This window comes from Streptomyces griseoviridis (assembly GCF_005222485.1).
GTDB classification, from domain to species: domain Bacteria; phylum Actinomycetota; class Actinomycetes; order Streptomycetales; family Streptomycetaceae; genus Streptomyces; species Streptomyces hintoniae.
In genome coordinates, this window is record NZ_CP029078.1 from 1,196,448 (window position 1) to 1,254,118 (window position 57,671).

Genomic DNA, 57,671 nt, shown 5'->3' on the forward strand with positions numbered 1-57,671 from the left:
GCCCTGGGTGGCGGTGGCGTTCTCGCTCTGGGTGACGCGGGTCGAGGACTCCATGCGGGCGCCGTCGGCCACCGCGAGGAGCACCGCGCCGGTGAAGTCGGGCCGGGAGAAGATCCGCAGTTCGGCGTCGGAGTGGTCGGCGAAGCCGTTCTCGACGAGGCCGCTGGTGACGTATCCGTCGTTGCCCGAGGCGTGTTCGAAGAACGCGGTGAGCGCGCCGGGCCCGTGGGCGTCCTCGAGGACCTGGGCCGCGCCGGTGCCCTCGGCGGTCAGCGGGGTGATCCGGGCGGTGCGCAGCACCTGTTCGAGAGCGTCGTCCGTGAGCGGTCCCGAGAGCGTGCCGAGCCTGCTGTCGTAGGCCTTGCCGAGGGCGACGGTGCTCGCCGCGAGGACGTTCTCCGCGCCGATGATGTTGCGGACGTGGAAGCCGTTCTCCGGTGGTGTGAAGGGGCCGTGGGTGCCGTCGGGCAGGGTGATGGCGCGCCAGGAGTCGAGGACGCCGGTGATCGGGCTGTCCTTGGCGAGGGGGCTGTCGTCGCCGGTGAGGACGTTGACGGCGTGCGGCTCGTCGGCGATCTCGGGCGGGGCCAGCGGGTCGGGCCGGTCCGCGGGGGCGTCGGGGCGGGCGTCGGGGTGCATCAGGCTGAGCGGGACGATCTCGCGCTGGCTGCCCGCCTCGCCGCTCTCCTCGATCCGGCGGGCGCCGCGCCCCCAGTCGTCGTCGCCCTTCTTGCGGCCGATCTCCATGGTGAGGTGGAGCCGGTAGCGGGTGGCGTACTCGGCGTGCGGTTCGCTGGTGTAGGACGTCCACAGCCGGCCGCGGGCGCGGCCGCCGGTCGCGGAGACGGTCTGCCGGTTGGAGCCGGTCTCGGTGAGTGAGGGGCCCGCCATGGGGGCGTCGGTGTCGCCGGTGTGGACGGCCTCGTTGACCATCGTTCCGGCGTCCCGGCCGCGGGCGGTGGGGAACGCCTCGCTGAACGTCTCGGTCGCCCAGCGGTGGTCCTCCAGTTCGGTGCGCGGCCACAGCCGCACGAACTCCTGCTCGCCGACGGGTTCGAGGCGCACCCTGACCCGGACGTTGCGGCCGCCGACCTGGATCCGCTTCCAGGAGAGGGCGCTGATCCTGGCCGTCACCGAGGAGCCGGTGCCGGACATCTCGCGGCGCAGCGCGCGGGTGACCCGGGCGGAGGTCAGCCGGTGGATGGTCTCCCGGCTGTCCTGGTCGAGGCCGAGGCCGTCGAGGCGTTCCACGAACCGTTCCACCACCGGTCCCGTGTCCAGGGAGTTCACCGGGTAGGTGGCGAAGGGCGCGGCGCGGAACCAGCGGGGCTGGAGCCAGCGGCGGTCGGTGTAGCGGGGGCCGCCGCCGAGGTCGTCGCCTTCGATGAGGCCGAGCTGGTGGGCGATGCGTTCGGGCAGGTGGCCGAGCCAGCCGCCCTTGACGACCTGGCGTTCGCCGGCCCAGTCGTAGAGCCGGCGCACCACGGTGCCGAGGGGGGCGAGGATGCCGGAGGAGCGGGTCTCGGCGGCGACCTCGTGTTCGGCGTCGCCGGTGGTGAGGACCTGGTAGCCCTGGTCGACCCGGTTGATGTCGGAGGTGACGGTGCGCACGACGGTGCCGCTGGCGCCGCGGCTGCGCCACCACGGCCGCCAGGACACGCCGTAGCTGCCGGTCACGCCGGGGCCGCCGGGGTGGGAGTGGCCGTAGACGAAGGTGAATCCGGCCTGCTGGACGAAGGTCCTGCTCTGGGTGCCCGCCGCCTTGGTCGAGGCGCCGAGCGTCATCTCGGTCTCCATCGGCTGCGGCCGGTTCAGGGCGCGCAGCCGGGTGATCCGCATGCGGTGGACGACGGTGGCGAGCCAGTCGATGTAGGGGCCCTTGCCGAAGAGGCCGGTGGTGCGTGATCCGGTGGCGCTGGCGTTCTGGTCGGCGTTGGCGGTGAGGAACTGCGGCTGCTCGGGGCGGACGGCGGCGTCGTGGGCGGGGGCACCCTCGCGGGTGAGCTGCCAGCGGTCGTGGGACGCCTTCTCCAGGACCCGGTCGACGATTCCCCTGGCCTGCTTGGGGGCGATCACGGAGAGCGTCTGGTGGGGCAGTTCGTCCAGCGGGCCCGGGTTGCGGCCGTCCTCGGTGGAGGCGTCGAGGAGTCTCCTGGCGTCGCGGCGGCTCATCGGGGCGGAGGTGACGGGCTGCGGGTCGAGGTAGGGGTTGTCGGCGCCCGGGGCGTGCGGGTCGGTCGCCGGGGAGTGGTCGGCGGGGACGCTGAGCAGCACCTTGCCCTGGACGGCCGGGACGTCGGCGTCGCCGCCGATGATGTCGCCGCGGCCCTTGGGTCCGATGACGAACAGGTGGGTGCCGAGGACGCCGAAGCTGACCAGGCCGCGCAGCAGGCTGCGGGGGCGCCAGTAGCCGCCGGTGCTGACGGTGAGGGAGAGGTCGTAGGAGTACAGGTTGCCCGGTTTGGTGGTGATCGCCATCTGGTCGAAGGTGGCGGTGGAGCCGTAGCCGGACTCGTCCCGGGACTGCTGGCCGGCCGAGTAGCCGAAGCTGCCGGTGAGGGCGTGCGCGGCGAACCCGATGTTGTCGGTGGCGGTGTCGCGCAGCGCGGCGACGCCCTCGAAGCCGGCTTCGGCGCCCTGCACGCCGTACTGGCTCTCGTCCAGGTCGGTGGCGCCGGGGGCGCTGTGCCGCAGGATGGTGTCGGTGGGTGACACGTAGGTGCGGTTGGTCAGTTCGGCGTCGAGCCAGATGTAGTAGTAGCCGCGGGTGAAGCGGCCGGGGTCGACGAGGCCGATGCGCAGCCCGGTCCTGCTCATCGCCTCCAGGTTGCCCGCCATGCTGTGGTGCGAGAGGGCGTTGATGACGGTCAGCGTGTTGTGCAGGACCATCTGGTAGTGGCCGTGGTTGCGCCAGCGGCTGTCGCTCGGGTCCCCGAGGTCCTCCAGGCGGGCGACCATGGTGGGGTACTTGGCGGCGACGGCGGTCAGCACCTGCCGGGTGAACGATTCGAGGCGGGTGCGTTCGGCGAAGGTGACCTTCGGGGTGTCCTCGGCGGGCGCGGTGTCCTGTGCGGTCGCGGGCGCGTCCTCGCGGTCGACGCCCTCGGGGAACCTGCGGCTGTAGCGGCCGCCCGCGTAGGTGAACTGGACGGGCCTGGCCATGCCGAGGGTGGGCGGGTTGTCGTCGGTGAGGTAGGCGGGGGCGAACGGCTCGGTCGCCCCGAAGGCGTTCTCGTCCTCCATGCCGGCCAGCCGGCGCGCCTCGCCGCGCGTCATCCGGTCCAGGCTCCAGGTGGTGAACGGCGTCGGCCTGGCGTCGCCGGTCTTGCGGATCCAGACGGTCTTCTCGACCCGGTAGAGGTCGGTGGTGACGTTCTTGGCGCGGCCCACGGAGCGGACGGTGCCCGAGCCGCCGGTCATCGCCGAGCGGCCCCTGACGTGTCCGAGGCGTCCGCTGACGCCGAACTGGAGGCGGGGCTTGACCTTGTCCATCCAGTCGGAGATGAACCCGAAGGACGGCAGGCTGAAGGTCGGTCCGACGAAGAGGGTGAAGTCCTTGGAGTACGCCTTGGTCTGCTTGCGGGTGTTCTGGACGGTGAGGAAGGCGGACTCCCGCATCTCCGCCTTGTCGGTCTCCAGGGCCAGCACGGCGCGTCCGGGGACGATGCGTTCGATGACGAAGGCGCCGAGCGGGGTGTTCTTCTTGTCGTCGGCGAAGAGCGGCCGGCCGGGCACCGCGGACTTGGCGAGCCGCCCGGAGAGCTGGTGGAAGTTCTGCGAGGACAGGAAGTGGTCGAGTTCGCGGTAGGCCGAGGAGTCGGGTGCGGCGCCGATCCGGTCCACCGCCCAGTCGCGGATCGCGGCGACGGGTCCGAAGTCCTCGGTGATGACGAGCCGGTAGTCGGATTCGGGGCCGAGGTCGAGGGTGGCGGGGGTGCGGCCCGGGGTGGCCTGCCGGGTGGCGCCTTCGGTGAGCCGGGCGAGGAGTCCGTGGCGGACGCCGAAGGCGATCTCGACGTCCGGGGCGGCCTCCGTCGCGGGCCTGGCCCGCCACCGGGTGTGCAGGAAACCGGGGCGCGCGGGCCGCGGCGGCACCGCGTCGGTGATGCGCACCTCGACGTAGGCGTCGTCGAGGTAGGGGTGCGAGGTGTCGAGGCCGCGGGTCTCCCCCACGTTGAGGATCTTGTCCTGCGCGGAGTAGGTGACCTCGCGGATCCGGCCGAGCCGCAGTCCGACGCGGCCCCACACGGAGACCGGGCCGGCCTGCGGTCCGAGGGGCGCGGTCGGGGCGAACTGGCGGGTCTGGCCGATCGTCTTGGAGCCGCCGACGGTGGCCTGGGCGCGGTAGACGTTGTCGACCTTGGTGACGGCGCCGCCGTCGGTGAACTTGCTCCACTCGCCGTAGTTGCGGATGGTGAGGCGCAGTTTGCGCAGTTGCCCCGACTCGGTGCGGTAGACGAACTCGCGGCCGTCGCCCGCGAAGGTCTGGGGGCGTTCCCGCATGGCCCGTGCGATCCGCCGGAAGACGGACTCGTCGATGCCGCCGCCGCGCACCCGCAGCCCCTGGGCCCGTTCCTCGCCCGCGGCGGTGCGCGAGCCGTCGGCGCGCATCGCGATGTCGAGGTGCTCGGTGATCTGGTCGATGTGCCTGATGTGGACGTCGCTCTGCCCGAAGGCGAGCGGCATGGCTTCGGCGGCGTCGTCGCCGTCGCCGTCGTCTGCGTGGAGCGGCAAGAAGCCGTCGACGTAGCCGGGCAGCCGGCTGTCGTCGGTGAAGGCGCTGGGCCTGTGCACCCGGGGCGGCGGCAGCATGTCGGGGTCGAGGCGGGCCGGGCGGCGCTCGTCGAGTTCCTCGTCGATGCGCACCCCGGCCGGCCGGGGCCGGGGGTTCTGCCCGGGGGGCGGGGTGGTGCCGAGCGACGACGGCGGCTCGGACGGCGGTGGCGGCGACGGCGGGTCCACGCGGACGAGCGCGGTCAGCGGGTCGCTGTCGGGGAGGTCGAGGGCGGGCAGCCGGCTGCCGCCTCCGGGCGCCGGGGTCCCGGTCTCCAGGGTCGCGGTGGCGGCGCGGCGGCCGGGGGTGTCGGCGTCGATCGGCGGGGGCGGCACCGGCGCGGGCCCGCTGACCGTGTCCAGCGCGCGGGGTGCGGACAGGCGCAGGTCGTTGGCGGTGGGGACGGCGCCGGAGAGGGGTGAGGGGTGCAGCGAGAACACCGTCAGGCCCGTGGTGGCGTCCGTGTGCCGCCCGAGGGGGAACGCGGTGGAGTACACGCCGCGGCCGACCCGCTGGGCGAGGTCCTGCGCCAGGCCCGGGGCGAAGCGGTCCAGTTCGGAGACGGCGAGCAGGACCGGGTCGCGGTCGTCGCGGGCCATCAACTCCGGGTCGTTGGCGAGCAGTTCGACGAACTCGGCGGCCGGCACCCGCCGGGTCGTGCCGCCGTACGTCACGAAGAGGCGGGTCGGATCGGTGCGGTCGGGTTCGGCGCCGACGACGTAGGGGTGCGGACGGTCCTTCCCCTTCGGGGTCCTTCCGTGCCAGGGCGGGTCCGCGGTGCCGCCGGGGGTGTGGACCGTCGTCAGGTCCACGGGGGTGGCGCCGGGGGAGCCCAGCAGGTTCCGGCCGCCGGCCGGTCCCTCGGGCGTGGCGGGCGGGACCAGGGTGGCGTCGGACAGCGCCCGGTCGGTCTCCAGGTGGTAGGCGGCCACCTCGTCGGCGCGGGAGCCGTCGCGGCCGACCGCGTAGGCGTGGGCCGCCAGTGTCAGCGCCTGCTCCCGCCGGGCGTCGTCGACGGCGGACGGGTCCAGGTGCAGCACCCGCGCGGTGAACGCGTCGCGGCCGGCACCGGACGCCGCCGGCGCCCCGTACGCCGCGACCCGCGCCCAGAACATCCGCGACCTGTGCTCCTCGTCCACCTCGCCGGGACCGGAGAGTCGCAGGACGTCCGCGGTCTCCCGGTCCGCGTGCGGGCCGCCGAGCCAGGCCGCGGCCCGGTCGAGGGCGGCGGGCAGCGTCACGAAGTCGCCGAGGCGGGTCCCGGCGGGGGCGGCGGCCGCCGCGGTCAGCAGTGCGCGGATGTCGGCCGGGCCCGGTGCGGTGCTCCCCTGCGGCAGCCGGGCGGTGGCGGCCGTGCGCAGGAGGTCGAGGGTGAACGGTCCTGCCTGCGCGAACCGGTGGTCGGCCCGCCACATCCGCTCCAGCGCGCCCGCCCCGCGCAGCAACTCCGCGTAGCCGGCGTCCTGTTCGACGAGGACGTCGTCGTCGATCTCGTTGCCGAGGGTCAGTCTCAGCGCGCGCACCAGGTCGAGGGTCCGCTGCGGTCCGTCCGCGCCGGTCAGGCCGAGGACGCGGGCCCTGCGGTCCAGCTCGGCCGGCTCGGGTTCGGGGAAGAACTCCTGGTAGGAGCCCCAGCGGCCGCGGCGGTCGGTCACCAGCGCGCGGACCCAGGTGCCCTCGCGCCTGGCGACGCCGGAGCGGACCGTGGCGGCGGACACCTTGTGCCGCATCACGTTGGCGTAGTGCTGGCCCTGGGGGATCTGCCGGAGCGGGTTGGGCACGAAGCCGTTGCGCCCGTGGGTGGGGCGGCGCGGCAGGGAGCTGTCCCGCGCGGAGGCCGACAGACAGGTCACCAGGCCGAGCCAGTCGTCCTTTTGGCGCAGCAGTCCGTCGAAGCTCTTGCGTTTCCGCAGCCACTTGGCGCCCTCGTCGCCGCGCGCCTCGTAGGAGGTGCCCCCGAAGGTCGCGAAGGTCGTGGAGTCGAGTCCGCCGTGGGCGGCGAAGAACGCCTTCAACTTCCCGCGGGCGGCCGGTTCGAGGGTGAACTGCCGCGAGTAGGCGCCGGCGGCGAAGTTGTAGTGCACGTACGTCGTGACCTGGCCGAGGTGGCGGTACGGGACCTCTCTGGCGGCCATCTCCTCGGGGCGGAAGGAGGCGCGGCCGATCTGGAGTCCGCTCTCCGCGCCGGCCAGCGGGAAGGACAGCACCTCGTCGTGCCAGTGGTCGCCCGACTCGTCGCCGGACTCGGAGTCGGTGTCGGTGTCGGGCAGCAGGCCGGGCGGCACCGGGAACCAGTCGCCCACCGGGCGTCCGGACTCGGTGAACACCGCGAGGGCGAGCCGTTCGCCGTCAGGGGCGACGACCAGCCGCAGGTCACCGCTGTGCGCCCAGACCGTGCGGCCCGTCAGCTCCGCCAGCAGCCGTGCCACGTACTGGTCGTGGCCGCCCGCGTACGGGACGGCCAGCACGATCGGCGTCTCCTGCGGCAGCGCGGCCAGCCGCGGGTCGTCGAGGACCATCCGCGCGAACCGCTCCGGGTTGACGTCGCGGGTGGTGCCGTCCTCCCAGGGGACCGTCAGCCGGTCGCCCTTCATGGTGGCGGCCAGCAGGTAGGGGGTGGGTCCCTCGGTCCAGGCGGGCGACTGCGAGTCGAGGATCTCGGGCGACGCGTCGGGCCGCTCCGCGAGGACGCCGACGGTGGCGGTGTACAGCGGGCCTTGTGGCAGGTCCGTCCAGTTGAGGCCGGGGCGCTCGGTGGTGCCGGTGGCGGGGAAGCGGTGGTCGGCGTGGACGGCCGCCTTCCGCTGCGCGTGATAGGCGGCCAGTTCGGTGAGGCTGCCCGCCCGGCCTTCGCGCATCGCGAGGCCGGTGATCGTGTAGAGGTCCATGGCGCGGGACCGGGTGACCTGCTTGAGGCTGAGGCCCATCACCCGCTTGGCGAGGCGCTCCGGGCGGAAGGAGCCGGGCTCGGCGTCGAGTTCGGCGCGCGCCAGTTCGTGCAGCCGCAGCACCGGGGCCGCGAGCCGGTGGCTGGTGATCCGGACGGTCACGGTGGCCGCGTCGTGCGCGTCCCCGGTGGTGACCACGAGACCGAAGTCGGCGGCGGAGAGGTCGGCGGTGTCCGCGCCGAGCGAGGTGAGGGCGCGCTCCAGGTGGCGCCGGAACGCGGCGGCCACGGCGTCGGCGCGCTGCCCCGCGGTGGCGCCGGTGTGGGCGGCCAGCACGACCTGGGGCACCGGCAGGCCCGCGCGCCGGTGCAGCAGGCCGGTCGCGGCGGTGCTCCGCGCCAGCCGCTCGATCGCCGTCTCCCGGTCGCCGTCCAGGGTCGTGGCGGGACCGGTGAAGACCACGTCGGTGGTGCGCGGCAACGCCGAGGGCGCGGTCGGCGCCGCGGGCGGGACGGACGCGACCCGGGGGGTGCCGGCGGGCCGGGCTGTCGCGCCGACGGGGGCGGTGCGCACCTGGTCGGCGTCGAGCCGCCCGGCGAGCCGCGTGATGTCGTCCGGCGAAAGGGCGCCCGAGGGGACCGCGGGCGGGGGCCCCACCGGTCGCCCGGCGCCGTGGGGCGCGGACGGGCCGGGGTGGGGGCCGTCGCTCCAGACCTCCCGGCTCGGGTCCTCGGCCCGGCCGGGGAGGCCACGGTCGGTCGGGCCCTGGGGGCGCCCGGAGGTGGCGGGCGGTCCCGACGCCTCGGGTCCCTCGGTCACCGGGGCGTCGGTGCCGCCCGCCGTGCCGGACCGCAGGGCGGTGGCGGACGCGCGGGGTGCGGGGAACTCGACGGTGGCCCCGGGTGCTCCGGCCGGCCGGTCGTTGCCGACCCGGCCGCGGACGTCGAAGGTGAGCCGCTCGGAGGTGAGCCGGTCCTCGGGCCGCAGGTCCCCCTGGTAGGCGGCCAGTTCCTCGTCGAGGCGGGCCAGGAACCAGGCGCGGGCGGCCTCGGCGCGGGCCCGGCCGGCCGCCCTGGCCCGCGCCGCCTGACCCTCGCCGTAGCCGGTGAACACCCCGCGTGGCAGCGGCCTCTCGGCGTGCGCTGCGTCCAGGAGAGCCAGCGCGGTGCGGTGCGCCAGCTCACCGAGGGCGGCCCTGGCGTCGTCGGTCAGGTCGTTCGACCCCGGCAGGAAGTCCGCCCGGCCCGGCCCCATCGGGGCGGCGGACCGCGCGGGGCCCGTCGCGGGTGTGGCCTGGGCGGGCGCGGCGTGCGCGGGGCCCGCCGCCGGGCGACGGGGGCTCCAGGCGCGGAGCATCCTCGTCAACGTGGCGCGCGCCACGCCCGGTTCGAGGCCGCGGGACTGGGCGTACCCCGCGAGGGTCTGCTCCAGTTCCGTCCAGGTCAGGATGGAGCCGCGAGCCATCTCCCAGGCCCCGAAGCCCGCCATCAGCTCCTGGAACTCGGCCGCCCGCTGCGGCGCGCTGTCGATGTCGGCGCCATGGGTCTCCCGCAGCACCCGCACCCAGCGCAGCACCCGCTCCGTCCGGTCCTGCCAGGCCGACGGCAGGCCCGCCCGGTCGGCCCAGGCGTTGAGGGCCACCCACTGCGGGTCGGGCCTGAACTCCAGGATCCGGTGGACGGGCCGGTCGGGGTCGTCGGACTTCACCAGCCGCGGCGGCATCCCCCTCTCCGCCGGGTGGACGGTGACCTGGGCGTCCATCGCCAGCACCCGCCGGCCGGTGCGCTGCGCGAGTGCCTGCGCGGCGAGGGTCTGGTTCAGCCGGTCGAGTCCGGGCGCGGTCCGCGCCATCTCGCACCAGACGAGCCACACCGGCACGTCGGGCGGCATGGTCATCAGGACCGGGTCGCGGGCGAGCAGTTGCCCGATCTCGTCGGGCGACACGACCTGGTTGCTGCCCAGGCTCCGCACGGGCAGGACGGCACGGCTCCGGTCGCCGTGCCCGATCGCGATGTAGGCGCCGGTCAGCGGTGTCGGCAGCGGGAGAAGGCCGCTCTCCTTCTCGGCGTAGACGGCCGGGAGCGCCTCCAGGTGGTCGGTGTAGTGCGCCACGTCGGAGAGGGTGAGGAGGCCGTCCTCCAGGAGCGCCATGTCGTGCGCCTGCAAGAAGGCCCGCGCGGTCAGCGTCTGGCCGTCGGACGTGGGCAGCATGTACGACTGGATGTCGTCGTCGGCGAACTCCTGCCCGCCGCGGGCGCGCACCCCGCGCGGAGGGCTCTGGTCCGAGCGGCCGGGGTCGTTGGGGAGCCAGGTGCCGACCGGTACCTGGTTGGGCGCGCTGTTGGCCAGGACGAGCATCTGGTGGCCGCTGCCGTCGTTGAGGGGCTGCAACCGGACCTCGCCGCCGGTGGACCAGACCCGGGTCTGCAACCGGTCGGCCAGCCACCGTTCGAACGGCATGGTGCCCAGGCCGGTGGCCTCGCCCGCGACCAGGACCACCGGGGTGCCCGGCGGCCGGTCGGGGTCGTGGACGAGGAGTTCCGCGAACTCCGCGATGTCCACCTCGGCCGTCTCACCGCGGCCGTCGCGCACCACCAGCAGGCCCTCGTCCGTCTGCTCGGCGAAGACGGCATGGGCGGGTCCGCGCCACGGCGCGGCGCCGGTGTCCCAGCCGCCGTCCGCCGTCCGCTTCGAGACGGTGTCCAGGCGCAGCCCCTGGATGGGCCGCCCGAGCCAGTTGCGCCCGGTGGCGGCGCCGTCGGAACCGATGACCCGCGTCGGCCCCGCCAGGGCGCCCCGGCGCTCGAGTCCGTACGCGGCGATGGCCGTCAGGCTGCCGGCCCGTGAGCGGCGGCCCGCGCTGCTCGCCAGCGACAGGAACTGGAACGCGGTCTGCGGGCCGAACGGGGTGTCGGCGGGCAGGTGCAGGACCCGTCGGGTGATCGCCTCCAGGTCGAGCGCCCCGGTCCCGAACCGGGAGTCCCCCGCGCGTGCGCTGTCCACCAGGGCGAGGGAGTTGACCATCTCGCCGATCTGGGGGTTGGTGTTCACGTCGGCGCCGAAGACGCTCTGGAGCACGCCGGCCAGGTACTGCTGGTAGCTCTGCCCGCTCGTGGGCGGCGGAGGCAGCGCGGGGGCGGTGGCGGTGGCGCGCGCGGTCGGGACGGTCGAGGTGGTCGGGACCGTCGGGGTGGCCGGGACCGTCGGCGCGGTCGGGACCGTCGGGGTGGCCGGGACGGTCGGGGTGGTGGTCGGGTCGCTCGACGTCAGGGTGGGGGCCGGGGTCGGCGCCTGTTCGGTCGTCGGCACCGGGACGGTGTCGTGGGGCCGCGGCTGGAGGGTGCCCTCGGCGCGGTCCCAGAACGCCCGGAACCCGTCGAGGACCCAGTTCTCCTTGCGCGGTTCCGCGAGCTGGTTCACCGGGCGCGCGCCGACGTCCGGATCGGTCCCGTACAGCCGCTCCAGCAGCGGGAGCAGCCGCCGTTCGTGCTGCCTCACCCAGGCGGAACCGTTGTTGCGGCGCTGCCCGGTGTAGCCGTCCCGGCCGCCGTTGGTGCCCAGGTAGGCGTTGGTGAGCTGGGCGAAGTACTCGAACTCGTCGAGGGACGAGTAGTTGGGCTGCTTGCGCCGGCCCGAGGGGTCGTGCAGCGGGCCGTCCGGCCAGACCGCGGCGCTGCCCTGGGCGCGCTTGGCCAGGTAGGCGTCGTGGATGAGCCGCTGGTCGGCGGGGGTCAGCCCGTACTGGTGCAGGGTGTGCGCGAACTCGTGGGTCGTCGTGGAGTAGCCCTGCGGGTAGGAGCGGCGGTCCGCGGCCGTGGAGGTCACCTCGCCGAGCAGGTTCTCCTCGGTCACACCCGCGGTGCGGGTGCCGACGCCGCGCACCTCCTCCCAGGGGCGTCCGTCGGCGGTGCGGGTGCCCGCCAGGTGCCTGAAGGCGTCCAGGGTGGTGATCGCCGCGCCCTTGGGGACCACCGCGACGCGCGCCCGGTCCTTCAGCAGCCGCACCGCCACCTCGGGATCGCGCAGCATGCGGGAGACCTGGTCGAGCACCTCGCGTCGGACGGACACCGGCTGGTCGACGCCGTGCGGGATCTCCACCATCAGCTGGGCGGCGGTCCTGGCGAACTCCGCGCCGGTCAGCTCCCGGCGCAACGTGTCCACCAGCGCCGCGTCGGACGCCAGCCGTTCGCGCTCGGCGGCCGGCAGCAGCGCCAGCTCCCAGGTCCGCTCCTCGGGCGAGAGGCGCGGCAGCCGCGCCGCGAGGTCCTCGGCGGGCCGGGCGGCGGGCGCCGGGGGCGGCACGGTGGTGACGGCGGCCTGGGCCGTGGACGTGGCGGGCTCGGCCGGGGCGGTGGGCGGGTCGGCCGGGAGGTCGGTCGAGGTGGTGAGGGTCGCGGCCGGCGGGACGGGGGGCGACACGGTGGCGGGCACGGCCGACGACTCGGTGACCGGGGTGGCGGGTGCGGGGGCGACGGGGCCGAGGCCGAGGGCGGCACGCAGGGTGGAGGCGAGCGTGCGGGCCGAGGGCGCGTCCTGGCCGTGGGTCAGCAGATGGTCGGCGACCTGCCGGACGGCGTCCCGGTAGGGGGCCGCGGCGTGCCGGGAGTCGGCGAGGACGGGGGCGGTGGCGGGCGGCAGCACCAGCGCGACGGCGCTGTCCCAGGCCCGGTCGAGCTGGGCCCGGGTGGGCGGCGGTGTGCTCCTGGGCGCGGGTCCCTCGCCCGTGGCCGGCTGCGGCGGTGTCGCCCGGCGCGGGTCCTGGTGGGTGGCCGCGTCCGTGAAGTCCGTGTGGGCCGCGTCCCACAGGCGCAGGGAGGCGTGGGCCGCGACGGTGTCGAGCGCCGCCGGCCACGGGGCGGGCTGCCGCGCCATCAGCAGCCTGACCCGGTCGACCGGGTCGAGCGCGGCGACCGGGACGGGCCGGCCGCCGGGAGGGTGGGCCCGCGGGTCAGGGGTGATGCCCGCGTCGCGCAGCGCGTCCTGGGTGACGACGTCGTCCGGGCCGTGCAGCCCGGCCAGTTCCTCCGCCAGGGTGTCCGGGAGGTCCTCGGCGGTGATCTGCCGGGCGATCCAGTCGCGTTGGACGGCGTCGCGGTGGATCGGGTCGGTGGGCCCGGCGGGACCGTGCGGGCCGGTGGTGTGCGGGTCGACGCCGAGGTCGCGCAGCCGGGTGGTGGCGGCGAGCAGGTCGGCGTGCGCCTGCCGTGACCTGGCCTGGGCGTCGGCGAGCGCGGTGGTGTCGCTGCCGGGGCGGGTCCCGTCGCCCAGGTCGTCGACGGCGCGGGTGGCGTCGGCGTACCGGGCGAGCGCGTCGTCGTAGGCGGTGCGGGCCTGGGTGACGGCGGGCCGCTGCTGGCCGGCGGGGGCGGGGGGCGCGGAGTCGTGCGCGGTGCCGGGGGTGTCGGACTCGGCGTCCTGGGAGGGGGCCGAAGTGCCGTTCCGCTGGCCGGTGTTGTCCCGCTGCGGGGCGCCGGACTGGTCGGTGCCGGACTGGTGGGCGGTGTGCGGGGCGGTGGCCGGTGACGCGGCGGGGCCGCCGAGACTGTTCGGGGTGCCCGAGACGTTCGGGGTGCCGAGGCCGTTCGGGGTGCCCAGGGCGTTGGGGGTGCCCAGGGCGTTGGGGGTGCCCAGGGCGTTGGGGAGGTCGAGGGTGTCGGTGGTGGTGAGGGGGTCGGGGAGCTTCAGGCGCTCGGTCTCGGCGCCGGGGAAGGACGCGGCCGGCGCCTTCGCGGTCGGCGGGAGGGCGGCCTGGGTGCCGGAGTCGGTGGTGAGGTCGGTGGTGTTGAGGACCGTCGTGCCGTTCCCCGTCAGCGACGTGTCCGTGCTCCCCGGGGTGTCCAGGTAGCTCGGGGTCTTCGCGTACTCGGGAGTCTTGAGGTAGCTCCCTCCGACGCCGGTCAGCGGTGTGGTGTTCAGCGGCGTCGACGGGAACGTGCCGGGGGCACCGGAGTTGCCGGAGGAGAGGGAGGTACCGGACGAGACGGAGTCGGTGTCCGAGAACGAGTCGGTGTCCGACAGGTCGAAGACGCTCGGCGGCCGGGACGAGATGTCGGACCCGCTGTCGGACCCGCTGTCCGGGAGGTACCCGGAGTGGGTGGACGGGGTGGAGACGAGCGGCGGCGGCACCACGGGGGTGGTGCCCGCGGTCGGGACCGGCGGGACTGACGCCGGCGGCGGCGTGGACCGTGCCGTGCCGTCCGGGGCGAGCGTCGAGGCGTTGCCCGACTCCCTGGCGAGCCGTTCGTTGAGGATGTCGGTGGTGTTGCGCTGGTAGCGGGTGAAGAGGTTGCCGTCCGGGAAGAGCTTGGAGTGCATGCCGTGGTAGCCCTGCTCGAACGGCTTGCCCATGAAGATCTGCGAGATCCCGCTGAGGCCGGCGCCGGCCAGCGACGTCCAGTCCCACTTGCCGAGCACGATCGCCACCGCGATGGTCTCGCCGAAGCCCTCGGTGACGAACGTGGAGGGCAGGTCGTACGCCGCGTTGTTCGCGTTGTTCCGGGTGAACGGGTTCTTGAAGCGGATCTCGAACTTGCCGAACACGTCCTTGCCGAGATTGTTCTTGAAGGTGTTCGAGAGGGCGTTCTTGAGCTTGTAGGCCCAGGCGCCGAAGTGGCTGATGAAGAAGCCGGCGAGGCCGCCGACCGCCGCCGAGATCCCGACCTCCGACCAGTTGACCTTGTCGGGTCTCGCCACCGCCGGGTTGATGGCCATCGTCAGCAACTGGGCTGCCAGGTTCTGGATGGCCTCCTCGAACGCCTCGGACAGCGAGGGGAACGCCTGCACGTACCGCAGCAGCCGGTCGACCGCCATCAGGATCGCGAGCCTGGCCCGCATCCGGGCGAGGATCATCTCCGAGACGGAGGCGCCGCCGGTGAACGCGGCGATCGCCTCCAGGAGGGCCAGTTCCAGGATCAGCCAGAAGACCTCCATGATGATCTCGAAGTGGGCCTGCTGGATCTGGACCGACGCCCGGCCGCGGTCCTGGGTGAACCGGTCGAGCTGGGTGACGAACCGCTGGAGGACGTCGTCGCCGTTGCGGTTCACCAGTTGGGACAGGGACCGTTCGTAGGCGTCCGCGACGTTCGGCGGCAGGCCCCGCTTGCCCCTCTCGATCGACTCGAGCATCTCCATCCGGAGATCCCGGATGCCCGCGGCGAGATCCGTGTAGGAATTACGGCTCTCCCAGGCCAGCCGGGCCTTCGCCTGCAACGGCTTCTCGCCGAGCAGGACGAAGAGCATCTTGGCGACCTCGTCGGGGTACTCGATGTCGAACATTCAGTGCTTCCCGTGACCACCGCTGCCGTGCTCGCCGGCGTTCGACTGGGCGTCGTGGATGCGGTCCTGGACGTCCTGGTGGACGTCCTCGATGCTGCCGAGACTCTTCATGATCGCCGACTGCCAGCCGGTCAGGAACTCGTCGAGGGAGTCGACGACCGCGAGGCAGCTCTCGATCTGCCGCTTGTCCTGGGCCTCGGTCTGGCCGTGGAACTCGTCGTCCTGGCCGTTCCACGCGCTGGTGGCCGCGACGGTGCCCTGGAAGCGCCCGCGCAGTTTCTTCGGTGCGCCGGCCATCCCGCCGATCACCTCGGGGGCCTGCCGCAGATCGACGAGGTCAGCCTCGTAGTTGTTGTGGTACCCGCTCATCGTCCGTCCCCTCTCGACGCTCAGTCGCTGTCTTCGTCGATCTCGTCGCGCAGCCGGTCGCGGCCCGGCCTGCCGGACGCGGCGCGGCCGCCGCCGTCCAGCGCGGAGCCGAACATCCGGTCCCAGTCGACATCGAGGCCCCGGCGGATCGATCCCGCGGGCCCTGGCTGGGTGAAGGGCGCGAAGGAGTCCATCACCTGACGCGCCATCCGTGCCCGCCCCTGCTGGACCGCCTCCATGATCGAGGCGGCCAACTGCGGTCCTGTCATGTTCTGGTGCTTGTTGTCGAGGAACTTCAACGCCGTCAGCTCGCCCTGCGCACCGACCGTGGCCTCCACCACGCGGTCCGCCGACCTGACCGTCTCGGAGGCCTGACGGAGATCCGCCTGCACGCGGGCGACGGCGGCCTGGGTGGCCTCGAGTTCGGCCATGGCCTGCGCGATGCGCTCCTGCAATGGCTCGGACACCGGAGACTCCCGTCAGAGAAAAGCGATGATCATTGTGCAGTACACAGGGGCCGGAATGCCATTTTTTCCGCCCTCCTTGTGATCCATCGAACTCAGCCGCCGGACGCCCGAGTTGACCCGTTCAGGGCCGATCGGGCGTCCGGCGCGGATCCTAGCGGCCGATCACGGCGGGCGAGCCGCCCTCCTCGGTGCCCCAGACGTCGTCGTCCTCGGGCGCCCAGACCTCACGCTCGCGGTCGCTGCTCTCGGTCTCCGTCTGGCCCTGCCCCGCGCCCGCGCCGCCCATCGGGGGCAGGAACGGGCTCGAACCGCTGGTGGCGACGGTCTGCCGCTCCTCGTAGGAGCCCTTGGCGCGCGGGGCGGCGCCGGGGCGGCGGTTGCTCACCACATCGCCGTCGATGACGTTGCGGACGCGCTCGGACGGGCCGTCGTTGCCCTTGCCGCCCATTCCCCCCATCCCGCCCATGCCACCCATCGGCATCCCGCCCATGCCGCCCGTGCCGCCCAGCCCCGCCGGCAGACCGCTGTTGAGCGGGGTGCCGCGGCTCGCCTGCGCCTCGTCGACGCCACCGCCCGACACATCGGCGAGGGACGGCTCGCGGTACGGCGAGTCGTCGTACAGCTCCTCCTCGTAGGAGGGGTCGCCGTAGTCGTAGGTGGGGGTGGCCGTGCCGTAGCCGCCGCCGTTCAGCTGGTGGGACGTCCGGTAGTCGGGGACGGCGCTGCCGGGGTCGTTGAGATAGCCCGTGGTCGTCGTGCCGTCGGGGGCGGTGATGGAGGTGGCGCCGGTGTCCGGGTCAACCCGCGAGACGCTGCCGTCGGGGTACTCGGTGACGACCTGGCCCTGCGGGTCGAGGTGGGTGGTGCTGCCGTCCGGGTTGGGCAACGCGTCGCCCGCGTTGAGCGGACCCGAGTACGAGGAGCCGTCCGGCCTGATGACGGTGGACGTCTGGGTGTGCGGGTCGACCACCGACTCGCTGCCGTCGGGGAACTCCGTCACCACCCTGCCGTGCGAGTCCAGGTGGGAGACGCTGCCGTCCGGGTTGGTCAGCGAGTCGTCGCCGTTGACCGGCCCGGAGATGTCGCTGGTGAACCGGCCGAGATCGCCGCCGTTCAGGGAGTGGCTGAGCTGCTCCTGCTTCTGCTGGTACTCGGCCTGCTTCCGCTCCTGCTCCTGACGGACCTCGTCCTGCTTCTGCTGCGCCTCGTCCTGCTTCTTCTCCTGCTCGGCGCGGATCTGATCCTGCTTGGCTTCCTGCTCCTGCCGGATCTGGTCCTGCTTCTGCTGCGCCTCCTCCTGCTTCCGCTCCTGCTCCTGGCGGACCTCGTCCTGCTTCTGCTGCGCCTCGTCCTGCTTCTTCTCCTGCTCGGCGCGGATCTGGTCCTGCTTGGCCTCCTGCTCCTCGCGGATGCGGTCCTGCTTGGCCTCGGCCTGCGCCTGCTTCTCCTCGGCCTTCTGCTGCGCCTCCTCCTGCTTCTTCTCCTGCTCCGCCCTGAGCTGCTCCTGCTTGGCCTCCTGCTCCTCCTGCTTCTTCTCCTGCTGCTCGCGGATCTGGTCCTGCTTCGCCTCCTGTTCCGTGCGGATCTGGTCCTGCTTGGCCTCCTGCTCCTTACGGATCTGCTCCTGCTTGGCCTCCGCCTCGGCCTGCTTGGCCTCCTGCTCCTTCTCCTTCGCCTCCTGCTTGGCCTCCTGCTCCTGGCGGAGCTGCTCCTGCTTCGCCTCCGCCTCGGCCCGCTTGCGCTCCTGCTCCTTCTCCTTCTTGTCCTGCTCGGCCTTCTGCTGGTTCACCTGCTGGATCTGGAACGCCTGGGCCTTCTGCTGGGCCTCTTCCTGCTTCCGCTGAGCCTCTTCCTGCTTGGCCTCCTGCTCCTTCTCCTTGGCCTCCTGCTTGGCTTCCTGCTCCTTGCGGATCTGCTCCTGCTTGGCCTCGGCCTCGGCCTGCTTGGCCTCCTGCTCCTTCTCCTTGGCCTCCTGCTTGGCCTCCTGTTCCTTCTCCTTCTGTTCCTGCTTGGCCTCGGCCGCCGCCTGCTTGGCCTCCTGCTCCTTCTCCTTCTCCTCCTGCTTGGCCTCTATTTCAGCCTGTTTGGCGTCCGCTTCGGCTTTTTCCTTGGCCGCCTTGGCTTCCGCCTCCTTCTTCTCCTTGTCGTACTTCGCCTCGGCTTCGGCCTTTTCCTTGGCGGCTTTGTCCTCGGCTTCCTTCTTGTCCTTCTCGTACTTCGCGTCCGCCTCGGCCTTGTCCTTGGCCGCCTTGTCCTCGGCGTCCTTCTTGTCCTTCTCGTACTTCGCGTCCGCGTCGGCCTTGTCCTTCGCCGCCTTGTCCTCGGCGTCCTTGGCGGCCTTGTCCGCCTTGTCCTCCTTGAAGGAGTCGCCGATGCCCTTGTCGCCCTTGGTGCTGATGGACCCGAGGTCGAAGTTGGACGAACCCCAGGCGAGGGCCAGGTTCTTCAGCGCCTCCTCGGCGGGGTCGATCAGGTTGTCCTTGACGGAGGCGTTCCAGCGCCTGACGGCTTCCTCGCCGACGGCCTTCCAGGTGTCCAGCTCCGTCATCTCGCCGTAGGTCTTGCCGTGCGCGTCGGTGGCCTGCGAGGTGAACCCGGGCCGCGCGGTGTAGTCCCAGTACCCGCCGGCCTCGGTGTACGAGTAGTCGGCGTCGACCTGGGTCAGGTTGTTGTACCAGGACTTGTTGGCGATCTCGGAGAGCAGGTCGACCAGCCAGCGCAGCGGGTTGCCCTCGTAGACGTTCCAGTAGTCCCACTTGTTCTTCAGGTTCTGCGCCTGGGTGCGCAGGTCGGTGCCCGCCTGCCGCAGCGCCGCGCCCTGCTTCGACACACCGCCGACGGCCTCCATGTCCTCCGCGTAGTGGTCGTAGCGCCTGCGCAGTTCGTGGATGAGGTCCCAGAAGACGCCGGCCGCCTGCCCGAGCCACGCGTCGTTGGGTGAACTGCTGACCTTGTTCTGCCAGTCGTCCATGGTGGTCTTGCTGTCCCAGAAGAACTTCGCGACCCGGTCGAAGGAGTCCGCCACCATGTCGAAGGACGCCAGCCTGACGCCCTTGCCGATGTCGATGGGCGGTTCGCCGCCCCAGCTGTAGCCGAGGGTGCCGTTCTCCTTCTCCAGCAGGTCGGCCAGGGCGTGGCCGGTGCCGTAGGAGTACTTGGTCAGGTTGAAGGTGTTCCAGACCGTGCCGTCGTCGCTCGGCTTGAAGTGGCCGTCCTCCAGCTCCTTGCCGTACCTGCTCTTGCCCTCCCGGCCGACGACCTCGCCGCCCACCGGCTTGCCGTCGGCGATCTTGGCGCCGAGCAGGGTGAAGCGGGCCTTGTAGTAGGTGACGCCCTCGCTGCCGCCGCGTGTGTAGAACGGGATGATGAAGTCGGTGTTCTGGATGTCCCAGCCCGCGTTCTCCACCATCCAGTCGTACTCCTCACCGGTGACGGAGTCGACGCTGCCCTGCTTGCTGACCTCCACCTTCATCTGCTTGATGCCGTGGTTGCCGACGATCTCCTCGAAGAGGGTGTCCCTGGCGGGCGCCTCGTACCCGGTGAAGAGCCGGACGGCCTTCAGCCAGTAGTCCGCGTACTCGGTCTTGTCATCGGCCATGGCGGGGCTCCATCAGAGGGGGTCGGACGGCAGGCGGAACGGCGGCGGGGACGCGCCGACGCGGCACCCGGAGGGGAGGTGAGGGGCGGACCCGGGGCTCGGGCTCGGACGGCTGGTCCTAGTCGTCGCCGTCGTCGCTGTCGTCGTCCGGTGAGGTCGTGAGGTCGGTCTCGACGTCCTCGTCCTCGAAGATGTCGTAGAGCTTCTGGCCGTCGATCGCGTCCAGGCTCGTGCCCTGCGTCTTGAACAGGGTGTCGATCGTCTCCTCCAGGGCGGAGTCGATGTCCTTGAACAGCTCGATGTGGCTGGTGAGGATTCCGTCGAGGGTGGTGACCATCTTCGCGACGGCGGCGTTCACGGCCTTGCCGTGGGTGCTGGTGTCCGACGCCAGGTTCCCGATCGCGAGCGGGACGGGCGTGTCGAACGGGAGGCCCTCGATCGTCCCGTCGTCGCCCTTGAGGGTCTTCATCGCGGGGACCATCGGGTCCGAGCCGTCCTCGGTGATCTTCTTCAGCTCGTCCCTGAAGCCCTTGATGTCATGGTCCTTGAAGCTCTGGAGCCATTCCTTGTTGAGCTGTGTGGGGGTCTGGTTGCCGTCGGCCATGGCCCTGTCTCTCTCTCCGTCTCGGTACGGACGACACGACGGGCGGCCGCCCCACGGATACCGCCTCGTGGAACGGCCGCCCGCAGGACATCGGATCTAGCCGATCCTGACGTCCTGCCAGCTCTGCGTCTGCTGGCGCTCGTTGTGGGTGTAGAGATCGCGGATCTGGTTCAGCGTGCTCGCGTTGTCCTCGAGCCACTTGGCCATGTTGGCGACCGCCTGGTTCCACGCCGCCTGCTTCTCGTCGTAGACCTGGCGGTCGTCGCCCTCCCAGGAGTTCTTCAGGGCCTGGAGTTCGTCGTTCAGACTGTTGATGATCTTCTCGATCTCACGCGTCTGGAGGCGCATGTCGTCGACAGCGTTGTCGACATGCGCGTAGCTGACGTAGATGTATCCGTCAGTGAGGTTGTCCGGCATAGGTGACCTCGTCTCGCTGGTGCGGTGGGGGCTGGTCGTCGTGGCGGTGCGGCCGACGGCGGGCCGGCGTCGGACCGGCCCTGACGGTCACTTGCCGCTCGTGCTGCCCATCAGGTTGTCGAAGATGGACTGCGACTGGGAGTACGCCTGGTTGATCGCCTCGTTCGACGAGCCCTGGGTCATGCCCTGCGCGCGGAGCGTCTCGTTGAGCTGGTTGATCATGTCCTGGAGGTTCTTGGAGATGATCTCGGCGTGCTCGTCCCAGGAGTCGAGCAGCTTCTGGAACGCTCCACCGTCGCTGCCCTGGAGGGCCGAGATCATGCCGTGCTTGGTGTTCTCGACGTCCTGACGGCGGCTCTGGACTCCCGAGAAGGCCATCTCGAGAGCCTGGATGCCGTTCCGTGTCGCCTGTTCTTCCGCCCTCTGCATGCCCGCCATGGGCGTGCCCCTTTCCGGTGGATATTCACCGCCAGGCCCGAGGCTCTGGCGCGGCTTGCGCAACCGGATGCGGTGGCACCGTCATCCCGTTGGTGGTGCAGACAAGAATGGTAAAAGCATCGTGAAGTGCGGGCAACGCCTCCCCTCGGAAAGTGCCGTCACCCACACACCTCGACAATTCTCCCTTAGCACAGGCTATTTGATGGGAGCGGACGCATCCTCAGATGTTCCTCAAATTCCGATTCACCGTGCGGACACGGTGAGTTCCCGCGCTCATCGGCCCGCGGTCCCCAGGGGATCGGCGCCGCACGGCGGAGCGGTCGCCCGCGCCCGGCCCGACACCGCGGCCGCCGCCGTCAGATCGGGCCCGGTGGGCACCATGGCGAGCAGCGACGACGGCAGCCGCTGCGCCTGGCCGGTGGTGTAGCCCAGCGCCTTCAGCGCCTCGGCCGACGGCACCCGGTACTTCACCCCGTTGTCGGTCACCAGGTAAAGGGTGCTGCCGACGTTCGAGCCGTCCGCGCCGAGCGCGTGCACCAGGGCGCCGCCGCCCGGCGGCACCACGATCCGGTTGACGGTGACGCAGGCCGCCGTCAGCCCCTCCGTGGTGGCCTGCGCGGGCCTGCCGATGTCCTCGGTGTGCGCGAGGGACACGCTCACCCGGGTGCCGTCGGCGCCCGACTGGATGCTCACGCACGGGCTGTCGCCCACCGCGGGCTCGACCGCCTTCGGCGGGCTCGCCGGGAGGTCGGTGCGGGTGTCGCCGCCCTCGGCGCCGGGTGCCAGCCGGCCGATGACGGCGGCGGCGCCCAGGGTGGTGGCGGCGGCCGTGCCGCCCCGGTACGCCTTCATTCTGGTCTCCGGGTTGCCGAGGAGCAGCGCGGCCATGGTGGCGTTGACCGGCGCGAGCCCCTCCTTGCGCAGCACGTAGTAGTGGAGGTCGCCGCCGGGCGCCGACACCTGGAAGACCTGGCCGATCCGGGTGTCCGCGCCGCCGAGCGAGGGGCCCGGGTCGCCGCGTCCCGGGATCGCCGGGGCGGTCAGATCGGGGCCTGAGGAGAGCGAGTTGAGCAGGGCGGCGGAGACCGGGCGGGGCGAGCGGGAGCCGTAGCCGAGGGCCTCGCGGGCGCCGCCCGCGAGGTCGAGGCGGAGCTTGCTGCCCTGCCAGACCAGGTACTGGGCCTTGTCGGGTCCGGTGACGAGGAGTCCCTCGGATCCCGCCAGTCCCGCGCCGCCGAGGTCGGTGCCGACGACGAGCGCGGTGGCCGTCGTCCCGGTGCCGCCGGTGGCCGCGCACACCTGCCAGGGGCCGGTGGTGAGGGAGCCGCCCGCGGGCAGGTCGTCGGGGGCGCCCGGGATGCCGACGGGGGCGCCGTGGGCGGTGCCCGCGAGGGACTTGGCGCCGACGGACGCGGTGTCCATGTCGGCGCCGAGGATCAGCCGGGCCGAGGTGTAGTTGCGCACCGGGCGCAGCCGTTCGTCGAGGTAGAGGTAGCGGCCGCCGGTGTCCTTGTTGACCACCAGGGTGCCCTCCGCGCGCCAGGAGTCCTTCGTGCCCGGCTTCAGCAGCCCGAAGACGAAGGAGCCGGCCGCGAGCAGGACGGCGATGACCACGCTGAGGGCGACCCCGCGGTTGGTCCTGCCCTGGGGGCTCTCGGGGGCGTCGGGGTCGGCCCGCAGCATGCCCGAGGTGAGCCGCCCCATGACGAACATGTGCGCCTGTACCTGGTCGCGCTTGGACTGCACTGTGGGTTCCTCCGGTTCGGGCCGTCAGCCGTTGAGGCCGCGTAGGGCGCTGTACACGCCGAGCACCCACAGGGCCAGCGGCAGCAGGGCGAGCGCGGTCGCGGAGTGCAGGATCTCCGCGGCCCGGCCCCAGTAGGGCACCAGCCGGCGGCCGGGGACCGTCCAGGAGGCGATGGCGAGGCCGGCGGTGGCGGCGAGCAGGCCCGCGACGAGCAGCAGCCGCTGGTCGGGGGTGGCGGTGACGCCGTCGAAGAGGACCAGCAGGAGCAGGCCGCCCGCGCCGGGGACGAAGAGGGACAGCCGCTGCCAGACGTTGCCGAGGCCGCGTCCGTGCAGCAGGAGCAGCAGGGCGAGGACGACCGCCATGATGACCTCGGGGAGGCCGCCGTCGTGGGTGAGGACCGCCTGGCAGACCGCGCAGACCGCGCCCACGGCTCCGTAGAGGGAACTCATCCAGCCGTCGGCGAGGACGGCGCGGGCGGAGACCACGGAGGTGGGGTGCGGTTCGATGCCCTCCTGGAGCTGTTCGGCGTTGGTGGGCAGCGGGGGCATGCGCAGCCCTGACATCCGGAAGGCGAGCGAGGGCACGAACGCGCCGAGCAGGACGGCCAGCAGGGCGACGATGCCGGCCACCTGGGGCGGCCCGAGGTCGGTGACGAGCATCAGGGCGCCGACCAGGGTGCCGAAGACCATGACGACGGCGAGGCCGAGGTAGAGGGCCGCGAAGGAGGCGACGGCGGCGAGGGCGACGATGGCGCCGCCCGCGCCCGCGGCGCAGGCGGCCAGCAGTCGGGCGCCGAGCACCTCGTGGCTGTGCGGGCCGCCGAGGTCGCCGCCGGGCAGCAGCCAGCCGGCGAGGGCCAGGTAGGGGCCCGCCATGAAGCCGAGGGCGGCGCCGGCCGCGGCGTCGCCCACCGCGCGGCTGGCCGCGCCCGCCCCGGCGATCAGCAGCAGTCCGCCCGCCGCCGCGCCCAGGGCGCGCAGTACCGGGGAGCCGCCGGGCAGCGCGAGGACGAGCAGGCCGGCCAGCAGGGCGGTGACGGCGAAGCCGCGCAGCAGCCGGGTGCTGGCCAGCGGGGACCAGCCGTGCGGCCGGCCCTGCATGGTGGTGGATATGCCGTCCACCAGGTCGTCGAGGTGGACCTCGGGCAGGGCGTCGATGCGCGGGCGGAGGTAGAGCGTCTCGCCGTCGCGCAGGTCGTAGGAGTCGAGGGTGCGGCCCTCGTCCATCGGCTCGCCGCCGAGGCGTTGCAGCACCCAGCCGCCGTGGTCGAGGCCGTTCTCGGCGAGGTCGTCCCCGCTGTAGCCGAGGACGGCGGGCAGCAGGTCGACCACGGGCACGTCGGAGGGCACCGCGAGGTCGATCGTCTTGGCGGGTGCGCGCACGGTCAGGCGGCACAGACCCGCCACCTGGTTGTCAGTCATCGGGCTGGCTCACGCTTCTTCCGGGGATCTGCAAGGGGGTTCCCGGGTTCCGTCGGACACGGACTCGTATGGGGTCGGGTGACACGGATGAGACATCATCGTATGTGTGGGCCGCACGCGTCGCCGGACGGGTGCTCGTTACTGGCTGTTTCCGTTAACTGGTATACCGGATCAGCAGAGTTCATTCTCGGCCGTCGGCGGGGATGCCTCGAAGCGCCCGCGGACCGGGGGCGATCCCCCACCGACATCGTCCCGCCCGTGAGGAGACCTTTCGTTGAGTGTGGTCCTGTTCCGCCGTCCGGCGCGACGGCGCGGCCCCGAGATGCCGGACGGCGAGCTGAAGCTCCAGGAGCCGCCGACGCTGCCCGAGGTGGTGCCGGACAGTTCCGCGGTGTGGACCTATCTGCCGATGGCGCTCATGTCGGTGTCCATGATGCTGATGCTGATGCGCCCCGGCATGACCAGCGGCGGCGGCAGCCACTTCATGTACCTGGCCATGGGTCTGATGGTGCTGTCCTCGGCGGCCATGATGCTGGGCCAGATGATGCGCAAGGCCAGCGAGCGCAAGCAGCGCCTGAAGGGTGAACGCCGGGACTACCTGCGGTATCTCACCCAGATCCGGCGCAAGGTCCGTACCGCGGTGGCCGATCAGCAGAAGGCGCTGGCGTGGCGGCACCCGCCGCCGTCGGCCCTGTGGCAGCTGGCGGGCACCTCGCGGCTGTGGGAACGGCGGCCGCAGGACGAGGACTTCGGCGAGATCCGGGTCGCCGTCGGGGAGCAGAAGCTGGGGCTGCGTCTGACGCCGACCGCGACCACGCCGGTCGAGGACCTCGAACCGCTGTCCGCGCACGCGCTGCGCAGCTTCATCCGGGCCTACTCGACGGTGCCCGACCAGCCGATCGCGATCTATCTGCGGGCCTGGGCCCGGGTGTTGTTCCGGGGCGACGAAGATCACATCAGGTCGCTCGCCCGCGCGATCGTCGCCCAGCTCACCACCTTCCACGCGCCCGACGACGTGTGGGTGGCGCTCTGCGTGTCCGACGAGCGGCGGGCCGACTGGGAGTGGGTGAAGTGGCTTCCGCACAATCTGCACCCGCAGGAGAGCGACGGGGCGGGCCCGGCCCGGATGTTCGTCTCCAACCTCAACGAGCTGGAGGACCTGCTCGGCGCCGAGTTCCTGGAGCGTCCGTCGTTCGACCCGGACGCGCCGCCCGGCCGTGACGAGCCGTTCACGGTGATCGTGCTGGACGGCGGTTCCGTGCCGGCCCGCCACCGGGTGGACGGCGCGGGCTTCCGCAACGCCGTCGTGCTCGACCTGACCGGTGCGCTGAGCTGGCGTCCCGGGCGGGTCACGCTCCGCTTCGACGTCAGCGAGGACTCGTTCGCGCTGGTGCGCACCGACCGTGAGCGCAAGGAGCAGACCACCCGGCTCGGCGCCCCCGACGCGCTGGCGACGGTGGGCGCCACCGCCCTGGCCAAGCGGCTTGCCCCCTACCGGATGGGCACGGGCGGCGGGGACTCCTCCGAACCGCTGTCCTCCGAGGTCGAGTTGACGACCCTTCTGGGCATCACCGACCTCCACAGCCACGACCCGCAGCACCTGTGGAAGCAGAGCACCGGGTCCAACCGGCTGAAGGTGCCGATCGCGGTGGGGCCCGACGGCTCGGCGGTGGAGCTGGACATCAAGGAGTCGGCGCAGGGCGGCACCGGTCCGCACGGCATGCTCATCGGCGCGACCGGTTCGGGCAAGAGCGAGCTGCTGCGCACCCTGGTGCTGGCGCTGGCGCTCTCCAACTCGTCGGAGACCCTCAACTTCGTCCTGGTGGACTTCAAGGGCGGTGCCACCTTCCTCGGTCTCGACGAACTCCCGCACGTCTCCGCGGTGATCACCAACCTCGCCGGTGAGGCCGCGCTCGTGGGCCGGATGCAGGACGCGCTGCACGGTGAACTCATCAGGCGCCAGGAGCTGCTGCGGGCGGCGGGCAACTACACGTCCGCGCTCGACTACGAGAAGGCGCGCGCCTCGGGCACCCCGCTGGAGCCGCTGCCCAGTCTGTTCGTCATCGTCGACGAGTTCAGCGAACTGCTCTCCGCGCACCGCGAGTTCATGGAGCTGTTCGTGATGATCGGGCGGCTCGGGCGCAGCCTCGGCGTCCATCTGCTGCTGGCCTCGCAGCGGTTGGACGAGGGCCGGATGCACCAGTTGGAGAGCCATCTGTCGTACCGCATCGGTCTGCGGACGTTCTCCGCCATGGAGAGCCGCGGAGTGCTGGGGGTGCCGGACGCCTATCAGCTGCCGCCGCAGCCGGGCAGCGGCTTCCTGAAGTCGGGTGTGGAGGCGCTGACCCGTTTCCGTGCCGCGTACGTGTCGGGCCCCTACCAGCAGCGGCGCAGCCGGGCCAACCAGGCCAGGGTGGCGAACCAGACGGTGCCGTGGACGGCCGGCTATGTGGTGCCGCGTCAGCTTCCCGAACTCCCCGAGCCCGAGCCCGAGGCGGAGGAGGAGACCGGCGACACGCTGCTGTCGGTCGCGGTGGACCGGATGCTCGGCGCCGGGCCGCCCGCCCACCAGGTGTGGCTGCCGCCGCTCGACCTGCCGGTCACCCTCGACCAGGTGCTGCCGCCGCTGACCCCGGACCCCGAGCTGGGGCTCACCACGGTCGGCTGGGCGCAGCGCGGCCGGCTGACGGTGCCGATCGGCATCGTCGACAAGCCCTTCGAGCAGTTGCGTGATCTGCTGACCGTCGATCTGTCGGGGGTCGGCGGGCATGTCGCCATCGCGGGCGGTCCGCAGAGCGGCAAGAGCACCATGGTGCGGACCATCCTCACCGCGCTCGCGCTCACCCACACTCCGCGCGAAGTGCAGTTCTACTGCCTGGACTTCGGCGGTGGCACGCTGGCGGCGCTGGCCGACCTGCCGCACACGGCGGGGGTCGCGGCGCGTCTGGACACCGAGCGGGTGGGCCGGGTGATCGCCGAGGTGACGGCGATGCTCGCGGACCGTGAGCGGTTCTTTCTCGACCAGGGCATCGACTCCATGGCGACCTATCGCAGGCGGCGGGCGGCGGGCGAGTTCGCGGACCAGCCGCACGGCGACGTGTTCCTCGTCATCGACGGCTGGTCCACGGTCCGCCAGGACTTCGACCGCAACATCCAGACGTTCGCGTCGATCGCCGCCCGCGGTCTCAACTACGGCATCCACCTCATCGTCACCACCGCCCGCTGGGTGGAGCTGACCGCGGCCATCCGCGACCAGGCGGGCACCCATGTGGAGCTGCGGATGGGTGACCCGATGGACTCCCAGATCGACACCCGCCGGGCCGCCACCGTGCCGCGGGTGCCTGGCCGGGGCCTGACCCGTGAGGGCAAGCTGCACTATCTGACCGCGCTCCCCCGCATCGACGGCATGGAGTCGGCCGACGACCTGTCGGACGGCGTCTCGGGTCTGGTGGCGGCGGTCAAGGAGAGCTGGCACGGCCCGGTGGCGCCGCGGGTGCGGATGCTGCCGACGAAGCTGCCGGTGCGTGAACTGCCGCCCGCCGGGGGCGACTTCCGGATGCCGATCGGTCTGGAGCAGGAGCGGCTCTCGGTCGTCTGGCACGACTTCAGGGAGAGCCCGCACATGGTCATCGTGGGCGACACCGAGAGCGGCAAGACCAACATGCTGCGGCTGGTGGCGAAGTCCATCATGGACCGGTACACGCCCGCCGAGGCCCGCATCATGCTGGTGGACTACCGCCGTGACCTGGTGGAGGCGGTGCCCGAGGAGTACCGGCTCGGTCACGCGGTGTCGATGGACGCGCTGAAGGACCTCATCGACGGCGCCGCCCGCGCCGTCCAGACCCGGGTGCCCGGTCCGGACATCGCGCCGGGCCGGATGAAGCAGGCCGACTGGTGGACCGGGCCGCGGCTGTTCATCCTCGTCGACGACTACGACATGCTGGGCGCGGGCATCGGCAACGCGCCGTTCGATCCGCTGCTCAACCATCTGGCGCTCGGCTGGGAGGTGGGCGTGCACATCATCGTCACCCGCGCGGCCTCGGGCGCCGGGCGCGGTCTGAACGAGATGCTGCTGCGGCGGATGCTGGAGGTCAACACCCCGGCCCTGCTGCTGTCCTGCCCGCCGTCGGAGGGCTATCTGCTGGGCAACATCAAGGGCCGGACGATGAACCCGGGGCGGGCCATCCGGATCGCCCGCCGCAAGACGACACAGGTGCAGACGGCGATGATGGACGAGCCCGAACCGGCGAGCTGACCCACCGGGCCGCCCGCGCCTTTGGGATGTCCCACACCTCGCCCGATCCCGCCCCCGGCGCACACGCCGGGGGCGGTCTCCGTCTGGCCGCGGGCGCCATCGCCGCCCGCGCGAGGGCCGTCACCTGTGGTGGTGGCGTCCGGCTCAGGTGGCCGTGCCCGGCCGGTCCTCCTGGCCCGCGGGGCGCCAGCCGCGGGCCCGGCCGCGTGGGACGACCACCACGGCGCCCGCCACCAGCAGCACCAGCATGCCGCCCGCGCCCGCGATCAGCAGGGCGCGCTCACGCGGCTGCGGGGACGCCTTCGGCGGGACCCGCGCGGGCGGCGCCTCGGGCACGGCGCCCTGCGTGTCGGTGAGGACGGCGGTCAGCGCCGCGTACGGGTCGACGCGCGGCGGCACCGCCGGGTAGGCCGCCGCGACGAGCTGGCGGGACACCTGGTCCGCCGACATCGCCGGGTTGCGGGAGCGCACCAGGGCGGCGGCCCCGGCGACGTTGGCCGCCGCGAAGGAGGAGCCCGAGCCGATGAAGTGCCCCGCGCCGCGCGGCCCGACGCTGACCACCGCGTCCCCCGGCGCGGCGAGGTCGGCGCCCGCCGTCTGCGGGGCGTTCTCCGGGCGGCCGCCGTCGGGGCCGTAGTCCATCACCGCGAGCACCCCGGGCACGGCCGCGGGCCAGTACCAGGGCGCCGGGTCCGCCGTCTTGCCGGTGGCGCGGTCACGCGGCAGCGCGTCCGGCGCGAACGGGACGACGACCAGGGCGTCGTGCTCCCTGGCGTAGTCGACGGCGGCCGTCAGGACGGCCTTGCCCTCGGGCACCACGCGCCCCACGTAGACGACCTTCGCGCCGCCGTCGACGGCCGCCCTGATGCCGTCCGCGAGGAGTTCGGCGGTCGGGTTGCCGCGTTGGTCGGTGCCGCGCACCGCGAGGATCCGGGCGGCGGGCGCGGCCCCCGCCACGCCGACGCCGTCGACGGGGGCGGCGGCGATCAGGCCCGCGGCGAAACTGCCGTGCCCCACGCAGTCGGTGCCCGCGTCGCCGACCGCGGTGACCCGGCCGTCGAGCGCGGGGACGGCGGTGCCGACCCCGGTGTCCACCACGCCGACCGTGACCCCGCCGCCGTCCGCGAGGGACCAGGACCGCTTCAGCCCCAGCGCCTGCCGGGTCCAGGTCTCCTCGTGCGCCGTCTCGGCCGAGGCCGGTGTGCACGGCGCGTCGGCCGCCAGGGCCGAGGGGACGGCGGGGAGTTCGACGGAGTCCGCGACGGCGGCCGGGGTCTGGGCGGCCAGCGGCACCGCGGCCAGCAGGGTGGCGGCCACCGCGTGCCGCACCGGACGGCGGGGGGAACGAGCAGGTCGCATGGCGCGCACGATACGCCCAGCGCCGCCCGGCCGGGCAACGCGCCCCCGCGCGCGGGGCGTTCGGCGGACCGGGGCACCGTGCGCGCGGGGCGTGCCCTGCCGGGCGTCGGGCCGTGCCGTCGCCCCGGGAACAACTGCCGTGCCGGGTGCCGGACATGGCAGGGACCGCGGGATGCCGGTGTGCCGCCCGTCACCGCCCGGCTGCCGGAGGCACCTGGCTGCCGGTGCCGCGGTTCCCGTAGCCTTCACCCTTGTGCCGGTCCCTCTCCCCCAGCCTCCCGGCAGTCCGGGCCCCGGTGCCATCGAGAGGGCCCGGCGGCAGCGGCGTCACCACCAGGAGGTCCCAGCGTGTCACGGCAGTTGCTCACGGTCGGTCCGGACCAGCCGGAGGGCTTCCGGACGATCGGCGAGGCCCTGGAGAAGGCGCGCGCGGGAGCGGTGATCCGCGTCCGGCCCGGCCGCTACCGCGAGAACCTGACCGTGCGCACCCGCATCACCATCGCCGGTGACGGAGAGCGCGGCAGCGTCGAGATCTGCCCGCCGCGCGGCACCGCCGTGGTCCTCGTCGCGGACGCCGTGATGCTCACCGACCTGACGCTGCGCGGCGGCAGCGAGGACCTGCCGGTGGTGGACGCGCCCAGGGGCCAGGTCGCCATGGACGGCTGCACGGTCGTCGGCTCGGGGTGGACGGCCGTCCTGGCGCGCGAGAACGGCTCGGTCGCCATCCGGGACTGCCGCATCTCCAACCCGGCCGGCGCCGGCGTGGTGGACACCGCGCCCACCGGGAGCGTCGTCGCCGACTCCGTCTTCGAGCATCTGGGCACCTCCGCCATCGTCCTCGGCGAGCAGGCCCGCACCACCGTGCGCGGCTGCCGGGTGCGCGACGCCCAGGGCAACGGCATCCTCGCCAACGGCGAGGCGCAGGGCCGGGTGGAGGAGTGCGACCTCACCGCGACCGGCAAGCCGGCCATCGCCCTCGAGGGCATGTGCTCGACCCATGTGCTGCGCACCCGGGTGCACGACACCTCGGTCGGCGTGTACGTGACGAGCAGCGCGCGGCCCACCCTCGAAGAGATCACCGTCACCGACACCACGGGCCCCGGCATCGTGCTGTCCTCAGGCGCCGACCCGGAGGTGCTGCGCTGCGCCACCGCCCGCACCAAGGGCAACGGGCTCACCGTCACCGAGCGTTCCCGCGGCACCTTCCACGACTGCGTCTTCGACTCCGCCGCCGACCCCGCCGTCCGCGTCATCGGCAACAGCGCGCCCCTGCTGATCAACACCACCGTGCGGGACTGCGCCGACAAGACGGCGTCGGTGCTGCTGATGGACGGCTGCACCGCCGAGTTCGACCGCCTCGACGTCGTCGACGCCGCCGGGGTCGGAGTCTCCGTGCGCACCAACGCCGACCCGCTGCTGAGCCGGACCAGGATCACCGACGCGCGCGGCCACGGCGTGGAGGTCACCGAGGACGGCCGGGGCCGCCTGGAGGCGTGCGCCGTCGAGGGCACCGAGGGCGCCGGCATCCGGATCGGCGACGGCGGTGCCCCGCAGGTGCGCGACACCGCGGTGCGCGGGACCGCCCTGGCCGGGGTGTCGGTCGGCGCCGGCGGGCGCGGCACCCTCAGCGACTGCGAGATCCGCTCCAGCGCCGCCGCGGGGCTGCACGTGGAGAGCGGCGGCGAGATCACCGGGCACCGGGTGCACGTGACCGAGGCGAGCGCCCACGGTGTCCTGATCGCCGAAGGCGGCCGGGCCGCCCTCGACGCGTGCCAGGTGACCGGCTCCACCGGCGACGGCATCCGGGTGGACAGCGCCGAGAAGGTCGTCCTCAGCCGGTGCACCGTGCGCGACAACCGGGGCGCGGGTCTCAAGCAGAGCCGCGGCAGCGACCGCATCACCGTGGAGGGCCTGGACAGCAACGGCAACGCGGCACCCGACGCCTGGGGCGAGGACGCGGGTCCCGGCGGCGCGGAGAGCGGCACCGCCGGGGGCGGCCCGAAGCGGCCCGAGGGGCCGCTGGAGGAGCTGGAGACCCTGGTCGGCCTCGCCGACGTCAAGCACCAGGTCCGTACCCTGATCAACCTCAACCAGCTGGCCCAGCGCCGCGCCAGCCTCGGCATGCCCGCTCCCCCGATGAGCCGCCACCTGGTGTTCTCCGGGCCGCCCGGCACCGGCAAGACCACCGTGGCCCGCCTCTACGGCGGCATCCTCGCCGACCTCGGGGTGCTGCGTTCAGGCCATCTGGTCGAGGTGTCCCGCGCCGACCTGGTCGCCCAGATCATCGGCGGTACGGCGATCAAGACCACCGAGGCGTTCAACGAGGCCCTCGGCGGGGTGCTGTTCATCGACGAGGCGTACACGCTGCTGTCGGACAGCAAGGGCTCGGGCTCCGACTTCGGCCAGGAGGCCATCGACACGCTCCTGAAGCTGATGGAGGACCACCGCGACGACGTGGTGGTCATCGCCGCCGGCTACACCGACCAGATGGACACCTTCCTCGGCTCCAACCCGGGCCTCGCGTCCCGTTTCACCCGCACCATCGAGTTCGCCAACTACTCGGTGGCGGAGCTGGTCACCATCACCGAGTCCATGTGCGAGGCGCACCGCTACGAGCTGGACCCGCACACCCTGGACGCCCTCGCCCGGCACTACGAGCGGATGCCGCGCGACGCCACCTTCGGCAACGGCCGCGCGGCCCGCCGGGTCTTCGAGGAGATGGTGGACCGGCAGGCGTTCCGGCTGGGCTCGATGGCCAACCCGGCCGAGGCCGATCTGTCGCTGCTGCTGCCCGCCGACGTCGCCGCCGAGGAGGCACCCGGCGCGGGCGAAGCGACGCGCGGCGCCCAGGAGTTGCTGTCCGAGCTGGACGCCATGGTCGGTCTCGCCTCCGTGAAGCGCGAGGTCACGGATCTCACCAACCTGCTGGAGGCGACCCGCAAGCGCCGGGCGGCCGGCCTGCCCACCCCGAAGATCAGCCACCATCTGATCTTCTCCGGGCCGCCCGGCACCGGTAAGACCACCGTGGCCCGCCTCTACGCGGACCTGCTGCACTCGCTGGGCGTGCTCAAGACCGGCCAGTTGGTCGAGGTGGCGCGCGCCGACCTGGTGGGCCGGTACGTGGGGCACACCGCGCAGCTCACCAAGGAGGTCTTCGAACGGGCCTTCGGCGGTGTGCTGTTCATCGACGAGGCGTACACGCTGACCCCCGAGGGCTCGGGCTCCGACTTCGGCCAGGAGGCGGTGGACACCCTGCTGAAGCTGATGGAGGACCACCGTGACGAGGTCGTCGTCATCGCCGCGGGCTACACCCGCGAGATGCGGCGCTTCGTGGACTCCAACCCGGGCCTCGCGTCCCGGTTCAGCCGCACCGTGGAGTTCGAGCACTACTCCACGGACGAGTTGGCCACCATCATGAACGTCTACGCGTCGAACTCCGGTTACGACTGCCCGCCGCAGACCATGGAGGCGCTGCGCGGCTATCTGGAGCTGGTGCCGCGCGACCGGGCCTTCGGCAACGCCCGTACCGCACGCCAGATCCTGGAGTCGATGATGACCCGGCAGGCCCGGCGCATCGGCACGATGGCCGCGCCCGGCCTCGAGGATCTGCGGCTGCTGCTCCCTGAGGACCTTCCGGCGTTCACCCCGCAGCCGGCGGGCTGATCCGGCGGTCGCGGTGCGGCTCGGACCTCGTCGGGTCCGAGCCGCCTGGGCGCGGTTCTGCTCAGTGGGCGGTGCCGGTGGACCAGAGTTCCGCGTCGCCGTCGCTGATCGTGATGTTGCCGTCGCCGCGCAACGTCAGCACAGCGTTCTCGTGCCCGTTGGTCTTGCTCGCCCACACGGCCCGGTGTTCCTTGTCGTAGACGACCAGGTTGCCGTCGTCCTGGAACTCGGCAGTCGCGCCGTCGCCGCTGGTCTTGGAGGCCCAGCGCGCCTTGTTCTCCTCGTCGTAGGCGACCAGGTTGCCGTCGCGCTGCATGACGAGTCTGATCCTGGCCGCGATGAGTTCGCCGCCGGCCTCCACGACGACCGGCCGGCTGACGACCAGTTCGGCGGGCGGCTCCTGGCTCTGGCCGCCGCTCTCCTGGCCGTCCTGCCGGTCCTCGCCCTGCTGCGCGTCGGCGCCGTCCTGTGCGTCCTGTACGTCCTGGCCGTCCTTCGAGGTATCGGCCGCGTTCTGCGCGCCGTCGTCCGCGGCGGCCGACCGGTCGGCCGCCGCGGCACTCGCCGCGGCCCGTGCGCCGCTGTCCTTCTCGGTGTCGTTCCCGGGCAGCAACGTCAGCGCGGTGGCGGCGGCGACGCCGACGGCCACCGTCGCGGCGGCGGCGATCAGGACGGTCCTGCGGCGGGAGCGGGGCCGCGGATCACCGCTGCCGGGCGGGCCGAAGCCGGGCGGCGGCGCCAGGACCGCGGTCCCGGACGGCGTGCCGGGCACGACCTGGGTCGGGACCGCCGCCGTCGGAAGCTCGGCGGGGGCGGGCCCGCCTGCGGCGGGGCCGGCGGAGGCGTCGGGGGCCGTCGGCACCGGGACCGTCGCGGGGACGCCGTCCTTCGCCTCGGGTGCGGAGATCAGCCGGTAGTGCGGGTCGTCGGCCAACGACGTGTGCGCGTCGCGGAGTTCGACGATCTCGCCGGGCGTCGGCCGCTCGGCCGGGTCGCGGTGGGTGCAGGCCGCGAGGATCTCGGCCAGCCGGGGCTCGACGCCGTCCAGGTCGATGTCGCCGTGGACGGTGCGGTAGGCGATCGCGGAGAACGACCCGTCGCCGTACGGGGGCCGGCCGGTCGCCGCGAAGGCGATGGTCGCGCCCAGCGCGAAGACGTCGGCGGCGGCGCTCGTCTCCTCACCGCGGAACGCCTCGGGAGCGGTGAACCCGGGGGTGCCCGCGGTGTGGCCGACCTGGGTCAGCGCGGCCTGCCCGGCGCCCCGGGCGATGCCGAAGTCGATGAGCTGCGGGCCGACCGGCGACAGGATGACGTTCTGCGGCTTGACGTCGCGGTGCAGGATCTCGTGGTCGTGGATGTCCGACAGGCCCTCGGCGAGGGCGGCCAGCAGCGCGAGGCAGAGCTGCGCGGGCAGCGGCCCCGACGCCTGGACCGCCGAGTAGAGGGTCCGGCCGGGTACGTACTCGGTGGCGAACCAGAAGGGCGGCGCGTCGAGGCCGCTGTCGATGATCGTCGCGCTGTAGGCGCTGCGCACGGTGTGCAGCGTGTCCACCTCGCGGCGGAACCGCTCCAGGGCCTGCGGCTCGTACTGGAACTGATCACTGATCACCTTGATCGCGACCGGTCGGCCGCCGGGGGTGCTGCCGAGGTAGACAGTGCCCATACCGCCCGCCCCGAGGCGGCCGGTGAGACGGTAGCGACCGATCCGGACAGGATCGGATGCGGCGAGGGGATGCACGGTGTGGAATTCCTCCCAGAATGACCTGCCCGGCCGCACCCGTCCATGGGCTGTGGCGTGCGGGGATCACACCGCTCGCGCTTCCGCGTGCGTGGCTGACGAGCCGCGTCGCCACACAACAGCCGGTCACTCGATCATACGTCAGGCACCCCACGTCCGGGATCGGACACCCTGGCCGCGCGGGCCTGCCCCGCACCGAACACGGGCGGAGAACAAGGCAGTTGGGCGATTTCACCGAGCCCGCCGGGCCCGCCGCACGGTGCGGGGCCGCACGGCCGCACGGCTACAGAGCGTCCGCAGGGGCGGGCCCGCCGGTTCCCCGGCCGGGCTCCGCGGGGTCGGGCGACGTGGTCTCCCGGGCTGCCGCCCGCTCCATCTCCGGTGCCAGGATGTCCGGTTGCAGGATGAACGCGAACAACTCGTCGTGGGAGCGGCTGCGGTGGCTCGCGTCGACGTGCGCGTTCCACCGCTCGGCCATCCGCAGGTGCTCGGTCCAGGCCGCCCGGTTGCGCAGGATGTTCGCGCGCAGCGCGGGCAGGTTCATCGCCGTGAGGTTCCAGGAGTCCGCGTCGCCGCAGAGCGTCTTGTCGCGGACGGCCACCGTGTTGCGGGTCAGGCCGGCCGGGAAGTTGGCGCACACCCGGGGGCGGTGGACGTAGGCGCCGCAGCGGGCGTGGCCGGGGGCGATCTCCATCAGGAACACGCATCCCTCGGTGTCCGGCCGGTGGCGCAGCCGGATGTCGAAGAGCGGGCCGCCGCGGGTGAGCCGGAAGTCGCCGTCGTCCTTCTCCTTGAGGGCGACGAACTCCCGTGGGTGCAGGGCCATTCCGGTGGCGAGGCCGCGCACGTCGGCCATGGTGACGTTGACGGTGTACTCGCGGCAGCAGCGGCCCTTGCAGGACGCGCAGCCGGCCAGGTTGGCTTCGGGGCCGCTCACACGACCACCTCCTCGGGCCAGGGGGCACCCAGCTCGCGGGCCGCGTGGGCCTCCAGCAGATAGCGCTGGAAGTCCTCGATGCCGGGCGGGTCCTCGGGGTCCTTGGTCAGGGCGTTCCAGCGGCGGACGGTCTCGAACCAGTGGTCGCGGTCGGCGGCCCACCCGCGCTCCGCCCGAGCCAGGCCGGCCGCGTCGAGGGGGCGCCCGACGGTGCCGGGCCCGTCGTCGTCCCGGTCCCCGTCCCCCGCGTCGTCCGCCCGAGCGCCTTCCGTGTCCCGCGCGCCCTCACCGGGTACGGCGGGGTACATCCGGCAGGAGACAGGCGCCAGTTCGCCGAGCCCGCAGCGGCCGGTGCCCTCCAGGGTGAGGACGTGGAAGACGCAGCCGTGGGCGGCGTTGGCGATCCTGACGTTCACCCGGCGCCGCGCGTTGTCCAGCACGACACCGGTCGGGTCGTTGGCCGCGGCCGGGGCGGTCTGGGTGAAGTGCCACGGCTCCAGGGCGAGGGTCCGTGCGATGCGCACCAGGTCCGCGCCGGTGACCAGGCGCGGGCCGCGGTAGCAGAGCCGCTTCGCGCGGGTGGACTGCCACGCGCCGTCGGCGCCCGGGGTGCTGTCCGCTGTCACACCGTGTTCCCCTCAGATCTGTCGGCCACCGGGTCCCGGCCCGGCCGCCCGGCGGGCGCCGCCCCACGACGCCGCTCACCCGGCTCGCTCCAGGTGGTCGCCAGCGAGCGTAGTCGATCGGATCTCCGTCGGGGAGCGGTGATTTCGGCGCCGGGCGGGGGACATGTCTCGGCGCTCAGCGGGCAGGAGGCGTTCGTCCGGGGCCGCTCTCCAGGTGGCTCCGCGCCCGCCCGCCGCCTCCGCCGACTCCGCTGACCTTGCCGTATTCACTGCCTCTGCCGTATCCGCCGTATCCCCGTCACGAAGGACGCCCCGCCATGACCGTCGAGCCGGATCCCCTGCACCAGCCGGCCGCGCCGGTCGTGACCGAGCCGGCGCCCGATCTGCAACTCCAGATGCTGGTACGGCTGATCGCCCAGGACGACACGGCGGCGCTGCCGCTGACGCTGCTCCTGCCGGGCGGGCTCCTGCACGGGGAGCTGATCTCCCACGAGGCGTGGAAGGCCGACTGGGCGCGCGGGCTGCGTGAGGTCGGCGGGTCGGGCGCGCATCTGCTGGAACGGTTCCCCGAACAGGTCGACCAGGAGGTGGCCGCGCGGCAGGGACGGCAGGCCCCGCAGCGGCTGCCACAGTGGATCCACCTGCGCAACGCCACCAGCGTCACCACCGCCGGCGATCCGGTCGTCATGCCGCTGTGGCGGGGGCGGCTCGCGGACGTGTCCGGCTGGTCGCTCGGTACCCCCGTCTGACGCAGGGGCCGCCCCCGCGACATCCTCGGCACCGGCAGGCCGGCCACGACGGTGAGGTGTGTCACGCACCCCTCATCAGATCCGCCCGCTTTCTTCGCTTAAGTTAGCCTTCGCCCACTTCCGCGGCTTTCGCGCGCCTCACTCGATGCGTCACATGTCTCGTCCGCACCGCCTACGGGGTCGGGCGCACTGCCCTACGATCGGGGTACGCCTTCGGCGCGAGCCACCGGCCCGTGCCGCTCCGGCGATCGCAGTCGAGGACAGCCGAGGACGGTCGAGGATCACGGTGACAGAGACACCTTCGCAGCCCCCCTCCCATCTGTCGGTCCGCCGATCCACGGTCGACGGCGTCCGGGTGGTCGCCCTGCGGGGTGAGCTGGACCACGCCGCCCGGGTCGACCTCGGCGATGTGCTGCACCCGCCCGGTGAGGAGGCGCCGCGGACTGTGGCGGATCTCTCCGGTGTGACCTTCATGGACTCCAGCGGCATCAACATCCTCATCGCGGCCCACCGCGCCGCCGTGCAGAGCGAGGGGTGGCTGCGGGTCGTCGGCGCGCAGCCCTCGGTGCTGCGGGTCCTCGAACTCGTCGGCCTCGACCTGGTCATTCCCTGTTTCCCCACACTGGCACAGGCGTTGGAGAGTTGAGCCTGCCCCAGGGAAACCGTCTTCTCCGCGCCGGGGTTCGCACCTTTCACCGGTGCGGGCCGTGTGGAACCTGAAGCAGGACTCGCGGCACCCAACCTGCCGTAAGCTGCCCACGTCGGTCTTTACCTGAACAGATGAATATCGAAGGAGCACCGGAATGGTGAAGCGGGACGACGCTGTGGACCTGGTGGGGCTCCTGTCCGTCGAGGGCCAGGACCTGGCCGCGACGTGGGTGCGCGAGGTATCGGGCTCACTGAAAGGCCGGATCGGCGCGGCCGAACTCGACCGCGAACTGCGCGAACTGTACGACGCCTTGGTGGAGGCACTGCGACAGGGCGCGACCGATGTGCACGCCGAGCAGATGTCCGAAGTCCGGGCGCTGCTCACGGAATTGTCGAGGAATAGGGCCCGGCAGGGATTCTCCCCGAGTGAGACGGCCGTCAGCGTTTTCGCGCTGAAGGGAATTCTCGAACCCGCCCTCCAGGACGGTTCCGCGGACACGGTCCGCGCCTATCTGCAGCTCGGCCGGATCCTGGACGGTCTCGGGCTGTTCACGATCGAGACGTACACCCAGACCCGGGACGAGCTGATCACCGCGCAGGCCGAGCAGCTCCTCGAACTGTCCACGCCCGTGGTCCGGTTGTGGGACGGCGTCATCGCGGTGCCGCTGGTCGGCACGCTGGACTCGGCGCGGACCCAGGTCGTGATGGAGAAGCTGCTCCAGGCGCTGGTGGACACCGGCTCCGAGCAGGCGATCATCGACATCACGGGCGTTCCCGCGGTGGACACCCAGGTCGCCCAGCACCTGCTGAAGACCATCGTCGCGGCCAAGCTGATGGGCGCCGAGTGCACGGTGTCCGGGATCAGCCCGCAGATCGCGCAGACGATCGTCGCGCTGGGCATCGAGTTCGACGGCATCGTGACGAAGGCCAGCCTGGCCGACGCCCTCAAGCTGGCGCTGCGCCGTTCCGGCGTGGACCTCGTCGCGCGTGAGAGCGTGCAGCGATGAGCGAGCGCATTCCGGTCCTGCGGATCGGTGACGTCCTGCTGGTCTCGGTCCAGTTCGACCTGGAGGACCAGACGGTGCTCAACCTCCAGGAGGACCTGGCGGAGCAGATCGTCGCGAAGTCGGCCCGCGGGGTCGTCATCGACATCAGCGCCCTGGAGATCGTCGACTCCTTCGTGGGGCGCATGCTGGCGACGGTCGCCGCGATCTCCCGGGTGCTCGACGCGCGGACGGTGGTCGTGGGGATGCGTCCCGCCGTCGCCATCACCCTGGTCGAGCTGGGACTCTCGCTCGGCGGCGTCAGCACCGCCCTCGATCTGGAGAAGGGACTGGCGAAACTGCGCCGGCCCATCGGTTCGGCCTCCCAGTGACAGCGCCCTGGCAGGCGGGCGCCGAACCGCTCACCTTCCCCATCACCCGCAGCGCCGATCTCGTCCACATCCGCCAGGCCATCCGGACCCTGTCGCAGCAGTGCCGTCTCTCCCTGGTCGACCAGACGAAGATGATCACCGCGGCGAGCGAGCTGGCCCGCAACACCCTCATCTACGGGGGTGGCGGCGCGGTGCTGGCCGGGATGGTCAGCGCCGACGGGAAGCACGGGGTCGGCGCCGTGTTCGAGGACACCGGGCCCGGCATCCCCGACGTCGAGCAGGCCATGACGGACGGCTGGACGTCGGGCAGCGGCCTCGGGCTCGGCCTGAGCGGCGCCCGCCGTCTCGTCGACGACTTCCATCTGCACACCGTGCCCGGCGAGGGCACCGTGGTCACCATCATCAAGTGGGTGCGATGAACACCACCGCCTTCCTCGAATGCGAGGACGTGGCGTGGTTCCGGGACGGCGCGTCGCTGGCGACGACCGCCAGGGGCGCGGCCGCCGCGCTCGCCCGGCGCCTCGGGTTCACCAGCCACCGGTCGGCCGAGGTCGCCCTCGCGGTCACCGAGGCCGCCACGAACGTCCAGCGGCACAGCGTGGACGGCGGGCTCCTGCTGCGCGTCGTGCGCTCGGGGGCCGAGGCGGGCGTCGAGTTCCTCACCGTCGACTCGGGGCCCGGGATGACGGACGTGCCCGCGGCCATGGTCGACGGCGCGTCGAGCGCCGGCACCCTGGGGATCGGGCTCGGCGCGGTCGCCCGGCTCGCTGACCACTTCGACCTGCACTCCGTCCCGGGGCGCGGGACGGTCCTGAGCGCCCGGTTCTGGCCGCGCGGAGCGGAGTCCGCGACCCCGCTCCCGGGGACGTCGGGCGCCGACGGGGTGACCAGGCCCATCAGCGGGGAGACGGTGTGCGGCGACGCGTGGGCCGTCCGCACCCTCGTCGCGGGACCCGAGGGAGCGCCGCCCGTCGTGGTGGTCATGCTCTGCGACGGCCTGGGGCACGGCCCGCTGGCCGCGCGGGCGAGCCAGGCGGCCGTGGGCGCGTTCCGGGACTGCGCCGACCTCAGCCCCGAGGGCGTCCTCACCGCCGTCGACCGGGCGCTGCGGGGCACCCGCGGCGGCGCGGTCGCGGTGGCGCGGATCGAGCCGGCCGAGGGGCGGGTGCGGTACTGCGGGATCGGCAACGTCAGCGGCTTCCTCGTCGACCCCGCCGGCCGCAGGGCGCTGCTCTCGGCCCCCGGGATCGTCGGCGCGCAGATGCGCAGGCTGCGGACGTTCGAGGAGCCGCTCCCCGAGCACGGCGCCCTGGTGATGCACTCCGACGGGCTGACCGAACGCTGGGACCACACGGCGCTGCCGGGGCTGCTGCGCCACTCGCCGCTGGTCATGGCCGGTCAGCTGCTCCGGGAGGCCGCGGTGCGCAGGGACGACGCGAGTGTCGTCGTGGTCAAGGGCGCCTGGTGACCGGCGGGAGACGGGCGGACCGTGGTGACCGACGCGTTTGAGGGGAACCGGCCGGGCGGCGGGCGCCGTGGCGAGGGCCCGCCGTCCGTGGCGTCGCCCGGCCTGGGCGTCGCGTCCGCCACCGGGCCGTCGGTGCCACCGCCCGCGGGCCGGGCCGCCGCGTCCCCGTCCGGTCAGGCCGCCGGGTCCCTCGCCGGCGGAGCGGGTTCCGGGTCGCGCGTCCCGGCGCCCTCCGGGCCGTCCCACGACCCGCTCGGCGGGTCGCCGCACGGTCCCGTGGCGTCCTTCGCGCTGGTGTCGACGCAGGACGTGTTCGGTCTGCGGCGCAGCGCCCAACAGGCCGCCGCCGCGCTCGCGTTGGACCGGCAGGACCAGGTGCGGCTGGCGACGGCGCTGAGCGAGCTGGGCCGGGACCGGCTCGGCTGCGCCGGCCTCGAGGTCTCCTTCGCCGTGGCGGACGACGAGCAGAACGGCTCCCTCGTCGTCACGTTCGTCTGGAGCAGCGGGCCCCCTCCGACCACGGAGTCGCTGGGGCTGGCCGCGAAACTCGTGCAGATCGACCACCGGTCGGGTTCCGGTGCCCGCCGCGTCGTCGTCGTGCAGCCGCTGCCCGCGGACGGTGCCGGCACGGCCGAACGGCGGGCCCGTCTCCTCGACGTCCTCAAGGACGGCTCCCGGTCGACCGAGGCGGACAATCTCCGCGCCCAGACCCGGGACCTGATCGCCGCCCTGGAGGAGACCCGCGCCCAGCGGGAGGAACTCCAGCGGCTCAACGACGAGTTGGAGGAGACCAACCGGGGCGTGCTGGCCCTGTACTCGGAGTTGACGCAGGAACTGGAGACCACCAACCGGGGTGTGCTGGCGCTGCACTCCGCACTGGACGACAAGCGGCACCAGTTGCAGGAGGCCAGCGAGGCCAAGACCAGGTTCTGGACGAACATCAGCCATGAGCTGCGCACCCCCGTCAACTCGGTGGTCGCGCTCTCCCGCCTGCTGCTCGCCCCCGGCTCTCCCCCGCTCACCTGCGACCAGCGCGACCAGGTCGAACTCATCGCGTCGTCGGGCCACACCCTGCTGTCGCTGGTGAGCGACCTGATGGATGTCGCCAAGGCGGAGGCCGGGCATGTCGAGATCCATCCGGCGCCGGTGGATCTGCGGCTGCTCGTCGCGCACCTCGGCGGCCTGCTGCTGAGCGGCCACGGCCACGAGAACGTCACGCTCGTCACGCCGGACCTCGCGCACCCCCCGGCGCTGGTGACCGACGAGACGCTGCTGATCCGCATCCTGCGCAACCTCCTCTCCAACGCGCTGAAGTTCACCGAGCGGGGCGAGGTGCGCCTGGACATCACGGCGGACCCCGAACAGGACCCGCCCGCCGTCCTGTTCACCATCACGGACACCGGCGTCGGGATTCCCGCCGAGGAACTCGACCGCGTCTTCGAGGTGTTCTACCAGGTCCGCGGCAGCCACCAGAACGGCACGGGCGGCACCGGTCTCGGCCTGCCCTACGCCCGCACGCTCGCCGAACTCCTCGGCGGAACCCTCACCCTCACCAGCACCGCGGGCGCGGGCACCCAGGTGCGGGTGCACCTGCCCGACCTCAGCCGACCGCACCCGAAGGGCCTGGCGACCGAAGGGGCAGACGCATGACCGGCTGGGACCGGACTCCGTCGCCCGCGACCATCCTGGTCATCGACGACAACGAGACCAACCGCTATGTGCTGACCAGTTGGCTGGAGCGCGCCGGGCACACCGTCGTCACCGCGGCGACCGGCGCCGAGGGCCTCGCCCTCCTCGACACCACGCCCGAGCGGCTGCCGGAGATCGCGATCGTCGACGTCAGGCTGCCCGACCTGAGCGGCTTCGAGATCAGCGAGCGGCTCAAGAACGACGCCCTGACCGCCTCGATGCCGGTCATCCAGATCTCCGCGGCGGCCGTCAGCCCCGAGGACCACGCGGAGGGGCTGCGGCGCGGCGCGGACGCCTATCTCGACCAGCCCATCGACCCCGGTGAGCTGCTCGCCACCGTCACCGCGACGCTGCGCTACGCGCGGGCGAGGCAGCGGGCCGAGCGGCTCGCGCAGCGGCTCATCGCCCTGAACCGGGCCACCCTCGACGTCTACAGCGCCGTCGGCTTCCACTCCTTCGCGACGGCGGCCACCGGCGGCGCGGCGGCCGTGCTGAGCACCCCGGCGAGCGCGGTGTTCCTCTCCCCGAGGGCGCAGGCCGTCCACAGCACGACCGACGCGCCGCGCACGGCGGTCCGGGTCAGGCCCGCGCATCCGGGCCTCCTCGACCAGCTGACGGCGCACGGACTCCACCAGGACACCGGCGTCACCGTCGTACGGATCCCGCACGACCAGTGGCGGGCCCTGCTCCCTGGCGACCACCTGGAAGGCCAGGTGACGCTCGCGATGTCCCGCACCAAGCGCGGCCGGCCCCCGGTCTGCCTGGCCGTCCCCACCGACGCCCTGAGCGGCGCCGACGACGAACAGCTCCTCCAGCAACTCGCCAACGGCTGCGCCCTCGCCCTTGAGGCCCTGCGCACCTTCGACGAGGAGCACGCCCTCGGCCTGGCCCTGCAACGGTCCTTCCTGCCCAAGGAGTTGCCGACGGTCCCGGGCGTGGAACTGGCCTTCCGCTATCTCCCGGCCTCCGAACACGCCGAGATCGGCGGCGACTTCTACGAGGCGGTGCAGACCGCCCACGGGCTGCTGCTCGCCATCGGCGACGTCGTCGGGCACTCCCTGACGGCGGCGACCGTCATGGGCGAGGTGCGGCACGCGCTGCGCGCCTACGCCGTCGAGGGGCATCCCCCGCACCACATCCTGGAACGGCTGGAGACCCTGCTGCGCCAGTCGCAGCCCGGCGTCACCGTGACGCTCTGCCTGGTCCTCGTCGAGCCGGACGGCCGCAGGCTGCACATCGCCAACGCCGGTCACATCCCGCCGCTGGTGACCGACCCGCTGACGGGACCGCGCTTCCACACCCCGCACGGGCCGCTCCTCGGCCTCGGTCTGCCCCATCCCGCGCCGGCCGTCCTGGACATCCCGCCCGGCACCCGGCTGCTCCTGGTGACGGACGGTCTCATCGAGATCCGCACCGCCCACCTCGACACCACCCTCGCCGAACTGCGCGAGGCGGTGGCCACGGGCCCCGACGACCTGGAGGAGCTGTGCGAGCTGCTGCTCACCCGCTTCGGCCAGCACAAGGACGACGACATCGCCCTGCTCACCGCCCTGTTCACCTGACGGCGACCGGCCTGACCCTGCCGCGGGCGGCGCCTGCCGGGGCCGCCCGCGGTCATCGGGGTCAGCTGATGAACGAGCCGGGGGCGCAGGCGGAGGCCGTCACCCAGGCGTGCGACATGATGTTGTCGTTCATGTTGATGTTGTTGGTGAACTTGTTGCGGCCCAGATCGTCGACGTACAGCTCGCCGGGCTTGAGGCAGCCGTACGCGGTGTCGTCGTACCCCGTCCAGTAGTAGAACGCGACGACGTCCTTGCCGCCGAGGTAGCCGCTGTTCATCACCGACGAGGCGGCGTTGCCGTCCGAGCCCTGGAAGGGCCCCGCGGCGTCACCCCAGTTGGGGTCGTTGCCGGGGGTCACACCGAGGAGGGTGCCGCCGCAGTCGGTGCCGCTCCAGGCGCGGACGTTGCCGTCCCGGCCGTGGCTGTTCCAGTTGCTGTTGCAGCCGGTGCCTGCCTGGGCGGTCACCGGGACGGCGACACCGAACGCGGCCAGCCCGAGGGTGACGACGGAGAGGGTCAACTTGCGCATGACGTGGTCCTGTTCTGCCTCGCGGGGAGGCGGATGGAAGGTGATGGATGGAAAGAGAGGAAGATCGAGGGAAACCCAGGCAAATCCAGGGAAATCGCCGGACGGACCGGGCGCGGCGTGTGGCGCCGGAGCCGGTGGTGTGTTCCGCCGGTCCGTGGGGGCCCGGGATGCCGGTGGTGGGTACCGCCGGTCCGTGCGGGCCGGGGATGGTCAGGCCCGGTCAGGCCCTCGCGGGCACGATCCGCTCGGCCCGGGTGAGGGCGGCCTGCCGCAGCCGCCCGTACCGGGACAGCGCCGGGCCGTACGTGTCGGTCAACTCGCCCATGTAGTGGGCCTCCCGGCGCTCGCCGACCGACTTCAGAGAGACGGCCCCCACGCACCGCGCGTCGGCCACGGCGATCGTGACCTCGGCGGCGAACGTCCTGGCCTCGGCCGCCCCGCTCTGCCCGGCGGCGTGGTTCCTGGTCGCCCGCCGGGCCGCGTCGGGGTCGGCGAAGGGGTGCCCGGCCCGGCGCATGCAGCGCGACCAGTCCCGCACCGCGCCGCTGAACTCCTTGTCGCGCAGCAGCTTCCCCACGTACAGGGGACGGAGGTTGCTGACGGTCGTGTCGGTGCGGAACCAGGTCGCCGGATCGCCGTACAGCTTCTTCTCGGCCTCGGCGGTGCAGCCGCCCGACTGCTTGCGGACGGTGCCGCCGCCGGGCTCCCTGGTCCTGAGCACGGGCGCCGACCGATCGCCGTCCAGCGCCGTGTCGTACGCCGAACGGCGGTGCGCGGAGAGGGAGTTGCGGTAGGCGAGGTTGGGGTTGCGCAGCCGGGCGCGGTCCTCCTTCGCCATGATCCGGCTGCCGTACCCGTGAGCGCGGGCCCACCCGATGTCGTCCTGGACGTAGCCGACCGGCCGGCTCTCCTCAAGGCTCAGACCGCGCTGCTCCCAGAAGCGGAAGCCGTGCCCGGTCATGCACCGGGTGACCAGGCGCTGTTCGGCGTCCGAGATCCGCAGCTCCTCCGCGTAGTCGAGCCGGGGCACGGTGGCGTCGCCGGTCCGCGCCCGGTCAAAGCGCCCGGTGTGCTGCGCGCAGCCCGTGAGGGCGAGGGAGACGACCGCGGCCACCGTGCCCATCGTGGCGAGCACCCGGGCCCGGCGGCGGACGTCGTCACGCTGCATCGCTGAACTCCCCTTCCTGGTCGGTACGTTGTCGCACTGTCGTCTGGTAGACGCGTGAACGTGCCGGGCCGTATGACACTCGGCGGGAAGTTCTTCGCGGGGGGGCGCTCAGGTGGAGCGGCTCGCGGGATTCGATGGGGGACGCGCCCGGGACCGGGACCGGGTCGCACCGGTCCTGGGCAGGTGGGGAGGATCAGGTCCGCTGGAGCGTCAAGGCCGTGCCTTGCCACTCCTCCAGTACCGCCATGCTGGCGAACATGGTCTGGAAGGACGTCCCGATGCGCCGGGCCGGCCTGCGCAGATGCCGGCTGGAGGCTCCGAACAAGTTGATCAGGGTCAGGATCTCCTGGAAGGCGGCGCTGTCGAACTGGAGGCCCGAGCACGTCGTGACCACGTCGTCGAGAACCCCCTCGAAGCCGTCGGGCCACTCCTCGCGAGGCACGGCCGCCGCCCATTCCAGAACAGCCCCGAACCCCACGGAGGCGGCCTTCATCCGGTCCGCGAAGCGGTTGGCCGCTGCTTCCAGGTCACCCGCAGGACCGTCGATCGCCCTGGCGAGGCGGTTGACCACCGCGAGCGTCATCTTCATGGAGGCCCCGGGGTGGCTGACGCGCGCCATGTCCTCGGCGATGAGCTCCATCATCGCCCCCAGGTCCGTCAGCGCGGACTCCACATCGGCCATGTCCCCCTCGATGGCCTCCAGTTGCGCTTCGGCCTCGACCATCAGGTCGAACAGACCGGGGGCGTTCTCGTCCTGCCCGGACGTCGGGACCTGGGGTGTCCGCGCCGCCTCTTCGATGGGCTCGGAGACGACGTTCTCCCTGCCCAGGGCCTCCGCGAAGATGGCCGTGAGATGCCGCCGGGCCGCGACCGCTCCGTCGGCGTCGGTCGGGAGCGCGACGGCCCGGAGCCGGGCCGTCCCGGGTGGGGTGCCGGTTCCCTCAGTGACGTGGACGGTGCAGCGGCCCAGCGCGTGGCGTACGCCGAGACCGAAGGACAACCCCCCGTCAAAGCCGCTGGGTTCGACGACGACGATGTCCGCTCCGGTCACCAGGTCGAGCAGTTGGTCCGCGGTCAGGCCGGCGTCCTCGATGCCCTCCGTGCGCAGGAGGGTGAGGCCGAGTCGCTCGCAGGTGGGCCGTACGACGTCCTGGTGGAAGATCTCCGACCGGTGCCGGTCGGCCGGGGAGGGGCGTGGGGAGGAGCACGCGACGTGCGGCGCCCCGATGGCCAGGCAGGTGGGCATGGCAGGTTCCTTCTGCTCGGTGTGCGGGTGTGTCGGGCGGCAGCGAGTGGCCCGCGGAGTTCAGTCGAAGAGGGTGAGCGCGACCCCGTCAGCGATCTCGTCGGCGAAGACGGGGCGTTCCTCGATTCCCAGCGCGCGCAGCAGATCCACGGTGAGCACCCGGTGGCGTCGGCCGACCCGGACCGTGTCGCAGGGGAACGTGTCGAGGGCGACGAGCCGATAGGCGGTGCCCCGGCACATGCCGAACGCCCTGGCCGCCGTGGTCAGGCCGACGCTGACCGGGAGGTTGAAGATCTCGCGGAAGGTGAGAGCCGTCTCGGCGGGTCCGGTCATCCGTTCCTCCGCACGTGCCGCAGGGAGAGCGCGGCGACCTGGCGCCCCCGCCCCGAGTACCGGGTGCCGGGGGCGGCGAGACCCCAGGTCTGGGCGAGCGCTCCGATCCGCACTCCTTCGACCCGGTGGGCGGGGACGGTGAACCGCAGACCGGCCGCCAGTCCCGACCGGTTCGCGGGCGGGTCGTACTGCGCCTGCCAGCTTCCCCGCGCGTCCGTGTCCATGGGAGAGCCGCCGCTGCCCTCCACGTCGTCCGTCACCCTCTCGTGGCGGACCGTGCGCCACCGTGTCCACGCGCGCGAGCAGGCGGAACGCAGCACCTGCCCGCCGGGGTCGGAGGTGTCGGGTCCGATGTCCGCGAGGGCTTCGAGGTAGCAGGTGACGAGTTCGGCTTCGACGTCGTCCCGTTCCACGCGCAGCGACCTGACGATCCTGGCGGCGGTCCTGCGCAGTCCTGGCAGCCCCAGCCATACGACGGCCGTGGGCCAGTCGGACCGGTTCGGGTCGAGGCGTCGGCGCTCCGCGATCTGGTGCCACAGGTCGGTACGGGCGGCGGGGTCGAAGGACCGGTCGTAGAGCAACTGGCGGGCCTGTCGCAGGGCGACGGGTGCGGGCCGCCCGCCGAGGGTGTCGGGCAGGCGCAGTTCGGGCGTGGGGTTCAGGTCGGCGCACCGGCGCTCGACGGAGGTGAAGATCCCGGGATGAGGAGGAAGGGACATGGGTTCTCTCCTGGTCAGTCCGTGGGCGGGGCGGGCGGCTTGGTGCGCAGCGCGGCGAGCAGGCGCGGCGCCGCGACCTTCACGGGCAGGGCGTCCGGGGTCCTTTCGACGGCCAGGAGCCATCGGAGGAAACCAGGCTGTCGGGCAGCCGTCAGGCCCTTGAGGAGTTCCTCCAGAGCCGGACCGAGGGACGGTGTGCGCTCCGCCGCGCGGGACCAGGCGAAGAGGACGTCCCGCATCGGCGGGTAGGCGGCCGATTCGTTCAGGGCGTGTCCGGTCAGCCGGACCAGGGACGAGGCGGTGGCGTCGTCGGAGCCGATGCGGCCGCTCCACCAGGCGAGGTCCGTCCCGGCCATGGCGGGAAAAGCGAGGGCGGCGAGCATGCCCGGCAGGCCGTCGGCCGCGGCCCATTCCTCCAGCCTGGTCAGGAGGGCTTGCCTGGCCTCGGAGTCGCCGACGGCGAAGTGCCGCACCAGCGCGTCCGCGACGGGTCCGGCGGCCTCCGCGTCGTCGCTGCCCCTCTCAACGAGCCGGTGTGTCAGTCGCAGGACCTGGTGGGTCGTCAGCCGGCCGAAGTCGGGGCGGCAGGCGTACGCGACCGTTCTCCGCAGGGCCGCCTCGCCCGCGACGCTCCACCGGTCGAGGAGGTCCGCGGCCTCGGCGGCGGCCGTCGGCCCTCCGACCGTCGTTCCCAGACACCGGGCGGCGACTTCGACAGCCACGGGCCCGTCGGACAACGCCAGCGGACGCAGCAGTTCCAGGGACCGGCCGGCGGTCGCCACAGCGAGAGCGGCGACCGCCTGCCCGGCCCGTTCGACCTGGTCAGGGGCGTCTCCCGGGTCGGCAAGCCAGAGGTGCAGCACGGGGAGCAGATCGGCGTGGTCCCGGCACAGGATCTCCCACACCGCGTCGGCCACGACCGGCCAGCAGAACGACACGGCTCCGGTGACGACCGGCCCTGTCTCCTGGGTGAAGTGCGCTCCGAGGGCGCGCAGCATTCCGTACCGGGACGGGCCGGGGTGCTGCCTGGCGAGGTCCTGACGCGGGTGACGGGCAGAGGGTTCCTGGTCCCGGCCGGGGTCCAGGTGCTCCAGCAGGTGGGCTGCCCGCTCCAGCACGACGTCGCCGTCGAGCCCGCCGTAGGCGCTGAGGGAGATCAGGTGGGCGAGGACCACCCGGTCCTCCCGCGCCTGGGCCACCAGTTCCGTGGCCTCCACCCGTGCCAGGGCACGCAGGACCCCGGTGGCGCAGGCGCCGTCCTCGGTCGTCGGCCGGGCCACGAACTGCGCGGCCCGCGCCGCGTGGCGGGGTGGCAGCCCGGTGTGCAGCACCTCGTCGAGCAGGCCCGCGCCCATGGCCCGCAGTGCCCTGACGCGGTCGGCGGCGTCGGGGCAGAGGTCCGCGAGATGGGCGTCGAAGACCTTCCTCGGGTCGGGTGGCAGATGGGTGAGGACCGGCGCGCCCAGGTGGTTGCGGAGGGCGGTGACCATGCCGGGAGCGTCCGCCAGCACCATGAGGAGGCGCGCGCCCGCCTCGGTCAGGGCCGCTTCGAGGCGGGACAGGTCCCACGGGCGGAGCGCGAACGGATCAGCGGGTTCCATCACCAGGTAGCCGTGCACCCCGTGGCGTCCCGGTACCCATCGGGCGAGGTCCACGGCACCGTCCACCTGGACGAGCACAGGGGCGTCGTGGCCGTGGGCCAGCAGGTTGAGGGCATGGGTCTCGCGGCCGGTCCCGGGTGCTCCGACGAGGGCCGAGACACCGGAGTCGAGTGCGGCGAGCGCGTCGCCGAAGCCGGGCGGCGGCACGAAGCGCCGCCTGGCCGCGAGCAGGTCCTTGGGGCGTACCGGGCCCTGTCCCGTGGGCCGGGCCGCGGGGCCGGCCGTCGCCGACGTGGAGACGATCTGCCGCTGGTCGCCTGTCACCAGGCCGGTGTTGACGGTGCCGTTCGGTGCGACGACGACCATCCTCCGCTCGGCGGCCAGGGCCGCGACAAGGGCGTCGAGGTCGGCGGCCCCGAGCACCTCAGGCGTCACCGTCGGCTCCCTGGTCGAGGTGGCCCGTCAGCTCGATGGCCGTGACGTGCTGGCCGCCGTGGACCGTGCCGGTGTTGATGATTCCCCGTTCGGCGTTCAGCACCATGGCGGGAGGAATTCCCGGCTCGTCAGCGGGGGCGGGCATTCCTCCCAAGTCGCTGTCGCGTCGCGTGGCGTACAGCGGAATCACCTTCTCCGCGAAATGATTTTCCTCTGGTCGCATGTCGTCCTTCCGCAGCCGTAGTTGACGTCCGAGGCGTGCTCGCGTGCCGTTTTTCCGGACGCCTCGAGATTCGCGCACGGAAGTCGCCGCGTCCGCTCTCTCGATGCGTACGGAAAGTGGCTGTGGTCACATGTGCGGACCGCCCGGGACAGCGCACGCGGAAAAGGGCGGGTGCGTCGTCCGAAGACGACGCACCCGCCCTTTCGACCGCTGCTTTCCCTCCTTCTCACCCGGCCATGTCTGGTACCTGACGCCCCAACGCGGAGATACGGTCGCGCAGAAGGTAGGAGATCTCTTTCCGTTCCTGATCGGTCAACGTGCCCAGCAGCGTGGCCAGTTCTTCCTGCCAGTCGGTGCGCGGCGGGCTGAGCAGCTCACGGTGGTCGACCGCCCAGTCCAGCACCTGGCTCACCTGGTCGGGATGTCTGAGCAGCCAGAGCGCCGCCAGCGAGGCGGGCCCGGCGTGCAGCGCCTGGAGGCAGAACTCGAACTCGCCACGCCGGCTGGGCGTCCAGGAGTAGCGGACCCCCTCACTCTCCGCCCGGCCGAGGAGGAGTTCCTCGTCCGACTCCCTCAGCCGCACGTCGAACACCCGGTAGCTCAGGCCCGTCTCCTCGAGTCGCTGAGGTGCACCGAGGTGGTGCATGATCTCCGGGGCTCCGAGTCCGTTGCCCGTGACCGCCTGGGCCTCGGCGAGGTCGCGCAGCGCACTCGCGAGGTGGGTGCGGACCAGGTGCCAGCCGTGCACGGCTCTCGCACGGACGACACTCACCGGATCGTGCACCCACCACGACACCCACAGATCCACGGATTCGGTGCCGTACACCGTGGGGAGGCCGATGGCCTTGGTGTCCACGTGCTCGGTCGCGTCCACCCGGAAGACGTCGGTGTAGTCGCCTCGGACACCGGGTGCGGGCGCCTCGCTGAACACCGGCACCTGGGCATCCGGGTCGTCGGGATCTCCACGGTGGCCGAGGACGAAGTAGTCGCCGGCGGTGTCCCGCAGCACCAGGGACCAGTCCTGTGCCGCCGACCAGCGCCGGCCGAGGATCTCCCGCCAGGGCGGCCTCGCCGTCCGGTGGTAGAGACGTTCGGTCGGTCCGTCGCTCATGCCGCCTCCTCCTGTCTGCCGCTCCGCCACCGGTCGAGCGAGGCCCGTGCGATGTCACGGCCGACCCGGCCGTCGGCTTCCTTCTGGTCCATCTCCACGAAAAGCCGGAACTCGCCGGACCGCATGGATTCAGCGAGGTCGGCGAAGAGGTTCTCGACCGCTCGGCGCGACGTGGGGTCCCATTGCGCTCCGTCGGCCCATCCCAGCAACGCCCCGCAGGTGGCGTCGAAGGAACTGTCGTTGTTCAACGCCTGCCGGATCAGATCGGTGATCAGTTCGCCCTCGGGGGTGTCGTCGGCGAGCTGCCGGGTGAACCATCGCGGAGAGCGCAGCAGTTGGGCGAAGAGGAAGAGTATGCCTTCCGTGTCGGCCTGGTCCGCGCTCAGCCATTCGCGAATCCGGCCGAACACGTTCTCCTCGTTGCCGGCCTGGAACAGGGTGGTGACCGCGGCCTGTACGGCGACGCGCACCTGGCTCTCTCCGCTGTCCTGCCCGTCGCGGGTGCGCAGTCCGAAGACGAGGGTGCGCAGCAGGTGCAGGGCCACATCGGGGCGTGCCAGTCCGAACTCGGTGCCGCACGCGAGTCCCACCGTGGTCCGCAGGTCCGGACTCGCCGCGTGGCTCCACTGGCGGAGGCGGTAGCGCACCTCCGCGACCAGCACGGGGTCCTGGGCGGCGATGCCCAGGGCGTGGGCCGCGATGACGCGCCCGGTCGTGCGCTCGGACCCGGCGAGGGGCTGGATGTGGCGGAGCGCCCTGCGTCCGCCTCCCCAGCTCGCGGCCATTCCCATGACCCGGCCGACCGGTCCGGTCAGCCCGTCGTCCCAGCTCACCTCGCGCAGCCATCTGACGACCAGGTCCGCCAGCCGGCCGTACTCACGCCAGACGTGCCTGAGTACGGTCTCGGCCTGTCGGTGCCGGACGAAGACCACCGGTTCCACGCTGTGTCCGAAGGTGCCCGCCGTGCGGATCTGGCGCGGCTGCCGGGAGGCCTGGACGGCATGGAGGAGTTCTGTCAGGGAGCGCCGGAAGACGAAGTCGGGGTTGGGCCTTTCGGCGGTCTCCACGCCCTGGGAGTCCGTCGCCGGCAGTGTCGCCGCCAGGCATCCGTCGGAGAGGTCGAGCAACCGGTCGGCCTCCTCCCTGACGATGCGGTAGTCCGCCCCCTCGTACACGCAGGCCGCCAGCAGGAAGGAGAGGGCGTCGGGATCGTCGCGCAACTTCTCCATGAGGGGCGGTACTTCGCGCTCGGCGCGGTAGCTCAGCCGGTCTCGGAGATCGCCCAGCGCCGTCGCGTCACCGTCGGCCGCGACCAACGCCCCCACCAGCTCGACGACTTCGGCCGGCAGCAGCTCCGGTACCAGCAGCTCCCCCAGCTCCCGGCGGCCCAACGCCCCCAGCAGCCGGTCCCGTTCCCGTTGGTCGGGTACCGCGGCTTCGAACTGCGAGCCGAACACGGCCTCGGGCGGCGGCGGTTCGCACCGCACGACCGTGACATGGAGATCCTGTTCGAGCCGGCGCAGCAGCGCCGTGTCGTCCGGCAGGACGATCACCATGCGGGCGCCGACCCCGCTCAGCAGGGACCGCACATGGCCGAGGACACCGGCTCCGAGCGGCCGGGACGGGAACAGTCCGGCCACCACGTAGCCGCGTGCCGAAGCGTCGGTGGGCTGCCAGCTGTCCAGTTCGGTGAGGCTGTCCAGGGCGCGCAGCGGGGCCCCGCTCCCGCACTCCGCCCGCAGGAGGTTGAGGGCCGCGGTGTGCCGGCCGGAGCCGCTCCTCCCGGCGAGGAAGAGCAGCCCCCGATCCAGTTCCGCGCGGGCCGCGGTGAACCACGCGGGCTCCGCGAACCCGAAGGCGGCGGCCGTTACCTCCTCCTGAGGGATCGGCCCCTCGCGCACTCTGGACGGCCGAGATGCCCGCGGTTCGTCCGTCCGCTGGTTGTGGACGCCTTGACCGCCGTGTACGGATCCCGCGTTGACGTTCCCGTTCGGGGCGTAGACGAACGACCGCCACGGGCCGGTCCGTCCGGCGATGGCGTCGAGCAGCTCGGAGACCCCGCTCTCCGGTTCCCCCGGCGCCTCGTCGCCCGGCATCACGGTCGTCCTTGGTTCTTGTTCCCGCGCACCTGGTCCCCCTGGAAGCCGCGGACCCGGCCGGCCTTGTTCCCTCCGACAGCGTCACCGGCGACATGGTGATTGGCCACGCTCTGCCCGCCGTGCACCGTCCCCGTGTTGAGGTTGCCGTTGGGGGCGCTGTTGCGCACCCGGGTGCCGCGGTCACCGCCGCTCTGCTCACCGCCGCCCTCCGACCGACGGGAACTCGCCTTCACCTGCTCCTCGACCGTGCCGTCGGACGAGGTCTCCTCGTACAGCGGCCCGGACGGCTGCGGCACGTAGATCCAGGCCCGCTGGGAGAAGGGCTTGCCCTCGACGGTGGCGGCCACCTCCACGAAGTGGTCGAGGTGGCGCCCGGTGTATCCGCCGGCGACGGCGTCCTCGTAGCAGCGGTCGGAGAGGATCGCCGCGACGTGGGTGATGTTCTCCTTGTGCGAGGCGAGCACCGCCTTGACGGGCCGGGAGTCGAGCAGCCGGTGTGTGTCGTTGCGTGCCGTGCCGTTTCCGCTGAACTCGTCGCCGGTGTCCGGCAGCGGACCGATGTGCAGACTGACGCGCAGCCTGATGGGCACCACGCCGTGGGAGAGGACGTTGTAGTCCGTCAGCAGGTCCTGCAGATCGATCAGGAGGGGGTGGATCACGAAGGGCATCAGGGCGGGATCGAAGCCGAGGACGTAGCCGTCACCGGTGGAGGCGGGGAACTTGCGATCGTTCCAGAGTTCCTGAAGTCCCGCCCTGGCGAGGGCTGTTTCCAGCAGCTCGGGCACGCTGCGGCTGATGGCCTCGTGCTGGACGGCCGGATGGCCGGTGAACCCCTTCGCGTCCACGGCCAGGATGCCCCGGTACGGGGGAAGCGGACGGCTGTGGGTGTGCGGGGCCGCGCCCCACCGGGGCAGTCGGCTGCTCTGCTCGGGCATGCGTCACTCCTCCTCGCGCTCCGTCCGCTCCGCGACGGTCGGGACGGAGACGCCGTTGTGTGGGTGGTCGTGCCGTTCGAGCTTCACAGCCGGCACCGGATCGGTCCGCCCCGCGAGTGCGCACGGAATGTGACGTGGACCACAGGGTGTTCACGCGCTGAGAGAGCCGGCGAGCATCTTCCTCAGGTCGTCGAGACCGGTGACGTGGACGCGGTTCTTCGTGGCCTCCACCCGTTCCGGGCCGAGGCGGAGCAGCGCCTTGGTGACGGAGTTGCGGCCCACCCCGACGTGCTGCGCCAGCTCCTCCCTGGTGAGCGAGAACGAGCACACACCACCGGAGACCTCGACGAGGCGCAGCAGCGCCATCGCCAGACGCTCATGCACGGCACCGTCGTAGACCTCGGTCTGCTCCCGCAATCGACTCGATGCCAGCACGGCCAGCGGGTAGGCAAGCTGATGGTCGTCCACAAAGCGTCTGAAGTCCTCAGCAGGCACCACGGACGCTTTGCATGTGCTCATTGTCCGCACGTCGGCCAGACGCTCCCCGCCGTGCTGGAGTGCCATCTCGCCCAGAATCTCACCCGGCCCGCGGAAGGCGAGCAGCCGCTGCCGCCCATCGCGGTCCGTGCGGACCACCTTCACCATTCCACTGGTCAGGGCAAGCACATGAGTCCCACGCGTGCCCTGCCGTAACAGGGTTCGATCTGCTGGATAGCTCCAGGACGGGTAGCGGGTGAGACCCCTCCACGCCTCGCCCGTCACCAGATCCCTCAGCGTCCGCACGGAGAAGTAACTCTCTTCACTCATGCGATCACGCTAAGGGAGCGAGCGCGCCGGTGAGGGCGAAATTCCGGACTCCGCCCTCCCGCCCCGGAGGCATGCTCACGCCCGGTCGGGCAACGAGGGAGGGAGGCCATTTCCCGCGGCAGGCAGACGCCCTTCCTTTGGCTATCCTGCGCGAGTACACAGTATGTGATCACTCTGTCGCTGTCCGCACCGATACCGGGAGCCGTGGATGCAGGAACAGACCGTCGTTCACCGTGGCAGGACGCTCGCGTGGGAGGGGTTCTGCATGGGGCCAGGACTGCTGTCGCGCGCGGAGTTGGAGGACGTGTCGCGGCGGTTGCTCGGCGTCGGGCTCGCCGGGGCCGAGGCGGCGGCCGATGTGGAGCTGCGGCCGTTCGGCGCGGAGCGCGGGCAGGTGCCGGCCATCGTCCTCGGCACCGCCTCCACGCTCAAGGGCTGCTTCGAGGCCGACGTCGCCCAACTGGCCCTGGGGCGTTCGCCCGACGACTTCTCCGCCTACATGGAGGCCAGGTCGGTGTATCTGGCCGCGCCGGGCGACCTGGCGGTGGGGCGGGGCGAGCCGTGGCGGCAGGCGGTGGCCGCGTCAGGGAAGGTCGTCGGCGTCGAGGTGGCCGACACCAGCTACTACTACCTGTCGCACGCCCTGCTCGCGCTGGCCGTCGCCGCGCCCACCGAGCGGCTCGCCACGCCCCTCGACGTCCTCGTACGGCAGTTGCGCGCCGCGCCCGAGACCGTCGTGCGGCTGTTCGCCGCCGACACCGAGACCCGGGTGCTGCTGCTCTGGCTGAAGCGCGCGGCGGGTCTCACCGAGCTGCGCGTCGACGCCAACGGGCCCGAGATCGCCGCCCGTTGGAACCGCAAGACGACGCTGTACCCGACCGTCGAGGAGGCGTTTGAGGTCCCCGGCCCCCGCGCCGCCGACGACGACCCGCGCCTCCTGCTGGACGCCGAGGCCGAAGTGACGCCCTTCCACCGGGAGTTCGGGGTGCTGCTGCCCCGCCTGCCGGGGTACTCGCTGACCCGGCGCGGCTCCGACGAGGCGTCCATGCGCGACCAGGTGCGGTCCGCCGCCCGTCTGCTGCGCGAGCGGTACGGCCTCGAACTGGGCTGCTTCAAGCCCGCCGAGGAGCTGACCGGCAGCCGGATCAGGATGGGGGTGCCCCTCGACGACGTCGCGGCGCTTGACGCGTTGGCGCGGCAGGCGATGGAGACCGAGGAGGACTACGTCCTGGAGGTGCACACCCACTACGGGCGGCACCGCGTCCCCGGCTACGAGTTCATCCTGGCGCCCTCCGCGCACGTGGTCGCGGGCCGGCCGGCCGAGGGCGGGACCGTGCAGATCACCCGGGGCAGCGTCTGGGAGGGCAGTGTCTACGTGGACGAGGACACCTGCGCGCGCTTCGACATCGCGCCCGCCGACTTCCGGGCCGTGCGGGAGGGGGTGGCCGCCCTGCACGGCGCGTTCCAGGGCGCCGGGCGCGACCTCGGGTTCGTCAAGGGCGGCGTGGACTTCGCGCTCGCCCGCCTCGGCGGCCGGTTCGGGGACCGTCAGGTGATCGCCATGCAGGACCTGAACCTGTCGTCCAACGGCGCCGAGTACGTCCGCGCGTTCCTCACCGAGGCGCGCGAGGTGCTCGGCCGCGAGCAGGGCGTGTACGCGGCGACCAAGGTGGTGCGGCCGGCGGCGGAGACCGATCTGAAGCGGCTCGAGGACGGGATCGGGCAGCCGGGTCCCGAGGGCCATGTGCGGGCTATCACGTCGGTCGCCGGGCGCTGGGGGCTGATCGGGGCGGCGGCTCCCTGCCCCCGCCAAGCCGCCCAGGAGGTACTGGAGTTGGAGCAGCGGCTGCACCGGGCGGGGCTGCTGCGGACCAGCCTGCGGGACGAGTCCGTACAGCCCGGCTGAGACGCCGAGCGGCGGCCGGGACGGAGGGGACGAGGGCGACGGGGGGGGCGAGGCAGCGGGACGGGAGGCGGCAGGGGCGGGAGGGGAAGGCGGGACGGGGGGGGACGGGGGGACGGCGCGTATCGGTCCGTTCTCCGGTCCGTTCCGCCTCACCCGCCTCGCCACGTCCCGCCCCTGCCCGTCGCGGCCCGTCCCGGCCCGTCGCGCCGTCGTCACCCTCGTCCGCGTCGCGCCGTCGTCACCCTCGTCCGCGGCCCGGTGTCGGCACCCTGTCCTGGGTGGGGGTCGGCGGACGGTCGTCCTTCGACGGGGTCGGGCGGGACGGCAGCAGGGGGCCGGTCATGACCGTCGTCAGGACCGCCATCACCACCATGATCGAGTAGAACGCCGCGTCGATCAGGTGGAGTTGGAGGCCGACGGTGAGGATCACCACCTCGGTGAGGCCGCGGGTGTTCATCAGGACCGCGAGGGTGAGCACATCGGGGCGGG

General features: G+C 72.7%; 36 protein-coding genes (2 of these 36 cut by a window edge). 11 read left to right on the forward strand and 25 right to left on the reverse strand.

Features of this window, described 5'->3' with window-relative positions; genetic code table 11:
- From DDJ31_RS04890 to eccD, 9 genes are all read right to left on the reverse strand, one after another.
- Window positions 1-14,937 carry the 5' portion of a lonely Cys domain-containing protein gene (locus tag DDJ31_RS04890; RefSeq protein ID WP_164784800.1) on the reverse strand. It extends 11,553 nt beyond the left edge of the window, so 14,937 of the gene's 26,490 nt are visible here — the first part of the coding sequence; its start codon is at window positions 14,935-14,937; its stop codon lies beyond the left edge, outside the window.
- On the reverse strand, window positions 14,938-15,306 hold the full coding sequence (locus DDJ31_RS04895; protein ID WP_127181518.1) for a hypothetical protein: 369 nt from the start codon (window positions 15,304-15,306) through the stop codon (window positions 14,938-14,940). It abuts the gene before it with no gap.
- A gap of 20 nt (window positions 15,307-15,326) precedes the next feature.
- Window positions 15,327-15,773, reverse strand: coding sequence for a YbaB/EbfC family nucleoid-associated protein (locus tag DDJ31_RS04900; RefSeq protein WP_127181517.1), 447 nt, complete (start codon window positions 15,771-15,773; stop codon window positions 15,327-15,329).
- A gap of 151 nt (window positions 15,774-15,924) precedes the next feature.
- Window positions 15,925-19,371, reverse strand: coding sequence for an AAWKG family protein (locus DDJ31_RS39615; protein WP_127181516.1), 3,447 nt, complete (start codon window positions 19,369-19,371; stop codon window positions 15,925-15,927).
- 118 nt (window positions 19,372-19,489) lie between these two features.
- Complete coding sequence (locus DDJ31_RS04910) at window positions 19,490-19,975, reverse strand: type VII secretion system-associated protein (RefSeq protein WP_127181515.1); 486 nt, start codon at window positions 19,973-19,975, stop codon at window positions 19,490-19,492.
- Window positions 19,976-20,071: 96 nt separating this feature from the next.
- Window positions 20,072-20,392 carry a WXG100 family type VII secretion target gene (locus DDJ31_RS04915; protein ID WP_127181514.1) on the reverse strand — a complete coding sequence of 107 codons (321 nt, stop codon included), beginning with the start codon at window positions 20,390-20,392 and terminating at the stop codon, window positions 20,072-20,074.
- Between the two features lie 87 nt (window positions 20,393-20,479).
- The gene (locus tag DDJ31_RS04920) at window positions 20,480-20,830 is read right to left on the reverse strand and encodes a hypothetical protein (RefSeq protein ID WP_127181513.1); all 351 of its coding nucleotides are present in this window, start codon (window positions 20,828-20,830) and stop codon (window positions 20,480-20,482) included.
- Window positions 20,831-21,103: 273 nt separating this feature from the next.
- Window positions 21,104-22,576 (reverse strand): type VII secretion protein EccB, encoded by a 1,473-nt coding sequence (gene eccB / locus DDJ31_RS04925; RefSeq protein WP_127181512.1) that lies wholly within the window; start codon window positions 22,574-22,576, stop codon window positions 21,104-21,106.
- Window positions 22,577-22,600: 24 nt separating this feature from the next.
- Window positions 22,601-24,001, reverse strand: a complete 1,401-nt coding sequence (eccD, locus tag DDJ31_RS04930; protein WP_127181511.1) for a type VII secretion integral membrane protein EccD — start codon at window positions 23,999-24,001, stop codon at window positions 22,601-22,603.
- A 280-nt stretch (window positions 24,002-24,281) separates the two neighbouring features.
- On the opposite strand from eccD, the gene eccCa reads away from it, so the two are divergent.
- The gene (eccCa, locus tag DDJ31_RS04935; RefSeq protein WP_127182949.1) at window positions 24,282-28,256 is read left to right on the forward strand and encodes a type VII secretion protein EccCa; all 3,975 of its coding nucleotides are present in this window, start codon (window positions 24,282-24,284) and stop codon (window positions 28,254-28,256) included.
- 144 nt (window positions 28,257-28,400) lie between these two features.
- Here eccCa and DDJ31_RS04940 read toward each other — a convergent pair whose 3' ends face one another.
- Window positions 28,401-29,615, reverse strand: a complete 1,215-nt coding sequence (locus tag DDJ31_RS04940; RefSeq protein ID WP_127181510.1) for a S8 family serine peptidase — start codon at window positions 29,613-29,615, stop codon at window positions 28,401-28,403.
- A 348-nt stretch (window positions 29,616-29,963) separates the two neighbouring features.
- On the opposite strand from DDJ31_RS04940, the gene DDJ31_RS04945 reads away from it, so the two are divergent.
- A complete protein-coding gene (locus tag DDJ31_RS04945; protein ID WP_127181509.1) occupies window positions 29,964-33,278 on the forward strand; it encodes a right-handed parallel beta-helix repeat-containing protein in 3,315 nt (1,104 codons plus the stop codon).
- A gap of 61 nt (window positions 33,279-33,339) precedes the next feature.
- Here DDJ31_RS04945 and DDJ31_RS04950 read toward each other — a convergent pair whose 3' ends face one another.
- The 3 genes from DDJ31_RS04950 to DDJ31_RS04960 all read right to left on the reverse strand — a co-directional run bounded on the left by DDJ31_RS04950 (window position 33,340) and on the right by DDJ31_RS04960 (window position 36,579).
- Complete coding sequence (locus DDJ31_RS04950) at window positions 33,340-35,055, reverse strand: protein kinase domain-containing protein (RefSeq protein WP_367396694.1); 1,716 nt, start codon at window positions 35,053-35,055, stop codon at window positions 33,340-33,342.
- A 244-nt stretch (window positions 35,056-35,299) separates the two neighbouring features.
- Entirely contained in the window at window positions 35,300-35,953 is a 654-nt protein-coding gene (locus tag DDJ31_RS04955; protein WP_164785042.1) for a YkgJ family cysteine cluster protein, read from the reverse strand.
- The gene (locus tag DDJ31_RS04960) at window positions 35,950-36,579 is read right to left on the reverse strand and encodes a hypothetical protein (RefSeq protein ID WP_164785041.1); all 630 of its coding nucleotides are present in this window, start codon (window positions 36,577-36,579) and stop codon (window positions 35,950-35,952) included. The genes DDJ31_RS04955 and DDJ31_RS04960 overlap by 4 nt, the downstream gene beginning before the upstream one ends.
- 317 nt (window positions 36,580-36,896) lie before the next feature.
- Between DDJ31_RS04960 and DDJ31_RS04965 the strand changes: the two genes are divergently transcribed.
- The 8 genes from DDJ31_RS04965 (at window position 36,897) to DDJ31_RS05000 (ending at window position 44,070) form a co-directional block, all read left to right on the forward strand.
- Window positions 36,897-37,328, forward strand: coding sequence for a hypothetical protein (locus tag DDJ31_RS04965; protein ID WP_127181506.1), 432 nt, complete (start codon window positions 36,897-36,899; stop codon window positions 37,326-37,328).
- A 286-nt stretch (window positions 37,329-37,614) separates the two neighbouring features.
- Window positions 37,615-37,974, forward strand: coding sequence for an STAS domain-containing protein (locus DDJ31_RS04970; RefSeq protein ID WP_240678274.1), 360 nt, complete (start codon window positions 37,615-37,617; stop codon window positions 37,972-37,974).
- Window positions 37,975-38,131: 157 nt separating this feature from the next.
- Window positions 38,132-38,983 carry an STAS domain-containing protein gene (locus DDJ31_RS04975; protein ID WP_127181504.1) on the forward strand — a complete coding sequence of 284 codons (852 nt, stop codon included), beginning with the start codon at window positions 38,132-38,134 and terminating at the stop codon, window positions 38,981-38,983.
- Complete coding sequence (locus tag DDJ31_RS04980; protein ID WP_127181503.1) at window positions 38,980-39,351, forward strand: STAS domain-containing protein; 372 nt, start codon at window positions 38,980-38,982, stop codon at window positions 39,349-39,351. Before DDJ31_RS04975 ends, DDJ31_RS04980 begins: the two co-directional genes overlap by 4 nt.
- Window positions 39,348-39,770, forward strand: coding sequence for an anti-sigma regulatory factor (locus DDJ31_RS04985; protein ID WP_164785040.1), 423 nt, complete (start codon window positions 39,348-39,350; stop codon window positions 39,768-39,770). The genes DDJ31_RS04980 and DDJ31_RS04985 overlap by 4 nt, the downstream gene beginning before the upstream one ends.
- Window positions 39,767-40,819 (forward strand): SpoIIE family protein phosphatase, encoded by a 1,053-nt coding sequence (locus DDJ31_RS04990; RefSeq protein WP_127181502.1) that lies wholly within the window; start codon window positions 39,767-39,769, stop codon window positions 40,817-40,819. Before DDJ31_RS04985 ends, DDJ31_RS04990 begins: the two co-directional genes overlap by 4 nt.
- Before the next feature lie 276 nt (window positions 40,820-41,095).
- On the forward strand, window positions 41,096-42,469 hold the full coding sequence (locus DDJ31_RS04995) for a sensor histidine kinase (protein ID WP_127182947.1): 1,374 nt from the start codon (window positions 41,096-41,098) through the stop codon (window positions 42,467-42,469).
- Window positions 42,466-44,070, forward strand: a complete 1,605-nt coding sequence (locus DDJ31_RS05000; protein WP_127181501.1) for a SpoIIE family protein phosphatase — start codon at window positions 42,466-42,468, stop codon at window positions 44,068-44,070. The genes DDJ31_RS04995 and DDJ31_RS05000 overlap by 4 nt, the downstream gene beginning before the upstream one ends.
- Before the next feature lie 61 nt (window positions 44,071-44,131).
- Here the strand turns inward: DDJ31_RS05000 and DDJ31_RS05005 are convergent, their stop codons facing one another.
- From DDJ31_RS05005 to DDJ31_RS05055, 11 genes are all read right to left on the reverse strand, one after another.
- Complete coding sequence (locus DDJ31_RS05005; RefSeq protein ID WP_127181500.1) at window positions 44,132-44,599, reverse strand: hypothetical protein; 468 nt, start codon at window positions 44,597-44,599, stop codon at window positions 44,132-44,134.
- Between the two features lie 220 nt (window positions 44,600-44,819).
- Entirely contained in the window at window positions 44,820-45,767 is a 948-nt protein-coding gene (locus DDJ31_RS05010) for a hypothetical protein (RefSeq protein ID WP_127181499.1), read from the reverse strand.
- Window positions 45,768-45,960: 193 nt separating this feature from the next.
- Window positions 45,961-47,013 carry a hypothetical protein gene (locus DDJ31_RS05015; RefSeq protein WP_127181498.1) on the reverse strand — a complete coding sequence of 351 codons (1,053 nt, stop codon included), beginning with the start codon at window positions 47,011-47,013 and terminating at the stop codon, window positions 45,961-45,963.
- A gap of 60 nt (window positions 47,014-47,073) precedes the next feature.
- Window positions 47,074-47,346 carry a DNA-binding protein gene (locus tag DDJ31_RS05020; RefSeq protein ID WP_127181497.1) on the reverse strand — a complete coding sequence of 91 codons (273 nt, stop codon included), beginning with the start codon at window positions 47,344-47,346 and terminating at the stop codon, window positions 47,074-47,076.
- A complete protein-coding gene (locus DDJ31_RS05025; RefSeq protein WP_127181496.1) occupies window positions 47,343-48,065 on the reverse strand; it encodes a hypothetical protein in 723 nt (240 codons plus the stop codon). Before DDJ31_RS05025 ends, DDJ31_RS05020 begins: the two co-directional genes overlap by 4 nt.
- A 14-nt stretch (window positions 48,066-48,079) precedes the next feature.
- A complete protein-coding gene (locus DDJ31_RS05030; RefSeq protein WP_127181495.1) occupies window positions 48,080-50,101 on the reverse strand; it encodes a hypothetical protein in 2,022 nt (673 codons plus the stop codon).
- Window positions 50,091-50,246, reverse strand: coding sequence for a hypothetical protein (locus DDJ31_RS05035; protein ID WP_164785039.1), 156 nt, complete (start codon window positions 50,244-50,246; stop codon window positions 50,091-50,093). Before DDJ31_RS05035 ends, DDJ31_RS05030 begins: the two co-directional genes overlap by 11 nt.
- 304 nt (window positions 50,247-50,550) lie before the next feature.
- A complete protein-coding gene (locus DDJ31_RS05040) occupies window positions 50,551-51,435 on the reverse strand; it encodes a hypothetical protein (protein WP_127181494.1) in 885 nt (294 codons plus the stop codon).
- Entirely contained in the window at window positions 51,432-53,531 is a 2,100-nt protein-coding gene (locus DDJ31_RS05045; RefSeq protein WP_164785038.1) for a hypothetical protein, read from the reverse strand. The genes DDJ31_RS05040 and DDJ31_RS05045 overlap by 4 nt, the downstream gene beginning before the upstream one ends.
- Complete coding sequence (locus DDJ31_RS05050) at window positions 53,531-54,469, reverse strand: hypothetical protein (protein WP_127181493.1); 939 nt, start codon at window positions 54,467-54,469, stop codon at window positions 53,531-53,533. Before DDJ31_RS05050 ends, DDJ31_RS05045 begins: the two co-directional genes overlap by 1 nt.
- A gap of 150 nt (window positions 54,470-54,619) precedes the next feature.
- On the reverse strand, window positions 54,620-55,276 hold the full coding sequence (locus DDJ31_RS05055; RefSeq protein ID WP_127181492.1) for a Crp/Fnr family transcriptional regulator: 657 nt from the start codon (window positions 55,274-55,276) through the stop codon (window positions 54,620-54,622).
- Window positions 55,277-55,484: 208 nt separating this feature from the next.
- On the opposite strand from DDJ31_RS05055, the gene DDJ31_RS05060 reads away from it, so the two are divergent.
- Window positions 55,485-57,182 carry a hypothetical protein gene (locus DDJ31_RS05060; protein WP_127181491.1) on the forward strand — a complete coding sequence of 566 codons (1,698 nt, stop codon included), beginning with the start codon at window positions 55,485-55,487 and terminating at the stop codon, window positions 57,180-57,182.
- A gap of 238 nt (window positions 57,183-57,420) precedes the next feature.
- On the opposite strand, the gene DDJ31_RS05065 is transcribed toward DDJ31_RS05060, so the two are convergent.
- A protein-coding gene (locus tag DDJ31_RS05065; RefSeq protein WP_127181490.1) for a cation:proton antiporter domain-containing protein crosses the window boundary here: on the reverse strand, window positions 57,421-57,671 show its final stretch. Its footprint extends 1,018 nt past the window's final position; the window shows 251 of its 1,269 coding nt (coding positions 1,019-1,269); the start codon falls outside the window, past its right edge; the stop codon is at window positions 57,421-57,423.

What these genes read in the sequence shown, in the direction of transcription:
- DDJ31_RS04895 (WP_127181518.1), bottom strand. Translation starts at nt 15,306, where the DNA reads ATGAGCGGGTACCACAACAACTACGAGGCTGACCTCGTCGATCTGCGG.
- DDJ31_RS39615 (WP_127181516.1), bottom strand. Translation starts at nt 19,371, where the DNA reads ATGGCCGATGACAAGACCGAGTACGCGGACTACTGGCTGAAGGCCGTC.
- DDJ31_RS04910 (WP_127181515.1), bottom strand. Translation starts at nt 19,975, where the DNA reads ATGGCCGACGGCAACCAGACCCCCACACAGCTCAACAAGGAATGGCTC.
- DDJ31_RS04915 (WP_127181514.1), bottom strand. Translation starts at nt 20,392, where the DNA reads ATGCCGGACAACCTCACTGACGGATACATCTACGTCAGCTACGCGCAT.
- DDJ31_RS04920 (WP_127181513.1), bottom strand. Translation starts at nt 20,830, where the DNA reads ATGGCGGGCATGCAGAGGGCGGAAGAACAGGCGACACGGAACGGCATC.
- eccD (WP_127181511.1), bottom strand. Translation starts at nt 24,001, where the DNA reads ATGACTGACAACCAGGTGGCGGGTCTGTGCCGCCTGACCGTGCGCGCA.
- DDJ31_RS04940 (WP_127181510.1), bottom strand. Translation starts at nt 29,615, where the DNA reads ATGCGACCTGCTCGTTCCCCCCGCCGTCCGGTGCGGCACGCGGTGGCC.
- DDJ31_RS04965 (WP_127181506.1), top strand. Translation starts at nt 36,897, where the DNA reads ATGACCGTCGAGCCGGATCCCCTGCACCAGCCGGCCGCGCCGGTCGTG.
- DDJ31_RS04975 (WP_127181504.1), top strand. Translation starts at nt 38,132, where the DNA reads ATGGTGAAGCGGGACGACGCTGTGGACCTGGTGGGGCTCCTGTCCGTC.
- DDJ31_RS04980 (WP_127181503.1), top strand. Translation starts at nt 38,980, where the DNA reads ATGAGCGAGCGCATTCCGGTCCTGCGGATCGGTGACGTCCTGCTGGTC.
- DDJ31_RS04990 (WP_127181502.1), top strand. Translation starts at nt 39,767, where the DNA reads ATGAACACCACCGCCTTCCTCGAATGCGAGGACGTGGCGTGGTTCCGG.
- DDJ31_RS05000 (WP_127181501.1), top strand. Translation starts at nt 42,466, where the DNA reads ATGACCGGCTGGGACCGGACTCCGTCGCCCGCGACCATCCTGGTCATC.
- DDJ31_RS05005 (WP_127181500.1), bottom strand. Translation starts at nt 44,599, where the DNA reads ATGCGCAAGTTGACCCTCTCCGTCGTCACCCTCGGGCTGGCCGCGTTC.
- DDJ31_RS05010 (WP_127181499.1), bottom strand. Translation starts at nt 45,767, where the DNA reads ATGCAGCGTGACGACGTCCGCCGCCGGGCCCGGGTGCTCGCCACGATG.
- DDJ31_RS05015 (WP_127181498.1), bottom strand. Translation starts at nt 47,013, where the DNA reads ATGCCCACCTGCCTGGCCATCGGGGCGCCGCACGTCGCGTGCTCCTCC.
- DDJ31_RS05020 (WP_127181497.1), bottom strand. Translation starts at nt 47,346, where the DNA reads ATGACCGGACCCGCCGAGACGGCTCTCACCTTCCGCGAGATCTTCAAC.
- DDJ31_RS05025 (WP_127181496.1), bottom strand. Translation starts at nt 48,065, where the DNA reads ATGTCCCTTCCTCCTCATCCCGGGATCTTCACCTCCGTCGAGCGCCGG.
- DDJ31_RS05035 (WP_164785039.1), bottom strand. Translation starts at nt 50,246, where the DNA reads ATGCCCGCCCCCGCTGACGAGCCGGGAATTCCTCCCGCCATGGTGCTG.
- DDJ31_RS05040 (WP_127181494.1), bottom strand. Translation starts at nt 51,435, where the DNA reads ATGAGCGACGGACCGACCGAACGTCTCTACCACCGGACGGCGAGGCCG.
- DDJ31_RS05045 (WP_164785038.1), bottom strand. Translation starts at nt 53,531, where the DNA reads ATGCCGGGCGACGAGGCGCCGGGGGAACCGGAGAGCGGGGTCTCCGAG.
- DDJ31_RS05050 (WP_127181493.1), bottom strand. Translation starts at nt 54,469, where the DNA reads ATGCCCGAGCAGAGCAGCCGACTGCCCCGGTGGGGCGCGGCCCCGCAC.
- DDJ31_RS05055 (WP_127181492.1), bottom strand. Translation starts at nt 55,276, where the DNA reads ATGAGTGAAGAGAGTTACTTCTCCGTGCGGACGCTGAGGGATCTGGTG.
- DDJ31_RS05060 (WP_127181491.1), top strand. Translation starts at nt 55,485, where the DNA reads ATGCAGGAACAGACCGTCGTTCACCGTGGCAGGACGCTCGCGTGGGAG.